The 57,671-nt window shown below is 33.0% G+C and carries 54 protein-coding genes (1 of these 54 running past the window's edge); 31 read left to right on the top strand and 23 right to left on the bottom strand.

Annotation, left to right across the window (positions count from 1 at the left end):
• The 4 genes from EC396_RS16355 to rplU form a co-directional block, all read right to left on the bottom strand.
• Window positions 1-226: the beginning of a Crp/Fnr family transcriptional regulator gene (locus tag EC396_RS16355; protein WP_129367933.1), read on the bottom strand. Its footprint begins 407 nt before the window's first position; the window shows 226 of its 633 coding nt (coding positions 1-226); the start codon lies at window positions 224-226; its stop codon lies beyond the left edge, outside the window.
• Window positions 207-1,457, bottom strand: a complete 1,251-nt coding sequence (locus EC396_RS16350) for a 3-deoxy-D-manno-octulosonic acid transferase (protein ID WP_129367932.1) — start codon at window positions 1,455-1,457, stop codon at window positions 207-209. The genes EC396_RS16355 and EC396_RS16350 overlap by 20 nt, the downstream gene beginning before the upstream one ends.
• An 81-nt stretch (window positions 1,458-1,538) precedes the next feature.
• A complete protein-coding gene (rpmA, locus tag EC396_RS16345; RefSeq protein ID WP_129367931.1) occupies window positions 1,539-1,799 on the bottom strand; it encodes a 50S ribosomal protein L27 in 261 nt (86 codons plus the stop codon).
• Window positions 1,800-1,826: 27 nt separating this feature from the next.
• Window positions 1,827-2,318, bottom strand: a complete 492-nt coding sequence (gene rplU, locus EC396_RS16340; RefSeq protein ID WP_129367930.1) for a 50S ribosomal protein L21 — start codon at window positions 2,316-2,318, stop codon at window positions 1,827-1,829.
• A 298-nt stretch (window positions 2,319-2,616) separates the two neighbouring features.
• On the opposite strand from rplU, the gene EC396_RS16335 reads away from it, so the two are divergent.
• Both EC396_RS16335 and EC396_RS16330 read left to right on the top strand, forming a co-directional pair.
• Window positions 2,617-3,936, top strand: a complete 1,320-nt coding sequence (locus tag EC396_RS16335) for a pitrilysin family protein (protein ID WP_129367929.1) — start codon at window positions 2,617-2,619, stop codon at window positions 3,934-3,936.
• 12 nt (window positions 3,937-3,948) lie between these two features.
• Window positions 3,949-6,003 carry a pitrilysin family protein gene (locus EC396_RS16330; RefSeq protein ID WP_129367928.1) on the top strand — a complete coding sequence of 685 codons (2,055 nt, stop codon included), beginning with the start codon at window positions 3,949-3,951 and terminating at the stop codon, window positions 6,001-6,003.
• Between the two features lie 281 nt (window positions 6,004-6,284).
• Here EC396_RS16330 and EC396_RS16325 read toward each other — a convergent pair whose 3' ends face one another.
• Window positions 6,285-6,797: a gamma carbonic anhydrase family protein gene (locus EC396_RS16325; protein WP_129367927.1), complete on the bottom strand. Its 513-nt coding sequence runs from the start codon at window positions 6,795-6,797 to the stop codon at window positions 6,285-6,287.
• 47 nt (window positions 6,798-6,844) lie between these two features.
• Window positions 6,845-7,813: a type IX secretion system membrane protein PorP/SprF gene (locus EC396_RS16320; protein ID WP_240665753.1), complete on the bottom strand. Its 969-nt coding sequence runs from the start codon at window positions 7,811-7,813 to the stop codon at window positions 6,845-6,847.
• A 232-nt stretch (window positions 7,814-8,045) separates the two neighbouring features.
• Here EC396_RS16320 and EC396_RS16315 point away from each other — a divergent pair, with 232 nt between their 5' ends.
• From EC396_RS16315 to EC396_RS16300, 4 genes are all read left to right on the top strand, one after another.
• Window positions 8,046-8,462: a hypothetical protein gene (locus EC396_RS16315; RefSeq protein WP_240665751.1), complete on the top strand. Its 417-nt coding sequence runs from the start codon at window positions 8,046-8,048 to the stop codon at window positions 8,460-8,462.
• Between the two features lie 119 nt (window positions 8,463-8,581).
• Window positions 8,582-12,436: an efflux RND transporter permease subunit gene (locus tag EC396_RS16310; protein ID WP_129367925.1), complete on the top strand. Its 3,855-nt coding sequence runs from the start codon at window positions 8,582-8,584 to the stop codon at window positions 12,434-12,436.
• A 3-nt stretch (window positions 12,437-12,439) separates the two neighbouring features.
• Entirely contained in the window at window positions 12,440-13,681 is a 1,242-nt protein-coding gene (locus EC396_RS16305; protein WP_129367924.1) for a TolC family protein, read from the top strand.
• Window positions 13,682-13,692: 11 nt separating this feature from the next.
• Window positions 13,693-15,252, top strand: a complete 1,560-nt coding sequence (locus EC396_RS16300) for an efflux RND transporter periplasmic adaptor subunit (RefSeq protein WP_129367923.1) — start codon at window positions 13,693-13,695, stop codon at window positions 15,250-15,252.
• Window positions 15,253-15,312: 60 nt separating this feature from the next.
• On the opposite strand, the gene leuB is transcribed toward EC396_RS16300, so the two are convergent.
• From leuB to leuC, 4 genes are all read right to left on the bottom strand, one after another.
• Complete coding sequence (leuB, locus tag EC396_RS16295) at window positions 15,313-16,368, bottom strand: 3-isopropylmalate dehydrogenase (RefSeq protein ID WP_129367922.1); 1,056 nt, start codon at window positions 16,366-16,368, stop codon at window positions 15,313-15,315.
• Window positions 16,369-16,540: 172 nt separating this feature from the next.
• Complete coding sequence (locus EC396_RS16290) at window positions 16,541-18,058, bottom strand: alpha-isopropylmalate synthase regulatory domain-containing protein (RefSeq protein WP_129367921.1); 1,518 nt, start codon at window positions 18,056-18,058, stop codon at window positions 16,541-16,543.
• Window positions 18,059-18,198: 140 nt separating this feature from the next.
• Entirely contained in the window at window positions 18,199-18,795 is a 597-nt protein-coding gene (leuD, locus tag EC396_RS16285) for a 3-isopropylmalate dehydratase small subunit (protein ID WP_129367920.1), read from the bottom strand.
• Between the two features lie 110 nt (window positions 18,796-18,905).
• Window positions 18,906-20,300, bottom strand: a complete 1,395-nt coding sequence (leuC, locus tag EC396_RS16280; RefSeq protein ID WP_129367919.1) for a 3-isopropylmalate dehydratase large subunit — start codon at window positions 20,298-20,300, stop codon at window positions 18,906-18,908.
• A gap of 691 nt (window positions 20,301-20,991) precedes the next feature.
• On the opposite strand from leuC, the gene EC396_RS16275 reads away from it, so the two are divergent.
• The 4 genes from EC396_RS16275 to EC396_RS16260 are packed head-to-tail and all read left to right on the top strand — an operon-like array spanning window position 20,992 to window position 22,325.
• A complete protein-coding gene (locus EC396_RS16275; RefSeq protein WP_129367918.1) occupies window positions 20,992-21,384 on the top strand; it encodes a NifB/NifX family molybdenum-iron cluster-binding protein in 393 nt (130 codons plus the stop codon).
• A gap of 10 nt (window positions 21,385-21,394) precedes the next feature.
• Entirely contained in the window at window positions 21,395-21,613 is a 219-nt protein-coding gene (locus EC396_RS16270) for a hypothetical protein (RefSeq protein WP_129367917.1), read from the top strand.
• A 4-nt stretch (window positions 21,614-21,617) separates the two neighbouring features.
• Window positions 21,618-21,911, top strand: a complete 294-nt coding sequence (locus EC396_RS16265; protein ID WP_129367916.1) for a hypothetical protein — start codon at window positions 21,618-21,620, stop codon at window positions 21,909-21,911.
• A gap of 12 nt (window positions 21,912-21,923) precedes the next feature.
• Entirely contained in the window at window positions 21,924-22,325 is a 402-nt protein-coding gene (locus EC396_RS16260) for a hypothetical protein (protein WP_129367915.1), read from the top strand.
• 35 nt (window positions 22,326-22,360) lie between these two features.
• On the opposite strand, the gene EC396_RS16255 is transcribed toward EC396_RS16260, so the two are convergent.
• The gene (locus EC396_RS16255) at window positions 22,361-23,968 is read right to left on the bottom strand and encodes a sigma-54-dependent Fis family transcriptional regulator (protein WP_129367914.1); all 1,608 of its coding nucleotides are present in this window, start codon (window positions 23,966-23,968) and stop codon (window positions 22,361-22,363) included.
• A 377-nt stretch (window positions 23,969-24,345) separates the two neighbouring features.
• On the opposite strand from EC396_RS16255, the gene nifH reads away from it, so the two are divergent.
• The 10 genes from nifH to EC396_RS16205 are packed head-to-tail and all read left to right on the top strand — an operon-like array spanning window position 24,346 to window position 34,585.
• A complete protein-coding gene (nifH, locus tag EC396_RS16250; protein WP_129367913.1) occupies window positions 24,346-25,170 on the top strand; it encodes a nitrogenase iron protein in 825 nt (274 codons plus the stop codon).
• Window positions 25,171-25,197: 27 nt separating this feature from the next.
• On the top strand, window positions 25,198-25,524 hold the full coding sequence (locus EC396_RS16245; RefSeq protein ID WP_129367912.1) for a P-II family nitrogen regulator: 327 nt from the start codon (window positions 25,198-25,200) through the stop codon (window positions 25,522-25,524).
• Between the two features lie 10 nt (window positions 25,525-25,534).
• Window positions 25,535-25,912: a P-II family nitrogen regulator gene (locus EC396_RS16240; protein WP_129367911.1), complete on the top strand. Its 378-nt coding sequence runs from the start codon at window positions 25,535-25,537 to the stop codon at window positions 25,910-25,912.
• A gap of 18 nt (window positions 25,913-25,930) precedes the next feature.
• The gene (nifD, locus tag EC396_RS16235; RefSeq protein ID WP_129367910.1) at window positions 25,931-27,562 is read left to right on the top strand and encodes a nitrogenase molybdenum-iron protein alpha chain; all 1,632 of its coding nucleotides are present in this window, start codon (window positions 25,931-25,933) and stop codon (window positions 27,560-27,562) included.
• Between the two features lie 53 nt (window positions 27,563-27,615).
• Window positions 27,616-28,998, top strand: coding sequence for a nitrogenase molybdenum-iron protein subunit beta (nifK, locus tag EC396_RS16230; RefSeq protein WP_129367909.1), 1,383 nt, complete (start codon window positions 27,616-27,618; stop codon window positions 28,996-28,998).
• Window positions 28,999-29,054: 56 nt separating this feature from the next.
• Entirely contained in the window at window positions 29,055-30,389 is a 1,335-nt protein-coding gene (gene nifE / locus EC396_RS16225; RefSeq protein WP_129367908.1) for a nitrogenase iron-molybdenum cofactor biosynthesis protein NifE, read from the top strand.
• A gap of 3 nt (window positions 30,390-30,392) precedes the next feature.
• Window positions 30,393-31,772 carry a nitrogenase component 1 gene (locus tag EC396_RS16220; RefSeq protein ID WP_129367907.1) on the top strand — a complete coding sequence of 460 codons (1,380 nt, stop codon included), beginning with the start codon at window positions 30,393-30,395 and terminating at the stop codon, window positions 31,770-31,772.
• 53 nt (window positions 31,773-31,825) lie between these two features.
• The gene (locus EC396_RS16215) at window positions 31,826-33,097 is read left to right on the top strand and encodes a radical SAM protein (RefSeq protein WP_129367906.1); all 1,272 of its coding nucleotides are present in this window, start codon (window positions 31,826-31,828) and stop codon (window positions 33,095-33,097) included.
• A gap of 58 nt (window positions 33,098-33,155) precedes the next feature.
• Window positions 33,156-33,464, top strand: coding sequence for a ferredoxin (locus EC396_RS16210; protein WP_129367905.1), 309 nt, complete (start codon window positions 33,156-33,158; stop codon window positions 33,462-33,464).
• A gap of 11 nt (window positions 33,465-33,475) precedes the next feature.
• Complete coding sequence (locus EC396_RS16205; protein ID WP_129367904.1) at window positions 33,476-34,585, top strand: pyruvate carboxyltransferase; 1,110 nt, start codon at window positions 33,476-33,478, stop codon at window positions 34,583-34,585.
• A 1-nt stretch (window position 34,586) separates the two neighbouring features.
• Here EC396_RS16205 and EC396_RS16200 read toward each other — a convergent pair whose 3' ends face one another.
• The 5 genes from EC396_RS16200 to EC396_RS16180 form a co-directional block, all read right to left on the bottom strand.
• A complete protein-coding gene (locus tag EC396_RS16200; RefSeq protein ID WP_129367903.1) occupies window positions 34,587-35,228 on the bottom strand; it encodes a DUF6134 family protein in 642 nt (213 codons plus the stop codon).
• A gap of 136 nt (window positions 35,229-35,364) precedes the next feature.
• Entirely contained in the window at window positions 35,365-36,441 is a 1,077-nt protein-coding gene (locus tag EC396_RS16195) for a bifunctional 3-deoxy-7-phosphoheptulonate synthase/chorismate mutase type II (protein ID WP_129367902.1), read from the bottom strand.
• Window positions 36,442-36,656: 215 nt separating this feature from the next.
• Window positions 36,657-37,505 carry a prephenate dehydrogenase gene (locus EC396_RS16190; RefSeq protein ID WP_129367901.1) on the bottom strand — a complete coding sequence of 283 codons (849 nt, stop codon included), beginning with the start codon at window positions 37,503-37,505 and terminating at the stop codon, window positions 36,657-36,659.
• Between the two features lie 4 nt (window positions 37,506-37,509).
• The gene (locus tag EC396_RS16185; protein WP_129367900.1) at window positions 37,510-38,667 is read right to left on the bottom strand and encodes a pyridoxal phosphate-dependent aminotransferase; all 1,158 of its coding nucleotides are present in this window, start codon (window positions 38,665-38,667) and stop codon (window positions 37,510-37,512) included.
• Window positions 38,667-39,485, bottom strand: a complete 819-nt coding sequence (locus EC396_RS16180; protein WP_129367899.1) for a prephenate dehydratase — start codon at window positions 39,483-39,485, stop codon at window positions 38,667-38,669. Before EC396_RS16180 ends, EC396_RS16185 begins: the two co-directional genes overlap by 1 nt.
• Before the next feature lie 478 nt (window positions 39,486-39,963).
• Here EC396_RS16180 and gpmI point away from each other — a divergent pair, with 478 nt between their 5' ends.
• Together gpmI and EC396_RS16170 are read left to right on the top strand one after the other, a co-directional pair.
• Window positions 39,964-41,481, top strand: coding sequence for a 2,3-bisphosphoglycerate-independent phosphoglycerate mutase (gpmI, locus tag EC396_RS16175; protein WP_129367898.1), 1,518 nt, complete (start codon window positions 39,964-39,966; stop codon window positions 41,479-41,481).
• A gap of 129 nt (window positions 41,482-41,610) precedes the next feature.
• The gene (locus tag EC396_RS16170) at window positions 41,611-42,141 is read left to right on the top strand and encodes a thioredoxin family protein (RefSeq protein ID WP_129367897.1); all 531 of its coding nucleotides are present in this window, start codon (window positions 41,611-41,613) and stop codon (window positions 42,139-42,141) included.
• A gap of 77 nt (window positions 42,142-42,218) precedes the next feature.
• Here EC396_RS16170 and EC396_RS16165 read toward each other — a convergent pair whose 3' ends face one another.
• The 4 genes from EC396_RS16165 to EC396_RS16150 form a co-directional block, all read right to left on the bottom strand.
• Entirely contained in the window at window positions 42,219-42,929 is a 711-nt protein-coding gene (locus EC396_RS16165) for an SIMPL domain-containing protein (RefSeq protein ID WP_129367896.1), read from the bottom strand.
• Window positions 42,930-42,954: 25 nt separating this feature from the next.
• Window positions 42,955-43,215, bottom strand: a complete 261-nt coding sequence (locus EC396_RS16160) for a HypC/HybG/HupF family hydrogenase formation chaperone (protein WP_129367895.1) — start codon at window positions 43,213-43,215, stop codon at window positions 42,955-42,957.
• A 113-nt stretch (window positions 43,216-43,328) separates the two neighbouring features.
• Entirely contained in the window at window positions 43,329-44,153 is an 825-nt protein-coding gene (hypB, locus tag EC396_RS16155) for a hydrogenase nickel incorporation protein HypB (RefSeq protein WP_129367894.1), read from the bottom strand.
• Between the two features lie 10 nt (window positions 44,154-44,163).
• Window positions 44,164-44,505, bottom strand: a complete 342-nt coding sequence (locus tag EC396_RS16150; protein WP_129367893.1) for a hydrogenase maturation nickel metallochaperone HypA — start codon at window positions 44,503-44,505, stop codon at window positions 44,164-44,166.
• A 241-nt stretch (window positions 44,506-44,746) separates the two neighbouring features.
• Here EC396_RS16150 and EC396_RS16145 point away from each other — a divergent pair, with 241 nt between their 5' ends.
• From EC396_RS16145 to hypE, 7 genes are all read left to right on the top strand, one after another.
• On the top strand, window positions 44,747-45,871 hold the full coding sequence (locus EC396_RS16145) for a hydrogenase small subunit (RefSeq protein ID WP_129367892.1): 1,125 nt from the start codon (window positions 44,747-44,749) through the stop codon (window positions 45,869-45,871).
• 11 nt (window positions 45,872-45,882) lie between these two features.
• Window positions 45,883-47,613 carry a nickel-dependent hydrogenase large subunit gene (locus EC396_RS16140; RefSeq protein WP_129367891.1) on the top strand — a complete coding sequence of 577 codons (1,731 nt, stop codon included), beginning with the start codon at window positions 45,883-45,885 and terminating at the stop codon, window positions 47,611-47,613.
• 10 nt (window positions 47,614-47,623) lie between these two features.
• A complete protein-coding gene (gene cybH, locus EC396_RS16135; protein ID WP_205757980.1) occupies window positions 47,624-48,346 on the top strand; it encodes a Ni/Fe-hydrogenase, b-type cytochrome subunit in 723 nt (240 codons plus the stop codon).
• 81 nt (window positions 48,347-48,427) lie between these two features.
• A complete protein-coding gene (locus tag EC396_RS16130) occupies window positions 48,428-48,955 on the top strand; it encodes a hydrogenase maturation protease (protein WP_129367889.1) in 528 nt (175 codons plus the stop codon).
• Window positions 48,956-48,986: 31 nt separating this feature from the next.
• A complete protein-coding gene (gene hypF / locus EC396_RS16125) occupies window positions 48,987-51,236 on the top strand; it encodes a carbamoyltransferase HypF (RefSeq protein ID WP_129367888.1) in 2,250 nt (749 codons plus the stop codon).
• 29 nt (window positions 51,237-51,265) lie between these two features.
• Window positions 51,266-52,357: a hydrogenase formation protein HypD gene (gene hypD / locus EC396_RS16120; RefSeq protein ID WP_129367887.1), complete on the top strand. Its 1,092-nt coding sequence runs from the start codon at window positions 51,266-51,268 to the stop codon at window positions 52,355-52,357.
• Window position 52,358: 1 nt separating this feature from the next.
• Complete coding sequence (gene hypE, locus EC396_RS16115) at window positions 52,359-53,384, top strand: hydrogenase expression/formation protein HypE (RefSeq protein ID WP_129367886.1); 1,026 nt, start codon at window positions 52,359-52,361, stop codon at window positions 53,382-53,384.
• Between the two features lie 14 nt (window positions 53,385-53,398).
• Here hypE and EC396_RS16110 read toward each other — a convergent pair whose 3' ends face one another.
• Window positions 53,399-54,100: a sulfite exporter TauE/SafE family protein gene (locus tag EC396_RS16110; RefSeq protein ID WP_129367885.1), complete on the bottom strand. Its 702-nt coding sequence runs from the start codon at window positions 54,098-54,100 to the stop codon at window positions 53,399-53,401.
• A 126-nt stretch (window positions 54,101-54,226) separates the two neighbouring features.
• On the bottom strand, window positions 54,227-55,498 hold the full coding sequence (locus EC396_RS16105) for an acetyl-CoA hydrolase/transferase family protein (RefSeq protein ID WP_129367884.1): 1,272 nt from the start codon (window positions 55,496-55,498) through the stop codon (window positions 54,227-54,229).
• A 313-nt stretch (window positions 55,499-55,811) separates the two neighbouring features.
• Between EC396_RS16105 and map the strand changes: the two genes are divergently transcribed.
• Complete coding sequence (map, locus tag EC396_RS16100) at window positions 55,812-56,615, top strand: type I methionyl aminopeptidase (RefSeq protein ID WP_129367883.1); 804 nt, start codon at window positions 55,812-55,814, stop codon at window positions 56,613-56,615.
• A gap of 6 nt (window positions 56,616-56,621) precedes the next feature.
• Complete coding sequence (locus tag EC396_RS16095) at window positions 56,622-57,383, top strand: class I SAM-dependent methyltransferase (RefSeq protein ID WP_129364908.1); 762 nt, start codon at window positions 56,622-56,624, stop codon at window positions 57,381-57,383.
• Here the strand turns inward: EC396_RS16095 and EC396_RS16090 are convergent.
• Window positions 57,376-57,671: FAD:protein FMN transferase (locus EC396_RS16090; protein ID WP_164975334.1), on the bottom strand; the 296-nt coding region annotated here is incomplete at its 5' end. The genes EC396_RS16095 and EC396_RS16090 overlap by 8 nt on opposite strands.

The raw sequence follows: 57,671 nt of genomic DNA, 5'->3' as shown, positions 1-57,671 counted from the left end.
TATCTCCCTTTTCTAAAAAGTACAACAAAATTTCGTCTCCTTTTTTATCTTCTCTAACAATTTTTATAGCGCCATCTAATAACAAAGGCACACCTTTCATTTTATCGCCAAGATCTACCAACAATTCACCTTCTCGTAATTTTTTATAAATTCCAATCTTCTCAATTTCATCGAGTAATTCCTTTTCAAATACAAACGAAAAATAGTTATCTAATTTCTCTCTCATTTTTTATATAATTTAAAATTTTTGAGGTGGCTCCTTTATTGGTAACCACGTAGTTTAGCGCATTGGCACCGGCAATATCTCTTTTCTGATTATCAGTATAAAAATCGGTTAAAAGTACGGATAATTTTTGAGAACTATCTGTAACAAAACAGGCCGCATTTTGAACCAACTCAATGGCTTCGTTAAATTTAGCATAGTTAGGTCCAATTACAATAGGAACTCCAAAAGTTGCTGGTTCTAACACATTATGAATACCCGATTTTGTATAACCTCCACCAACATAAGCAACATTAGCATAGCTGTAAATTTTGGTTAAAATCCCGATAGTATCAACAATAAAAACCTGATAATCTTGTAATTTTTTTCCTTCTTTTTCTGAAAACAAAACCGTTTTTTTTGAAATTGAGTTTTTCAATTCTTCAATAGCTTTGGTGTTGATATTGTGTGGGGCAATGATAAATTTTTCATTTTCAGAAGCCTGGTTATTGATATAATTTACCAATAAATCCTCATCTTCTTTCCAAGTGCTTCCAGCAACAAGCGTATAAGTATTGTTTTTAAATTGGGTTATAAAATCGAGTTTGTTATTTTGTTGTGTAATTTCAAAAACACGGTCAAAACGAGTATCACCACTTAAAGTTACATTTTGAAATGAAACACTTTCCAATAAATTTTTAGATTCTTGATTCTGCACAAAAAAATGAGAAAAAGCAGCCAATGATTTTCGCATCCAACCGCCATACCACTTAAAAAACGACTGATCTTTTCTAAAAATTCCCGATACTAAAATAGTTGCTGTTTTTCTTTTCTGAAGTTCATTTAACAGATTTGGCCAAAATTCATATTTCACAAAAATAGCCAACTGAGGATGCACAACATTTAAAAATTGCTTGACATTTTTTTTAGAATCCAACGGTAAATAGCAAACAACATTTGCCAAATCATAATTTTTTCGAACTTCATAACCAGATGGTGAAAAAAAAGTGACCACTATTTTATGAGTTGGATATTGTAACTTTAATTTTTCAATAATAGGTCTTCCTTGCTCAAATTCACCCAAAGAAGCACAATGCACCCAAAAAACTTGATCTTTGTTTGAAATTGCTGTATTTAATTTTGAGAATGTTTCATTTCTACCTTCAACAAAAAGCCGAATTTTATTGTTAAAAAGCGCCACTATTTTTAAACAATTAGCAGCTATTAAAATAAGTATGTTATATAAAAAGTACATAGTTTGCAAAGGTACAAAATATGGGCATAAAAAAACTCCCAAACTAGTAAGTTTGGGAGTTTTAATGTATTACTTTATTTCTTAAACCTCAAAAGGCTCAATAGAAACATAAGATCTGTTGTCTTTTTTCTTTTGGAATTTTACCAAACCATCCACTTTTGCGTGTAAAGTATGATCTTTTCCCATATATACATTTTCACCTGGGTGGTGAGCAGTACCTCTTTGACGGATAATAATGTTACCTGCAATTGCAGCTTGTCCACCAAATATTTTTACTCCTAAACGTTTCGATTCCGATTCTCTACCGTTCTTCGAACTACCTACTCCTTTTTTATGTGCCATGATGTTATGGTTTTAAAATTGTGATTCTTATTTAGTTAATGCCTCAATTAATTCAGCTTTCTTTAAAGAAGTGTATCCTTCAATACCTTTTTCTTTAGCTAAAGCTTTTAAATCTGCAACTGTCATTGAACCTAAATCATCAGAAGCTGCTTCAACAGTTTCAGCTTTTGGAGCTGCTGTTTTAGCTGCTGCTTTTTTAGTAGCACCACTTGCTGCAATAGCTTCAATTTGTATTTCAGTTAAAGCTTGGCGATGACCATTCTTTTTACTGTATCCTTTTCTACGTTTCTTTTTGAAAACGATTACTTTATCACCTTGTAAGTGACCTAAAATTTTTGCCGTTACTTCGGCTCCTTGGATAGCTGGGGCGCCAACAGTTACAGTACCATCACTCTCTAAAAGAAGAACTTTATCAAAAGAAACTTGCGTTCCTTCCTCTCCTTGTAAGCGGTGTACATAAACCTTTTGGTCTTTTGCTACTTTAAATTGCTGCCCTGCTATTTCTACAATTGCATACATAAGTATAATTTTTAATTCGCTTTATTAATTAATTCACCTTTTCAATTAAGGCGGGTGCAAATATAAAGTTTTTTTCCAATTCCACAAAACAATTTTAAAATAAAGAATCAACTCATTTTAAGCAACTTAAATCAATATTGTTAATTATTTAATTATTGTGTTTACCATATAAAGTGCTATATAGATAATTACAAAAAAAATTATTCCATTTTTTTTAAATGATTAACTTTATAAATTGTAACAAACAATTAAAAAAGCGTCATATACACGTTTATTAAATTAAAAATATTTTATGAAGATGAAAAAATTATGTTATTTAAGCTTTTTAAGTTTACTTTTTTGCACCAACATTTTTGCACAAAAAGTTCAATTTGAAGAGTACGATCTAAGCAACGGAATGCATGTTATTTTACACAAAGACAATACTGCTCCTGTTATTATTACTTCAGTTATGTACCATGTAGGCGCTAAAGATGAAAACCCTGAACGTACTGGTTTTGCTCACTTTTTTGAACATTTATTGTTTGAAGGTACTAAAAATATTGAACGAGGCGAATGGTTTAAAATAGTATCTGCAAACGGTGGTACTAACAATGCTAATACCACACAAGATCGCACATATTATTATGAAGTTTTTCCATCAAACAATTTAGAATTGGGTTTATGGATGGAATCTGAAAGATTATTACATCCAGTAATCAATCAAATTGGTGTGGATACGCAAAACGAAGTAGTTAAAGAAGAAAAACGTTTAAGAGTTGATAACTCGCCTTACGGACAATGGATTCCTACAGTTTTTGCAAATCTTTTTGTTGAACACCCATACCGATGGACAACCATTGGCTCTTTAGAACATTTAGATGCTGCATCATTAGAAGAATTTCAAGCATTTAATAAAAAATTCTATGTCCCAAACAATGCCGTACTGGTAGTTGCAGGCGATTTTGAAACTGAAAAAACAAAAAAATTAATCGAAGATTATTTTGGAAGTATTCCAAAAGGCGAAGCTGTTGTTCGTGAAACAATTACAGAAAAACCAATTACCTCTAAAATTGAAGCTACATTTGAAGATCCAAACATTCAAATTCCAGCTGTTTTTACCGTATATAGAACTCCAGCTATGACAACCCGAGATGCAAGAGTTTTAGATATGATTTCAACAATTTTAAGCGACGGAAAAAGCTCTAGATTGTATAAAAAATTAGTTGATGACAAGAAAAAAGCATTGCAAGTTGCTGCATTCAACTATTCATTAGAAGATTATGGGGCATATATTATTTTTGCATTGCCATTAGGCGAAAACACATTGGATGATTTGGTTGTTGAAATGGATGAAGAAATTACAAAACTTCAAACCGAATTAATTTCTGAAAAAGAACTTCAAAAACTACGAAACAAATTTGAAAATCAATTTGTAAATGCCAATTCAAGTGTTGAAGGAATTGCAGGTTCATTAGCAACTTATTACATGCTTTATAATGATGTTAATTTAATCAATACTGAAATTGACATCTACAATTCAATTACAAGAGAAGAAATTAGAGAAATTGCTAAAAAATATCTAAACCCAAATCAACAATTGGTTTTAGATTATTTACCTAAAAAAGAAATAGAATAAAACTTACAACACATGAAAACAAAATTTATATACTTTATAACATTATTTTTTCTGACTGTTTCTGTGTCAGCTCAAATAGACAGATCAGTTCAACCAAAACCCGGACCTGCACCAAAAATTAATTTAGGAAAACCACAAACCTTTGAATTAAAAAACGGTTTAAAAGTGTTGGTTGTTGAAAATCACAAACTACCACGTGTTTCAGCAACATTAACTATTGACAATACACCAATTTTTGAAGGCGAAAAAGCAGGTGTTTCAAATTTAACAGGGAGTCTTTTAGGATCTGGAACAAAAAAAATTGGAAAAGATGCTTTTAATGAAGAAGTTGATTATTTAGGTGCGGGCATTTACTTTGGAAGTCAAAGCGCAAGAATGAATTCTTTGTCAAAATACTTTCCTCGAGTTTTAGAACTAATGGCTGATGCTGTTCAAAATCCGATATTTACGCAAGAAGAGTTTGACAAACAAGCAAACTTATTGAAAGACGGAATTAAATCGGATGAAAACAACGTACAAAGCATTGCTTACAGAGTTCAAAATTTACTGGCATATGGAAAAAATCATCCGTACGGAGAATACGCAAGTATCAAAACAGTTGAAAATGTAACATTGGCTGATGTGCAAACATTTTACAATACTTATTTTAAACCAAACAACGCCTATCTAATTGTTGTTGGTGATGTTAAATTTGAAGAAGTTAAAAACTTAATAACTAAAAATTTTAGCAACTGGAAAAGTGGTGTTACACAAAATTATACATTGCCAGCCGTTACCAATGTTGCAAAAACAGAAATCGACTTTATAAATATGCCAAATGCTGTACAATCTGACGTTACTGTTTTAAGCACTGTTGATTTTAAAATGTCTGATAGCGATTTTTTTGCAGTTTTATTAGCCAACCAAATTTTTGGTGGCGACTTTAACAGTTACTTAAACATGAATTTAAGAGAAGCTCATGGTTATACTTATGGCGCTCAATCGGGTATTAGCCCAAATAAATATACTGCCGCACTATTTTCTGCTGGGGCTCAAGTTAGAAATGCAGTAACAGATAGTACTGTAATACAAACTATGAGTGAGTTAACTAAAATTCGCACAACAAAAGTAACCCCTGAAGAATTGGCAATTGTAAAAGCTACCTACGTTGGAAGTTTTGTTAGAAATATTGAAAAACCCGAAACAGTTGCTCGCTATGCTTTAAATATTAAAACAAATAACTTACCTGAAGATTTTTACGAAAACTATTTAGACAAATTAAATGCCGTAACTATTGACGATATTGAGCGTGTTTCTCAAAAATATTTTAGTTTAGACAATGCCCGAATTGTAGTTACAGGAAAAGCTATAGATGTATTACCTAATTTAGAAAAGCTTCCTTACACCATCAATTATTTTGATAAAGAAGGAAACGCAACTTCAAAACCAGCATTAACAAAACCAATTTCTGAGGGTATTACAAAAGAAACTGTTATTAACAACTATTTTAAAGCCATTGGTGTTTTAGACAAATTAAACAGCATAAAAAGTACTTTAACTACCTATGAAGCTGCTGCTTTAGGAAGTTCTGTATTGTCAACTGAAAAAAGAACAACTACCAAATACGCCAATGAAATGAGTATGGCTGGTAATGTTTTAGCTAAAATTGTAATGACCAAAGATGCCGTTACTATGAACAAACAACCTTTACCACCTGCAATGGCAAACGAAATGAGTTACACTTTAGGTACATTTTCTGAAATAGGCTTATTGTCTAATGAAAATAGCAAATTAACAGGTATTGAAAATATTGATGGCAAAGACATGTATGTGATTTCTACCAAAGGTGAAATTGTTTCTTTAAATGTTTACTTTGATGTTGAAACAGGTTTAAAAATGAAAGAAACTTCAGTTATAACAATGCAAGGACAAACTCAAAACCAAGAAGCAATTTATAAAGATTATAAAGATTTTAATGGTATTAAATTTCCAACATCAAAAACAGCAAATTTAGGACCTCAACTGGCTGTTTTTAAATTGATTGATGCTAAAATAAATGAAGGTGTTACTGAAAGTGATTTTGAATAACATTTTATTTTAAATTTTTACAAAAACGACTCAAGAAATTGGGTCGTTTTTTTTTATTAAGAATTGATAAAAACTAATATTATTTTGGTTAAAACTGGATAAAAAAAGAAGGTTCTTAAAATAAAATACTGAAATTCAGTTTTTAATTTAAGAACCTACATTAAGTTGTTTTGTTGCAACTTGCGTTAAGGATTGCAGCGGCATCCTTTTTTGTAAAGTAGCGCAGCGAATTTACAAAAAAGATATAGCGAAAAGCCTGACCCCTTGCGGGTAACGCCCAACTACTCTTTATACCAGCTTGAATATTTTACGTAATTGTTTGCAATGCGGTCAATTTCGCCTGAAATTAATTCTTGACTAATATCTTTTACTTTTTTAGCAGGGATACCTCCGTAAATTGTTCCTGAAGGCACATGTGTACCTTTAGTAACTACAGCTCCTGCGGCAATAATAGAGTTGCTTTCAATAACACAATCGTCCATTACAATTGCACCCATACCTATTAAAACATTGTCGTGAATTGTGCAGCCGTGTACCATTGCGTTGTGACCAATAGACACATTGTTACCAATATTTGTAGGGTGTTTTTGATACGTTGCATGTATTACCGCCCCGTCTTGAATATTTACTTTGTTACCAATTTTAATATAGTGTACATCGCCTCTAATTACGGCATTGTACCAAATACTACATTGATCTCCCATAGTTACTTCACCAATAATTACAGCATTTTCAGCAATAAAACAATCTGTTCCAAAGGCAGGTTTGTGCCCGTTTAATTCTTTAATAATCATGATTTAATAAAATTTTGTATGTACTTTAATTGGTTCTAAAATAAATTTTAGAACGCATAATTTATATTAGGACAACCACTTCTTCGGGGAGTTCTACACCCAAAGTTATAGCCCAAAGATATTTGATTGTATCCGGCATCATCAAACAAAATATCACCCATTTGTTTGGTGTAAGTGTATGCAAACATAAAACTTTTGTAATTAATGCCTATAATTGGCGTAAAGTATTGTAGTTCTTGTCCGTCTACAACACCATCAAAACCTTGACGGTAAGATAAGGCTGCCCAAATTTGCCCATTTTGAATAGATTTATAAGCTTTGATATTTAAATCTACAAATTTTTCGCCAGTAAATTCAATTGCTTGCGCCATTATTAAAGGCTCAAACTGAAAGTCATTTCCTTCGCCAAAATAATAACCAACACTTAGCAAATAGCGTCTTAAATTCAAATTTTCTTCATCGCCATAAATATTGGTATATTTTCCGTTTGCTATCAAATTTTTAACGGTTAGGTACGAAAACAAACCTTCGTAATGATACCCAATACTTACATCTGAATTAAAATAATTACCACTTTGAACAATTCCAGAAATAATTGGATCGGTTGGATCAAAAGCGCTCTCGTCTAATTTATTGAAAATTCCAGAAAACCCAATTGCAAAAGACAATTGATTTGGTATTTCGGGATCTATTAAATCTATATGATATGCAAAAACACCTTCTATACCTTGTTGAGAATTATACCCATTTTTATCGTTAAAAAGAACAAGTCCAAGCCCAACATTTCTTCCAAAACGTTGATGAGCTGTTAATGTTTGCATACTTGGAGCATCTTCAATTCCACTCCACTGATTGCGTGCAGTAAATCTAATTTTTCCGCAATTACCAATTCCTGCGGCAGCAGGATGTACCAAAAACACATTGTCTGACAAATAATCGGAATACACAGGTAAAGTGGCTTGTGCATTTATTAAAAACGGGATTGATAAAAATAAAAAAACGACAAATGATTTCAAAAAATGCTCTTTTAAAGTAAAATCCAAATATAGCATTTTTTGAGTATGAATTGATTGAAATTTATAAAATTAAACCGTTCATTTTAAATTAGAAAAACAATTGAAAAATCTCAACAACAATCGCTTCATTTTAACATTTGAATAAAAAAAACTTCACAAACTAACTGATTTGAAGCGATATAACATTTTTTTAACTTAACTTTATTTATAATTGTTAACTTTGTAATACTTTATGAAAGCAATTTTAAAGAAAATAAGCGCAGTTTTAATGGCTTTTGTAGTACTTTTTACTACACTGTCGTTTTCATTTAGTGAACACTATTGCGGTGATCACTTGGTAGATTTTGCCTTATTCTCAAAAGCTGAATCGTGTGGAATGGCCATGGAAAAAGCCAGTCCAAACAGCGATTGCAATGCTATAAAAAAAGATTGCTGTTCTGATATTATAAAACAAGTAAAAGGGCAAGATGAACTAAATGTTGTTTATACCAATTTAGACTTAGAGCAACAGGTTTTTTTAACCAGTTTTACTTACGCTTACCTAAATTTATTTGAAGGAATTGATACCAAAATCAACGCTTTTGAAGATTATTCACCTCCGCTGGTCCAAAAGGACTTCAATGTATTTTACGGTGTTTTTAGAATTTGATTTATTTTTTAATAAGTAATTAGCAACTGAGCAATCAGCTAGCTATTTGCGTATTTTTTGGCTTGTGCTGTTTTTAAAATAGCAACAACTTAAATTAATTATTAAAAAATCAATGCTTTATGCTACCTAAAATTATACGTTATTTTCTCGAAAATAAGTTAATTACTTTTATACTGTTCTTTTCATTCATTATTGGTGGTTTTGTAACTGCTCCTTTTGACTGGAAAACATCCTTATTTGAAAGAAATCCAGTGCCTGTTGATGCCATTCCTGATATTGGTGAAAATCAACAAATTGTTTTTACAGAATGGGCTGGTCAATCGCCTCAAGATATTGAAGACCAAATAACCTACCCTTTAACAACTGCGTTATTGGGCATTCCTGAAGTAAAAACCATTAGAAGTAATTCTATGTTTGGACTCTCTAGTATTTACATTATTTTTAATGATGATGTTGATTTTTACTGGAGCAGAACACGTATCCTCGAAAAATTAAACTCGCTACCTCCCGGAACTGTTCCAGAAGTTGTAAAACCAGCTTTAGGGCCAGATGCCACAGCACTTGGACAAGTGTATTGGTATACTTTGGAAGGAAGAGATACCAAAACAGGAAAACCAACGGGCGGATGGGATCCTCAGGAATTAAGAACCATTCACGATTTTTACATAAAATACTATTTAACAGCGGCCAATGGCGTTTCTGAAGTTGCTTCTGTTGGTGGATTTTTAAAAGAATATCAAATTGAAATTGACCCAAACGCTATGAAAGCCAACAATGTTGATGTTGGTATGATTATGAATGCGGTTAAAAATAGCAACCTGGATATTGGCGCTCGAACTTTAGAATACAACAAAGTAGAGTATTTGGTAAGAGGTTTGGGCTATATTAAAAATCTGGCAGATTTAGAAGAAAGCGTGGTCGTTTCCAGAAACAATGTTCCGGTTCGGTTAAAGGATGTTGCTAAAATTCAGTTTGGTCCGGCAGAGCGCAGAGGCGGTTTGGATAAAAGTGGTGTCGAAGCGGTTGGTGGTGTTGTAGTTGCTCGTTATGGTGCAAATCCTTTGGAAGTGATTCAGAATTTAAAAAATAAAATTGATGAAGTTACACCCGGATTACCTTCTAAAACATTGGCAGATGGCTCTGTTTCAAAAATAACAATTGTTCCTTTTTACGACAGGTCTGGCTTGATTCACGAAACATTAGGAACTTTAGAATCCGCTCTTTCACACGAAATTTTGATCAGTATTTTGGTGGTTATTATTTTGGTATTGAATTTAAGGGCTTCAATTTTAATATCCATGCTGCTTCCTGTTGGTGTACTTATGACCTTTATTTTTATGAAATATTTTCAGGTAGATGCCAATATTGTAGCACTTTCTGGAATTGCCATTGCCATTGGCGTTATGGTAGATGTTGGCATTGTTTTTACCGAAAACATCATACGACATTTGGAAATGCCTGAAAATAAAAATGTAAAAGGCAAACATTTAATGCAATTAATTTACTTAGCAACTGTTGAAGTTGCAGGTGCTATTATAACAGCTTTGGCCACAACAGTAGTGAGTTTTTTACCTGTTTTTGCAATGCAAGCTTCCGAAGGAAAACTATTTAAACCTTTGGCTTTTACAAAAACCTTCGCCTTAATTTCTTCGTTAATTATTGGGATTTTATTCATTCCAGCATTGGCGCAACTCCTGTTTTCAATAAAAATAGATAAAAAGAAAACCTTCAGAATTTTTAATTCGGTTTTAATTGGTTTCGGCATTGTTTTCTTAATTACTTACGGAAGCATTATTGCCATTGCCTTAATTTTAGTCGGCATCAATAATTTACTAAGCATTGTTAAACCAAGAAGTTTATTTAAAAATCGCTTTCAATTACCTTATTCAGAAAAAGTAGCAAATGTTATCAATATTGTAATTGCTGCTTTGGTTGTTATTTATTTTTTAACCATTGAATGGTTGCCATTGGGTGCTTCAAATTCGACTTTTACAAATCTGGTTTTTGTATCGCTATTGTTGTGTATTATTCTCGGTTTTTTAATGACCATTGTTCATTTTTACACACCTATTTTAAAATGGTGTTTGGTTAACAAATGGAAGTTTTTAATGCTCCCAATTTTTGTTTTATTGTTTGGTTTGGTCGCTTGGTTAGGTATTGATAAAACAGCTGGATTTTTACCTCAACCTATAAAAAATACTTCGGTTTGGAAAAGTCTGGAAAAAACATTTCCCGGGATTGGCAGCGAATTTATGCCTGCTTTAAACGAAGGTTCTTTTTTATTAATGCCAACTACAATGCCTCACTCTAGCGTTTCAGAAAACGTGGAAACTCAGGCTACTTTAAACAGGTTGATTATGGCAATTCCAGAAATTGATTCTTCAGTAGGTAAATGGGGACGCGCAAATACAGCTTTGGATCCTGCACCAATTTCTATGTTTGAAAACACTATTAATTATCTACCTGAATATATGGTTGATGATGGCGGACATAGATTGCGTTTTAAAGTGAATAAAAAGGAAGCGTTTGTTTTAAAAGATGAAACAACTTACAAATATGGTGAAGATACTTTCAGAAAAATTTCAAAAGAAGAATTGATACCTGATGATAATGGAGAATATTTTAGACAATGGCGAACCAACATTAAAAAACCTGATGATATTTGGAATGAAATTGTTGCCAATTCTAAATTCCCAGGACTCACTTCTGCTCCAAAATTACAACCTATTCAAACAAGACTAATTATGTTGGCAACAGGTATGCGAGCGCCAATGGGTATTAAAGTTTTTGGACCAGATTTAGAAACCATTGAAAAAGCTGGTTATGAATTTGAAAAAATATTGCAGGAAGTACCAAGTATCAATGCGTCTACAGTTTTTGCCGACAGAGTTGTTGGAAAGCCTTATTTAGAAATGAAATTGAAACGGGAGGCGATGGCAAGATACGGTCTAAGTGTAAAAGATATGCAAACAACTTTGGGTGTTGCCATTGGCGGTAAACAACTTACAACAACTGTTGAAGGAAGAGAACGTTTTCCTGTTCGTGTGCGCTATGCTCGTGAGTATAGAGACAATCCTGAAGATATTAAAAAGATTTTGATACCTACGCCATCAGGAACTCAGGTTCAATTGGGTGAAATTGCAGATATTACCTATAGTAGAGGTCCGCAAATGATTAAAAGTGAAGATACTTTTTTAACATCGTATGTGATTTTTGATATGAAGGATGGTTTTGCCGAAACCAATGTAGTTGAAGAAGCACAAGCACGCATCAAACAAAAAATAGATGACGGAGAATTTGTTTTGCCCGCAGGAGTTACTTATCGTTTTACAGGAAATTACGAAAATCAATTAAGAGCAAATAAAAGATTGGCCATAGTAATACCAATTAGTTTATTGATAATTTTCATCATTTTATACCTTCAATTTAAAACGGTTATTGCATCCACCATTCACTTTTCGGGTGTTTTTGTGGCATTTGCAGGCGGATTTATTTTGATATGGCTATACGGTCAGCCCTGGTTTTTAAATTTCAGTTTTGCAGGTGTTAATATGCGCGACTTGTTTCAAATTCATACCATTAATTTAAGTGTCGCGGTTTGGGTAGGTTTTATTGCCTTATTTGGTATTGCGACCGATGATGGTGTAATTATGGGAACTTATATTCATCAAACTTTTGAAGAAAGAAATCCGCAAACAATCGCCGAAGTAAGAGCCGCCGTTATTGAAGCTGGTGCTAAAAGAGTGAGACCAGCAATGATGACCGCTGCAACTGCAATAATTGCTTTGTTACCTGTTTTAACCGCAACTGGTAAAGGAGCAGATATTATGATTCCTATGGCAATTCCAACTTTTGGCGGTATGACCATTCAAATTATGACCATGTTTATTGTGCCTATTTTACAATGTTTTTGGCGCGAAGGAGAAATCATTAAAAGAGATAGAAAACAGTTAAAAGAACTTAAAAACGACTAGAAAATGAAAAATATAAAACCAATATTAAGTCTCTTTTTAATACTGCTGATCCAATTTGCACAAGCTCAAGAAGTATTAAATGACTATTTAAAAATAGCAGCTACCAACAATCCTGAATTAAAAGCAATGTTTAGCGATTATATGGCGGCTATGGAGCGTGTACCACAAGTTGGCACTTTACCCGACCCAAGTTTTGCTTTTGGTTATTTTATTCAACCTGTTGAAACCAGATTGGGACCTCAAAAGGCCACGTTTAATTTAACTCAAAGTTTTCCTTGGTTTGGTTCGCTGGGTGCAAAAAAAGATATGGCTTCAGAAATGGCAAAAGCCAAATATGAAGCTTTTGAAAATTCAAAATCAAATATTTTCTTTGAAATAAAAACAGCGTATTACAATTACTATTTTATTGAAAAAGCTATTGAAATCACCAAAAAAAATATTGAAATTTTAGAAGTTTTTAAACGCCTTTCATTGGTGAAAATTGAAACTGGAAATGCTTCTATTATTGATGAATTGCGTGTTGAAATGGAAATAAACGATTTAGAAAATCAATTGGCTTTGTTTTTAGATTCAAAAGATGTTTTACAGGTTTCATTCAACAATTTGCTAAACAGAGATGAATATGATGAAATAATAGTTCCTGAGGTTTTATGGCAAAATGAAATTCCGCTAAATCAATTGGCTACACTCAATACTATTTACGCATCAAACCATCAATTAAAAAGCATAGACCACAAACTGAACGCTTTTATAAATCAGGAAACTGCCGCTAAAAAAGAAGGGCTTCCAAAATTTAATATTGGTTTAAATTATACAATTGTTGGCGAAAACTCAATGTCAACCGCCTCGGATAATGGAAAAGATGCATTTGTATTTCCTTTTGTGGGTGTTACAATTCCGATTTATCGAAAAAAATACAAAGCGCTCATTGCCGAAGCTCAATATTTACAAGAAGCTGAAACTGCCCGAAAAGAAGACAAAAAAAATACGTTAAGTACCATTTATAAAAGCACTTATAAAGATTTTAATGATGGAAACAGACGCATTATTTTAAACCAAAAACAGGCAGCAATTGCAAAAAAAGTATTGGATATTTTAATCACTTCGTACTCAACAAATTCAACAGATTTTGAAGAAGTATTGCGTATAGAACGCCAATTGTTAAAATACGAATTAGAACATCAAAAAGCAATTATCGATAAAAATGTCGCAGTTGCATTTGTAAATTATCTATTAGGAAACTAAAAAACTCAACAATGAAAAAATATAAAAATTACATTATAGGATTCGTTTTAGTATTGATTGGAATGGTACTTGGAAATTTATTTTCTGGCGGAAATTCAACAATAAAAGAAAACCACGAACACAAATTAACAAAAGATGCTGCAACACAACTCTGGACTTGCTCTATGCACCCTCAAATAAAAATGCAGGAACCTGGAAACTGCCCAATTTGCGGTATGGAATTGATACCTTTAGAAACAAATACAACTTCTGAAAATATAAATGTAGATGAAATTGTTTTGTCTGAATCGGCCTATCAATTAGGAAATATCCAAACCAGTGTTGTGCAAAAATCCCAAGCTGAAAAAGAAATCCGGTTGTTAGGAAAAGTACAAGCCAATGAGCGCAATTTATATTCACAAGTATCACACATTCCGGGTAGAATTGAAAAATTGTACGTTAATTTTACTGGTGAAAATGTCTCTAAAGGTCAGAAAATCGCACGTATTTATTCCCCTGAATTGATTTCAGCACAAAAAGAATTGTTTGAAGCCATCAATTCAAAAAAAGTTTATCCTGCATTGTACACAGCATCTCGCAACAAATTAAAATTATGGAAATTAACTGATTATCAAATCGATGCTATTGAAAAATCTGGAAACTTACAAGAGCAAATCGACATCCTTTCAGACTATTCGGGTTATGTGATAAAGCGCAATGTTGAAGTTGGTGATTACCTACAACAAGGAAGCACTTTATTTGATGTTGCCAACCTCAACACAGTATGGATACTTTTTGATGCTTATGAAGCAGATATTCAGTGGATTAACATTGGAGATATTGTTGAATATACCATTCAAGCTTTACCCGGAGAATCGTTTACAAGCAAAGTGAGTTATATAGACCCTTTTATTTCTTCAGGTTCAAGAGTCGCTAAAGTTCGTGTTGAAATGTCCAATACTTCACATAAATTATTGCCCGAAATGTTTGCAAACGGCATTATTAAGGCTTCATTAAAAAATACAAAAGATGCTTTAATTGTTCCAAAAACAGCTGTATTGTGGACCGGTAAAAAATCTGTAGTTTACGTAAAAGTTCCACATAAAAACACCATTTCATTTGTAAATAGAACCGTTAATTTGGGTGCTGATTTGGGTAATTTTTACATTGTTGAAAATGGTTTAAACGAAGGAGAAATAGTTGCCACAAACGGTGTATTTAAAATTGATGCTTCAGCACAACTTATTGGCAAGCAAAGTATGATGAATCCGAAGAATGAAAAAGGCACCATAAAAAACGAAGCAATAAACAACATACAAATCAGTTTTGGCGTTCGTGGAAATTGTAGTATGTGCAAGGCTACTATTGAAAAAGCTGCTTTAAATGTTGACGGTGTTAAAACTGCAATTTGGGATGTTGACAAAAAGAAAATCACACTTGAATTTGATGATTCAAAAACAAACGAAATAGAAATTCACAAGGCAATTACATTAGTTGGTTACGATACCGATAAAATGAAAGCCAATAATGAAGCTTACAATAATTTACCCAGCTGCTGTTTGTATTCAAAAGAAATGAAAATGAATCAATAAACAAAAAAACGCTGTTTGAAAATTTTCAAACAGCGTTTTTAATAGTATAAAAAAATTGAATTAGATAGCTGCTGCCAACCAATCTCCTACTTCTTTTGTTCCGTAAGCTTTACCTCCATCGGCTAAATCTTCAGTAACAATACCTTCATTTAATGCTTTGTTTACAGCATCTCTAATTACTTGTCCTTCTTCTTGTAAACCAAAGTTTTCAAACATCATAGCAGCAGACAATACAGTTGCCATTGGATTTGCAATATTTAAACCTGTTGCTTGTGGGTATGAACCGTGAATTGGTTCAAATAAACCGATATCAGTACCTAAAGATGCTGATGGCATCAATCCCATAGAACCTGAAATTACAGAAGCTTCATCGGTTAAAATATCTCCAAATAAGTTTTCAGTAATCAATACATCATAACTATTTGGCCATTGAACCAAACGCATTGCAACAGCATCAACAAATTCATAAGAAACAGTTACTTCTGGATAATCTTTTTCCATTGCTTGTACAGTTTCTCTCCATAAACGAGACGTTTCTAATACGTTTGCTTTGTCTACACAACATAATTTTTTAGAACGAGTCATTGCCAATTCAAAACCTTTTTTAGCCAAACGTTGAACTTCAGCTCTTGTGTAAACACAGTTATCAAAAGCAGTTTCTCCACCGTCTCTTCTTCCTTTTTCTCCGAAGTAAATTCCACCTGTTAATTCACGTAAGAAAACTAAATCAGTTCCTTCAATACGCTCTCTTTTTAAAGGAGATTTATCTAATAATGATGGAAAAGTAAAAGTTGGACGTACATTGGCAAATAAGCCTAATTTTTTACGCATTTTTAACAAACCTTGCTCTGGACGAACTTTTGCAGAAGGATCGTTATCAAATCTTGGGTGTCCAATTGCACCAAATAAAACTGCATCTGAATTCACACAAATTTCGTGTGTTTCGTCTGGATAAGGTTCTCCGCAAGCATCAATTGCTGCTGCACCTGTTAATGCAGGTTTCCAATTAATTTCGTGGTTAAATTTTGTTGCAACAGCATCACAAACTTTTACAGCCTGATCAATTACTTCAGGTCCAATTCCGTCTCCAGCTAAAAGTGCAATATTTAATTTCATATTTCTAATATTATTTAATTGTGTAATCGTTAATTTATTTTGTACTTATATTTAAAATTCGAAACGTCATTCTGAACTTGTTTCAGAATCTCATCATAAATTCAATATTAATGTGAACCTGAAACAAGTTCAGGTTGACGAACGTATATTTTAATTTCCTTTATTAATCTATTTAAATATTCAACATTTTTTGAGTTGCTTTAATCGCTGAAACTGTTTGATCAGAATCCAAACCTCTTGTTATAAATCGTTTATGACCGTTATCCCAAGTAATGATAGTTTCGCACAAAGCATCAGAGGCACTTCCAGGCGGAATTCTAACTGCATAATCTACCAATTTAGGCAAATCCATTTTTTTTGCCTTGTAAACCTTTGTCAGTGAATTCATAAATGCATCAAACTGTCCATCACCTTGCGAATGTTCTTCATACAATTCATCATCAATTCTAATAGCAACAGTCGTTGAAGGTTTTAAACCTTTGGCATGTGTTAACACATACGATTCAATCACAACTTTTTCCTGATAAGAGCTACTATCTAAAACATCTGAAATAATATATGGTAAATCTTCCTTAGTAACCAGCTCTTTTTTATCACCCAATTCAATAATACGTTGGGTAACTTTTAATAAATCGTCATTATTTAATGTCAGCCCTAATTCTTGTAAATTTTTTTCGATATTGGCTTTTCCTGAGGTTTTACCTAAAGCATATTTGCGTTTTCGACCAAAACGTTCAGGCATTAAATCGTTAAAATACAAGTTATTTTTATTATCACCATCTGCATGAATACCCGCTGTTTGCGTAAATACATTGTCGCCAACAATTGGTTTGTTTGAAGGAATACGAACACCTGAGAAAGTTTCGATTAATTTACTTACCGAGTACAATGAAGTTTCTTTTACCTGAATTTCAATCTCATTGGTAAAAAAGTCGTTTATAACAGCAATCACACTTGCCAAAGGTGCATTTCCTGCACGTTCACCCATACCATTTACGGTTAAGTGAATTCCTTTTGCACCAGCTTTTATAGATTCCATCACATTTGCAACACTCAAATCGTAGTCGTTATGTGCGTGAAAATCAAAATGAGCATCTGGATATTTTTCAACGATTTTCGAAAAATATTCGAAAGTTTCTGTATGTGTTAAAACGCCTAAAGTATCAGGTAATAAAATTCTGTCAACAGGCTGTGTTGTTAAAAAATCCAGAAATTGAAAAACGTATTCAGGTGAATTACGCATTCCGTTGCTCCAATCTTCTAAATAAACATTGGTAGAAATACCCGATTTTTGAGCCAGTTCTAACACTTCCTTTATCTCAGAAAAATGTTGCTCTGGTGTTTTTTTAAGTTGATGTGTTAGGTGATTTAAAGAACCTTTGGTTAATAAATTTTGAACTTTAGCACCTGCTTTATTCATCCAATCAATAGATCTACCTCCATCAACAAAAGTAAGTATTTCAACACGATTGATATAACCTTTTGAACTTGCCCAATCTGTAATAGCTTTAACCCCTTGAAACTCTCCTTCAGACACACGTGCAGAGGCAACTTCAATTCTATCAACATTCAATTCGTCCAGCAATAATTTTGCGATGGTTAATTTTTCAACTGACGGAAAGGACACTCCTGATGTTTGTTCACCATCACGAAGTGTGGTATCCATTATTTCAATTTTTCTTTTTTGCATATCAAAGAAGTTGTATTTCCTATTAAATAGGAATTTGGTTCGTTATTTTTGGGGCTCTTTTGAAAAGTGTTTTTATCAAATTGAGTCTACCAAAAGGCAGACTCAATTTGTAATTACTTTTCAGGCAATCTTATTTTTTACTAAAATGGTCTTGCTTCAGCAAAAGACTTTATTTCGTCTTTCATTTTAGTTAAATAATCAATATCATCAAAACCATTGATCATATTGTCTTTTTTATAACTATTGATTTCAAATGATTCTTGCTCACCACTTGCTAAAATAGTAATGGTTTGCTTTGGTAAATCAATTTCTAATTCGGTATCAGGATTTGCTTCAATAGCTTTAAAGATTTTATCTAAAAATTCAGCACTTACCTGTACAGGAAGCACACCAATATTTAAACAGTTTCCTCTAAAGATATCAGCAAAAAAACTAGAAACCACACATCTAAATCCGTAGTCATACACTGCCCAAGCAGCGTGTTCTCTAGACGAACCAGAACCGAAGTTTCTTCCACCTACTAATATTTTTCCTTTGTAAATAGGATTGTTAAATACAAATTGTTCTTTTGGAGTATTATCTGAATTGTATCTCCAATCTCTAAATAAATTATCTCCAAATCCTTTACGCTCTGTCGCTTTTAAGAAACGAGCTGGAATAATTTGATCGGTATCCACGTTTTCAATTGGTAATGGTACCGCTGTACTTTTTAATATTTCGAATTTATCGTAAGCCATTTTGATAGTTTTAAGTTTAAAGTTTAAAGTTTAAAGTTTTTGATTGCTTTAAATTTCAACCTTCAATTTTTTAATTTTAAATTACATTCCCCCTTCGGGGGTTAGGGGGATTACAAAAGCGTTCTTGGATCAGTTACAACACCTGTTACGGCTGTTGCTGCTGCTACAAGTGGACTAGCCAACATTGTTTTTGAACCTGGACCTTGACGACCTTCAAAGTTTCTGTTTGATGTACTTACTGCAACTTTACCTGCAGGAACTTTATCATCATTCATTGCTAAACAAGCTGAACATCCTGGCTCACGCAATACAAACCCTGCTTCAGTAAAAATGTCTAACAAACCTTCTTCTTTTATTTTTGCTTCAACAATATGAGAACCTGGTACCAACCAAGCAGTAATATTGTCCGCTTTTTTTCTTCCTTTTACAATAGATGCAAATGCTCTAAAATCTTCAATTCTACCATTTGTACAACTTCCAATAAATACATAATCTACTGGTTTTCCAATTAAAGATTCACCTTCAGCAAAGCCCATATAATCTAATGATTTTTTATAGGTTGCAACACCACCTTCAACTTCTTCAGCTTTTGGAATGTTTTGTGAAATACCTGTTCCCATACCTGGATTTGTACCATAAGTAATCATTGGTTCAATTTCACTAGCACTAAATGTTAACTCTTTATCAAAAGTAGCATCTTGATCCGTAGCTAAGGTTTTCCAATATTCCATTGCAGTATCCCAATCAGCTCCTTTTGGCGCAAATTGTCTTCCTTTTACATATTCAAATGTTTTTTCATCTGGCGCAATTAGTCCACCACGAGCACCCATTTCAATACTTAAATTACAAACAGTCATACGACCTTCCATAGTCATATTTCTAAATACATCACCAGCGTATTCAACAAAATAACCTGTTGCGCCTGAAGTTGTTAATTTTGAAATAATAAATAAAGCCACATCTTTTGGTGTAACTCCAAATCCTAATTCGCCATTTACGTTGATACGCATTTTTTTAGGTTTTGGCTGCATAATACATTGTGATGAAAGCACCATTTCTACTTCAGAAGTACCAATACCAAAAGCAATAGCACCAAATGCACCGTGTGTTGATGTATGTGAATCTCCACAAACAATAGTTGCACCAGGCAATGTAATTCCGTATTCTGGACCTACCACGTGTACAATACCGTTTTGTTGGTGACCTAAGCCCCAGTGAGAAATACCCCACTCAGCAGAATTTTGCTCTAAAGCTTTTAATTGATTTGCTGATAACGGATCTTCAACTGGTAAATGTTGGTTAATGGTTGGTGTGTTATGATCGGCAGTAGCAAATGTTCTATCCGCAAATAAAACTGAATTATTTCTGCTTTTTAAACCTAAAAAAGCTACAGGACTTGTAACTTCATGAATTAAATGTCTGTCAATAAATAACACATCTGGTCCATCTTGAATAGATTTAACCACATGCGAATCCCATACTTTGTCAAATAATGTAGTACTCATTTATATTTTTTTTATTGAATTTTTTACTTTACAACCAATATCTTCATAATTTGGCTGAAACAACGGATGCAAATTTAAAAAAAGAAACTTTGTTAGCAATTTCAATCTAATTTATATACGATACCCAAAAAGCATTTTAAACACATTCTTATTTTACGCACAATTTGATTCATTTTAGAAAAATTAATATTTGGTTTTAAATTTCAATACTTAACTACACATACCTAAAAAATTAATATTTTATTGAAATTGAATAAACCTCATTTTTACACTAAAAACTACCGAATTATTTAAAAATATTCAATAATTAACCAATTTATATACACATATAACAATAATAAATCCATATTTATTTTCTATTTAAAATTACAAACAACTCTTTATCACCTAAAAGAACAAGCAATATTATCATATTTACCGTATTTTTTAAATTGAAATAATACGATATCCAAAAAGATTTGATGCTTTTTAAATGTAAATTTTATAACGTAAAACCACTGCTTTTTTAATATAAAAATTCAAAACTTCAATTTATACATTTTTGTAATTTAAAGTAATTTTATTACATAAATGTAAATTTTAAATCGCCTTAAATTCACACAAACAACTGTATATCAATTTAATACATTTTATGGCATTGGATTTGTTTAACCCATTACAAATTTACTTACAACTATAAAATATATTTACTATGAATGTAATTATCCCTGTAGAAGATTTAGAAAAAGACAAAAGCACGTTGGCAAAAGGGTTTCACAACACCAATTACGCCTGCATTTACAATACACTTAATGGCAACTACGAGTGGCTTAGCACAAGTAAAATAAGTACATCTGAAGACAATTTAAGTTTGGCTTTAAAGCGCAAAGGCATATACACAATTATTACAAGTCACATGCCTTATTTAGCTTTAAGATTATTTAAAGAAAGTGGCCTATCTGTTTATAAATCTAAAGGAAAAAATCTTGAAGAAAACATTGATTTATTTTTAAAAAATGAGCTAGACACATTTTCTCCACAAATACAATTTAAAGCATCAAGTTGCAGCAGCTCATGTAGCTCTTGCGACACATCGTGCAACTAAAAAAATTATTATGGCACTAAGCAAAGCAATCGCATTTATTCAAGCTGCAAGTGATAGTGAAGCATTGAGAAATGCTTGTTCTGGAACTTCAAAAGAAAAATTACTGCAACTTTTAAATTTTAATGAAGTTGAATTTGAAGATGCTATTAATATGCAATTGGTAAAATGTCAAAGCTATGAACAAGCCGAAGTATATCAACAAATTAGAATATGGTTTTTATTAATTTAAACTTATGGAATATAGAGATTTAGAAAAAGTGCGATCAATAATTGATGACGCCACAGGACTGGAAATTGCATATGCATACGATGATTTGGTTTTTCCAGATTACACTGCATTTATTATACAATTTGACGATAAAAAGTCAACTAATTTTTTCATCTATTTTCATGAAGATTGTGATGAAAAAGAAACGCTGTTTGAAAACATTTCAAAAGCATGTGCTGAAAAAAAATGCACATTAACACAAAAAGGCGATTTTAAAATGGAACAAAAAGGTGAAGAAGTAGCATTACAATTTATATAAAAATAAAAAATTATGGCAAACAAAAAACTCAATTGGAAAACTTGGCTACAAGAAGGCGATCAATACTTAAGAGCCTACGGTACAAAAAGCAGATTTGGAACTGAAATTAGATACAACTTAATTTCTATGTCTTTTGAAGCCTATACAATGGCAATTTTAGATTTTCACAACTCGCTGCCTGAAAATCATACATATTCAGATTTAATGTATGCTTTAGAAACTGTAGTACCTATAGATAAAACTCTTAGAGAACGTATTTTAAAATACGAGAATATACAGTCTATTTGTTCTATTGAAAAATACCACACGGTAAAACCAACCGAAGAAGAATTGGCAGATTTAAAAGGAGCTATTTTAGAAATAAGTGCATTGGCTCACAAAACTTGCCCTATAGATACTGCACTGGCATCTTAACTACAATTGCAAAATATAAAGTTAAAAAATAACGGTTATTTTTTAACTTTATATTTTACCACATCAATTTCATATTTTTCAATTCGCAACCCTAATTTCCGATTGGAAACACCCAACTCTTTTGCGGCCTGCATAACATTTCCTTTTGTAGAAGTTAAACAATCAATTATCAACTGCTTTTCAACCTTTTCAACAATAATTTGAAGAGAACCTTTGCTAAAAGTACTAGACGATTGTGCAGTTTGAAGTGTTGGTGGCAAATTTTCTATTCTTATTACCTGATCAACACTAATAATTGCAGCGCGTTCTATACAATTTTCTAATTCCCTGATATTTCCTGGCCAATGATAAATCATTAAAGCATCAATTGCCGAAGAAGAAATACGTAAAATATTGGTGCCGTTTTTTTTGTTTGCTTTTTGAATAAAATGATCTACCAAAAGCGGAATATCATTTAAACGCTCACGCAAAGCAGGCATGTAAATTGGAAACACATTTAAACGATAATACAAATCTTCTCTAAATTTTTGCTCAACAATGGCGTTTTCTAAATTTCTATTGGTAGCTGTAATAATTCGCACATTACAATCAATTGTTTTAGAACCTCCTACCCTTTCAAATTGTTTTTCTTGCAAAAAACGCAACAATTTAACTTGCATTTGAGCAGATAACTCGCCAATTTCATCAATAAAAATAGTACCTCCATCAGCCAATTCAAATCTTCCTTTTTTCATTTCCGAAGCACCTGTAAACGCCCCTTTTTCGTGTCCAAACAACTCGCTTTCAACAAGCGTTTCGGGCAATGCCGCACAATTTACTTTTATAAATGGTTTTGAAGCTCTATCACTTTTATAATGTATAGCATCTGCAATCAATTCTTTCCCAACACCACTTTCACCCCTAATTAATACGGTAGCTTGTGTTTTAGAAACCTGCTCTATTTGCTTAAAAACTTCACGCAGTTTAGAACAGTTTCCAATAATGTTTTCATAAGAAAACCTGTTTTCCAGTTCTAAATGTAATTTTTGATTTTCATTTTTCAGCCTTTCAATTTCCTCAACCCTATCTTGCCTTGCACGAACTGCTTGAGCAATCATAGATCCAATAACCGACAAAATTCTTATCAACTCATTTTTATTTACACGTTCATCATAAACTCTTGAAATACTTAGGGTTCCAACTATTTCAAAATCTACTTTTATAGGAACAATTATAAATGAAATATCTTTTTTGCTTTTTGTTTGAAGTTTCATTTTGGTTTTATTTACAAAACCCTGAGCACCATCTATTTTATCAATAAAAATAGGTTTTCCGCTTTTTACAACATTACCTGTAATGCCTTCACCCACCAAATAACGCCCTTGCATTTTATCATCGTAAGAAATTCCATACGAAGCTTCAATTAAAATCTTAGAAACCTCTCTGTTTAAAATAGACAACATAGAGCGTTCCGCATCTAAGTACCTTGCGACCAGCTCCATAATAGGATCCATAATTTCTTTAATAAACCTACTATTATTAATCATTGTACTAATTTCAAATAATAGTGGCAGCTCGGTATCCCCTTTACAAAACCTACCAGCCTTATGGCAATAGTGGCTTTTAAATCCTTCTTTTATATTATTGTTTAATTCTTCAGACATGGGAACTGTTTTACTTCATTATTTCACAAACAAACCTCTTGAACACAAAAATACGATATTTTTAATAAAAATACGATTTACTCTTATTTTTAACAACGAAAACGTATTAGTTTATTTTTTATTTAACGATTTCTTTATTTTAATGAAAATAATATAATGACATTTTAATTACAATTACGTGAAATCAGCCTAAAAAACTTACATAAATGTAACATTACAACATGCTGCATTTTACCTAAAAATAAATTAATATTTTTTTAAGTTACTGTATATCCGACATTTAAATTGTTATTAAATTCTTTTTTGGCATGCTAAAATTTTAATGGCACAGTAAGTGAAAAACGAAATTCAAATAATATTCATTTAATAATTTTATTATGAGAAAAATAGCAATTTACGGTAAAGGTGGTATTGGAAAATCAACTACTACACAAAACACAGTGGCTGGTTTAGCCGAAATGGGAAAAAAGATAATGGTTGTAGGATGCGATCCTAAAGCAGATTCAACCAGATTACTACTAGGTGGTTTGGCACAAAAAACAGTGCTAGACACACTAAGAGAAGAAGGTGAAGATGTTGTATTTGACGACATTGTAAAACCTGGATACGGAAACACAAGTTGTACAGAATCAGGAGGACCAGAACCAGGTGTTGGTTGTGCAGGTCGTGGAATTATTACTTCTATCAACATGTTAGAACAATTAGGTGCTTATGATGAAGACAAAGCTTTAGATTATGCATTTTATGATGTATTGGGTGACGTTGTTTGTGGTGGATTTGCAATGCCTATTAGAGATGGTAAAGCTGAAGAAATTTACATTGTAGTTTCTGGTGAAATGATGGCAATGTATGCTGCAAACAATATCTGTAAAGGGATTGTAAAATTTGCACAAGCAGGAGCCGTACGTTTAGGTGGTCTTATTTGTAACAGTCGTTTAGTTGACAACGAAAGACAGATGATTGAAGAGTTGGCAAAAAAACTTGGAACTCAAATGATTCACTTTGTACCTCGTGACAACATGGTTCAAAAAGCTGAAATCCACAGAAAAACAGTTATTGAATATGCTCCAGAGCATCCTCAAGCAGATGAGTACAGGACATTAGCTAGAAAGATTCACGAAAATCAATTGTTTGTAGTTCCAACACCTCTTGAAATCGAAGAACTTGAAGGATTACTAATTGAATTCGGAATTTTAAATTAAAAACATTCATTATTAAAAAATATCAATATGCAATTAATTAGAGCAATTATCAGATCCGAAAAGTCTGCAACCGTTATCAAAGCTTTATTTGAAGCTGGTTATGTAGCTGTAACAAAAGTACCAGTTGTAGGACGTGGTAAACAACGAGGAATTAAAATTGGTGATATTACTTACGACGAAATACCGAAAGATTTATTAATGATTGTTGTAAACGACGAAGACAAAGACTTCCCTGTTAAAACAATTATTGAAGCCGCTCGTACAGGAGAAAATGGAGCTTTTGGAGATGGAAAAATCTTTGTAAGTCCAGTTGAAGAAGCCTACACAATAAGTAGAGGCACAAAAGAACTTTAAATTAAAAAAAATGAAGACTATAATAGCCATTTTACGAATTCACACGATGAATAGAACAAAAGAGGCACTCTCTGAAGCAGGGCTACCATCTTTTACCGCTACAGGTCAAGTTTATGGGCGCGGTAAAGGAAAATGGGATGCACAAGTTATGGAAGGTGTTCGAAACAATCAACCAGAAGCAATTGCGCTATTAGGGCCTGAACCAAGACTACGTTTACACAGAATGCTTACACTTACTGTAGCCGATTCAAAAGTGAAAACAGCAGTGCAAGCAATTATGAACGCAAATAGAACAGATGCACCTGGTGATGGAAAAATATTTGTACTCCCTAACACAGAAGCACTAAGTATTCGTACTGGTGTTGCTGGAGATAGTGTATTAGATTAACAGTTAAAACTAAAAAATATGTCTACAGATAATAAAACAAACATATTTCCAGATACATCAGAATTAATTGAGGAAATATTAAATAAATATCCTAGCAAAGTAGCCAAAAAAAGATCCAAATCTTTGGTGTCTAACGATCCCGAAAAAGATCAGGAAATTCAAGCGAATATTAGAACTATTCCTGGAATTATTACACAAAGAGGATGCTGCTACGCAGGTTGTAAAGGTGTAATCTTAGGCCCAACACGCGATATCATAAATATTGTTCACGGCCCAATTGGATGCTCATTTTACGCTTGGCTTACTAGAAGAAATCAAACCGATGCTGGCGTAGATGGTGAAAACTATATGAACTATTGTTTTTCAACCGATATGCAAGATACCAACATTGTTTTTGGAGGTGAAAAAAAATTAGAAACAGCCATTCGCGAAGCTTATGAAATGTTTAAACCACATTCAATTGGTGTATTTTCTACCTGTCCAATTGGTTTAATTGGAGACGACGTTCACGCAGTTTCAAGAAAAATGAAAGAGGAACTTGGAATCAATATTTTTGGTTTTAGTTGCGAGGGTTATAAAGGTGTAAGTCAATCTGCTGGTCACCACATTGCAAACAACGGAATATTTAAACACGTTGTTGGTTTAAATGATACTGACCCAGGAGGAAAATTCAAAATAAACTTACTTGGAGAATACAATATTGGTGGTGATTCATTTGTACTTGAAAAATACTTTGAAGAAATGGGAATCACATTGGTTTCTACCTTTAGTGGTAACTCAACAATGAGCCAGTTTGAAAATGCACATATGGCCGATTTAAACGCAGTAATGTGCCACAGATCTATCAATTACATTGCTGAAATGTTAGAGCAAAAGTATGGTATTCCTTGGATTAAAATAAACTTTATTGGTGCTGATGCTACTGCAAAATCTCTAAGAAGAATTGCTGAATACTTTGAAGATGAAGAGCTTATGGCAAAAGCTGAAGCTATAATCGCTCGCGAAATGCTTGAAGTAAAAGCAACCATTGAAGATGTTAAAACTAGAACCGAAGGCAAACTATGTATGATGTATGTTGGTGGATCTAGAGCACACCACTACCAAGAATTATTTGGTGAAATAGGTATGAGAACAATTTCAGCTGGTTACGAGTTTGGACACCGCGACGATTACGAAGGAAGAAAAGTACTTGACAGTATTAAAATTGATGCTGATAGTAGAAATATTGAAGAACTAGAAATTAGCAAAGAAGAAGCCAATTGGAGAGAAGATTTAGTCGAGAAAAAGACTGCACTTAAAAATAAAGGCTACGCATTTTCTGATTACGATGGAATGATGCCTGATATGGAAAAAAACAGTTTGGTTATTGATGATATTTCACATTGGGAAACTGAAAAACTAATCGAGTACTACAAACCAGATATTATTGGTGCAGGTATCAAAGAAAAATATGTAATCCAAAAATATGGAGTGCCTTTAAAACAACTTCATAGTTACGATTACGGTGGACCATATGCAGGATTTAAAGGAGCCATTAATTTTTACAATGACATTGATAAAATGGTGAACACTAAAATTTGGGGATTAATTCCACCACCTTGGAAAAACGAACCTGAATTAGTAGCAAAAATGGCAGATGCAGCTTATTAGCTGAATTAGAAATCCATTTATAAAACAATTTATAAACTTAAATCAGAGATATTATGTTATTAAGACATACCACAAAAGATATAAAAGAAAGGGAAGCATTGGCTATCAATCCAGCTAAAACCTGTCAACCAGTTGGGGCTATGTATGCCGCACTTGGAATCCACGGATGCCTACCTCATAGCCATGGGTCACAAGGTTGTTGTTCATATCACCGAAGCGCACTAACTCGCCATTATAAAGAGCCTATTATGGCAGCAACAAGTTCATTTACTGAAGGTTCTTCAGTATTTGGAGGACAAGCAAATCTTCTGCAAGCTATAGACAATATTTTCACTATATACGAACCAGATGTAATTGCTGTGCACTCAACTTGTTTGTCTGAAACAATTGGAGATGACCTTACACAAATTGTTGAAAAAGCAAGAGATGGCGGTAAAATTCCAGAAGGAAAACACGTAATATTTTGCAACACACCAAGTTATGTTGGATCTCACGTTACCGGATATTCAAATATGGTAAGCGGAATGGTACAGTTATTATCAGAATCTACCGGTGTTAAAAACGATAAAATAAATTTAATTTCTGGCTGGGTTGAACCTTCAGATATGAGAGAAGTAAAAAGAATCGCAAACCTTATGGATGCTAAATTCACCTTATTTCCTGATACTTCTGATGTAGTAGATGCACCACAAACAGGTAGTTATACAATGTACCCAAAAGGAGGTACTAAAGTGCCAGATTTAATAGCTTCAGGAGACAATAAAGCAACTTTAGCTTTTGGAGAATGGGCTACTAAAGATGCTGCAATTAAATTAGAAAACAAATGTAAAGTTCCGTTTGAAGTTACAGAACTTCCAATTGGGGTGCGAGCTACAGACCGTTTTATTATGAAACTATCTAAACTTGCTGAAGTTGCAATTCCAGATGCAATTACAACTGAAAGAGGAAGATTGGTTGATATGATTACTGATATGCAACAGTATTTACACGGTAAGCGTGTTGCTTTATGGGGTGATCCAGATCAATTAATTCCTATGGTCGAATTTTTATTAGACCTAAATATGAAACCTGTTTACATTGTTTCAGGAACTCCTGGTAAAAAAATGCATCAAAAACTGGAAGAAATGTTATTGCCAGTTGTACCAGAAGCAAAATTCAAAAACGGTATTGGAGCCGACATGTATTTAATGCACCAATGGATTAAAAATGAAGGTGTTGATTTATTAATTGGAAACACCTACGGTAAATACATTTCAAGAGACGAGAATACGCCATTTTTAAGAATGGGATTCCCAATACTTGATAGAGTTGGTCACTCTTATTTTCCAACTGTAGGTTATATGGGAGGTCTTAGAATTTTAGAAAAAATATTAGGACTAATCATGGACAAACAAGATGCAGAATCTACAGAATCTGAATTTGAATTGGTAATGTAATACCAAAATATTTATCAAAATTGAAAAATGAATTTATAATTTAAAAATCAAAGCACATGGAATCTATACTTAAAGACAGACAAAACCAAGTATTGACAAAGGGAATAGATTCTCATGAATTAAGTTGTGACAAATCTAGTCTAGCAGGATCCGTAAGCCAAAGAGCTTGCGTATTTTGCGGATCTAGAGTTGTTTTATACCCTATTGCAGATGCACTTCATTTAGTTCACGGCCCTATTGGCTGTGCAGCTTATACTTGGGACATTAGAGGTGCGCTATCATCTGGACCACAAATTCATAGACTCAGCTTTTCAACTGATATTAAAGAAGAACAAGTTGTTTTTGGGGGCGAAAAAACCTTAAAAAAAGCGCTCATTGAATTAATTGATGCGTATAACCCAAAAGCAGCTTTTGTTTATTCAACCTGTATTGTTGATTTAATTGGTGATGATGTTGAAAGCGTTTGTAAAAGTGTTACAAAAACTACAGGTGTTGAAGTAATAACAGTACAAGCTCCAGGTTTTGCTGGCACAAAAAAAGATGGATATAAGGTTGCCTGTGATGCTCTCATGAAATTGGTTGGATCAAAAGGAACCAATGAAACCATACCAAATAGCATTAATATTATTGGCGATTTTAACCTTGCCGGAGAACTTTATTTATTGCGAGATTATTACGAAAAAATGGGGGTTCATATTGTGGCAACCATTACAGGCGATGGTCGTGTAGATGATATTCGTCAAGCTCACAAAGCTGCATTAAACATTGTTCAATGCTCTGGATCAATGAGCAATCTAGCTGTGCAAATGGAAAAAAAATATCAAATTCCAAATATGAGAGTTTCCTATTTTGGTATTGAAGATATGTCTGATGCACTATACGGTGTGGCTCGTTTTTTTGACAATAAAGACATGATGGACAAAGCCATTGAACTGGTAAAAACAGAAGTAAGTGACTTATTACCCAAACTCGAATTTTACAAAAAAGCATTGAAAGGTAAAAAAGCCGCCATTTATGTTGGTGGTGCATTTAAAGCCATTTCGTTAATAAAAGCTTTACGTATGATTGGTGTAAAAACAGTAGTAGTTGGTTCTCAAACTGGTAATAAAGAAGATTACTTAACTATGAAAAATTTAAGTGATGAAGGTACTATTCTAGTAGATGACACCAACCCTTTAGAGTTAACACAATTGGTTAAAAGAACCAACGCTGATATTTTAATTGGCGGTGTTAAAGAAAGACCTATTGCATACAAATTAGGCTTGGGCTTTTGCGATCATAACCACGAACGCAAACTTGCATTGGCTGGTTATGAAGGCATGTTAAATTTTGCAAAAGAAATTTACGGTACAGCAATGAGTCCAGTTTTTCAATTCACTAAAAACAAATAGCATATGGAGACCCTTAAAGAAATCAAATCGAAAGAATTCACCTCAACTCGCAATGCCTGTAAAGTTTGTACTCCATTAGGCGCTAGCGTTGTTTACAAAGGAATTGAAGGTTGCGTGCCACTTATCCACGGATCTCAAGGTTGCGCAACATATATTAGACGGTATTTGATAAGTCATTATAAAGAACCTGTAGATATTGCTTCTACAAATTTTACTGAAGAAACCGCCATTTTTGGTGGTGAAAAAAACTTGTTTATCGCCATAAAAAATGTAACTAAACAATACAATCCTAAAATAATAGGAATTGCAACAACTTGTCTAAGTGAAGTTATTGGCGATGATATGCGCAAAATAATTCACCGATATAAAACCGAAAACGAAGGTGATACAAATCTTCCAGAATTGGTTTTTGTGAATACGCCAAGTTTTATGGGAACACATATTAACGGGTTTCACGATACTATTTTATCGCTTGTAAAAGCATTTGCAACCCATAAAAAAACAACACAAAGTGTCAATATTTTTCCTGGGTTTCTTTCTCCTGCAGATTTACAACTTTTGAAAGAAATTTTTGCTGATGTAGCTATCAACCCAATTATGGTTCCAGATTACTCAGATATTTTAGACAATGAGTATACTGGAGAGTATGAAAAACTACCAAAAGGCGGTACAACAATTAAAGAATTACAAGAAACTGGCAGCGCAAAAGCATCTATAGAATTTGGATATATTTTAAATAAATCAAATGCAAAATCGCAAACCGCTGCAGAATTTTTGGAAGCTGATTTTGGAGTGCCAAGAATAAATTTCAATATTCCTATTGGCATAAATGCCACTGATGCCTTTTTTAGTGAACTTGAAAAATTAACAAATACCAAAACACCCGAAAAATACACAAAACAACGTGGAAAATTAGTAGACGCTTATGTAGACGGACACAAATATGTTTTTGGGAAAAAAGCAGTTGTTTACGGTGAAGAAGATTTTGTAATTGCTATGATTTCCTTTTTAGAAGAAATAGGAATTGAAACCGTCTTATGTGCATCTGGTGGCGATAGCGGCTTATTAAAAAACGTTATTCAAGAAAAAATCAAACCAAGAAAAACAATTAACATACACGATAATTTTGATTTTGAAGAAATAGCTACTGTTTGTAAAGAACTAAAACCAGATATTTTAATTGGCAATAGCAAAGGCTATTACATTGCTCGAGAACTAGGAATTCCGTTAGCCAGAGTTGGCTTTCCTATTCACGACAGATTGGGCGGATCACGTATCAAACACATTGGTTACGAAGGTACACAGCAATTGTTTGACACCATAGCAAATACGCTAATTCAACAAATGCAAGAAAATTCGCCAGTTGGATACAAATACATGTAATAAACATTCAGAAAAAAATTATTGAATATTAATAACCATTAAAATTTAAGAACATGGAAAATACAACAACTTTAAACAAAGTACACCCTTGTTTTGATAAAGAAGCAAAGTTAAAGTACGCACGAATTCATATACCAGTAGCACCAAAATGCAATGTTCAATGTGGTTATTGTAATAGAAAATACGATTGTGTAAACGAAAGTAGACCAGGTGTAACAAGCTCGGTTTTAAAACCTTTTCAAGCTCTTAATTACATCAGAGCCATTTCACAAAAAATAAAAAACATTTCAACAATAGGAATTGCTGGCCCAGGAGATGCTTTTGCTGAACCTGAAAAAACATTGGAATCTATTAGAATGATTAAAAGTGAGTTTCCTGATAAAATATTTTGTCTTTCTTCAAACGGACTAAATATTTTGCCTTATGTTGATGAAATAGCCGAACTAAATGTTACACACGTAACCTTAACCATCAACAGTTTTAGACTTGAAACTTTAGAAAAAATATACAAATGGGCACGTTACAATAAAAAAATGTATCGCGGAAGAGCTGCTGCTGAATTAATGCTAAGCCAACAAACCGATGCTTTAAAAGCCTTAGTTGCAAAAGATATTGTTGTAAAAATAAACACCGTTATTATCCCAGGAGTAAATGATACAGAAATTGAAGAAGTTGCCAAAATAGTGGGCGAAATGGGCGCTACAACTATGAACTGTATTCCATTAATTCCTACTGAAGGAAGTGACATGGAAAATTTAGAAAAACCAACAGGAGAATCAATTCGCAACATCATACGATCTATTCACAAGTACATAAAACCAATGACACATTGCGCACGTTGTAGAGCCGATGCTGCCGGAATGCTTGGAAAAGACGACACAAGTGCTTATAAATTAATAGACCAATGTGCGGTAATGCCAACCGAAACAGACAAAACAAAACCTCATGTTGCAGTTGCTAGTTATGAAGGCTTAATGATTAACAAACACTTAGGTGAAGCCACAGACTTTTTAATTTATAAACAAACTGAAACGGGTTATGAAATGGTTGAAAGACGATTTGCACCTGCTAAAGGAACGGGGGATTTACGATGGATAAACCTTGCCAAAACCTTAAATGATTGTTCTTATTTGCTGGTTAATGGCGTAGGTGCAAAACCCGTTGATTTGCTTCAAAAAGTTGGAATTGCTGTTATAGAAATGTCGGGATTAATAGATGACGGACTTGATGCTGTTTACAAAGGCAAAAAATTAAAATCTGTTCTTAAAACCACTTTAGGAAAATGCGGTAGCGGATGCGGTGGTAATGCAATGGGTTGTGGATAATTTTCACCATTTCAACCAAAAAAATAATTTATAGTTATTCATACAAAACAATTATACCATGAAAAAACCTGATCATTTAATATTATTATGCAACTCTTACAGAATGGTAGGAGAAGCAAAAGGCACTTGCCTTAAAAGAGGCTCTTCAGATTTGATACAATATATTTCTGAAGAAGCTGCAGACCGCGGATTAGACGTTGCTGTAACCACAACAGCATGTTTAAATATTTGTCCGCAAGGACCCGTAATTGTTATTCAGCCAAATAATTTTTGGTACGGAGGAATTACAGATGAAGATAAAATTGATGAAATTCTTGAAGCTTTAGAAGAAAATAAAGCTGTTGAAGAATATTTAATTTCAGATTAAATTTTAACATTATGAAGCCCTATTTAATAGATACAACACTTAGAGATGGTGAACAAGCGCCTGGAGTTGTTTTTTCGAAAAAAGAAAAAATGAAAATTGCCGTAATGCTTCATGAACTGGGTGTAGATGAAGTTGAAATTGGGACTCCTGCTATTAGCAACGATGAAAAAATAATTATTAAAGAAATTGCAGCTGAAGGATTTTCTTACAAAACTTCTAGTTGGTGTAGAGCTCATTTGGAAGAAATTCAAGAAGCTGCAAAACTAAAAACTACTTCTATCAATATCTCATTACCCGTTTCTGATATTCAAATTGAAACGCTTGGAAAATCTAGAGACTGGGTAATTACAGAAGTAAAAAAAACAACAAAATACGCTAGTAATTATTTTTCTCACGTTACCGTTGGCGCCCAAGACTCAACAAGAGCCAATATTGATTTTTTAAAAGAATTTATTTTTTACGCTCAAGAAAATGGCGCTAGCAGACTAAGAATTTCTGATACAGTGGGCATCTCAAGTCCGCTTGAAATTCAGCAATTATTTTTAAGCTTAAATGGAAGTTTTCCTACTATGGAATTTGAATTTCACGGACACAACGATTTAGGAATGGCAACAGCCAATGCCATAACAGCTTACAAATCTGGTGCAAAATGCATAAGTGCAACTGTAAATGGTTTGGGCGAAAGAGCTGGAAATTCTGTATTAGAAGAACTAATTGCTTATTTTATTTATAAGGAAAACAATACCAGTTACAATTCTCAGGTTATTTCAAAACTATGCAGATATGTAGCCAATAATTCTGGTGTAAGATTGGCAACAAACAAACCGCTAATTGGAAAAAAAGTGCACACGCATGAGTCTGGAATTCACACCTCAGCAATTTTAAAAAACAAGCAATCGTACCAATTTATAAATCCTTCAGATTTTGGTCAAAATAATGCTGGTTTTTGCTTTGGAAAACACTCTGGAAAAGCATCCATAAATCATTTTTTTAGCGAAAAAAACTTGTTTTTAGATGACATCAGAATTCAACAAATTTTAAACTTGGTTAAAGAAAAATCTACTTCGTGGAAAAGACCTTTGACCGAATTAGATTTGATGCAGATTTACCAAGGGAATTAAATTATTTTGACGCAGGTGTTACTTGCGCGGTAATTTCATCATTTAAAGTTAAATAAACATTTGCCATCGTATGTTTTATGATGGCATTTTTTAAAACCCCATTTTTATAAGTGTATTCGTTTTTATTACCGTTGTTTGGGTCGGTAATTAAATATTCATGAGTTTTTACAGTTTCTACTTTTGTTTTTTCACCATTGATTTCAAAATACAAAACTTTTACATTTTTTGGTTCATGAAAATACAGCAAACTGCCACTATATTTTATAATATCGTTGATACGAGTAATCTTTCCATCTTTTTCTAAAGTATAGCCATCTCCTTTTTTAACTAAATGAGTTGTAGAATTAACCTCATCTTTTTTGTAGGTTTTTAGCAGTGATTGTTGTAAAATACCATTTACATAAGTACTAGTTTGAATGTATTTAACTTTAATTTTAAAAATGATTCTAACTTCAACTTCACTAATTGCTTCAACAGTAATTTTGTTTCCTGTTATTTGCTGATTTACTGTAATTGTTCCAACATCCATCCCCATGGCACGAATATTATAAACAGATTTATCTATTTTGCTTTGGGCATCACAAAATAAGCCCACAAAAAAAAGCGCACTAAATAACAACAAAACCTGCTTGTGTGTTTTCATTTTAAATTTCTAAAAAATTAAGTTACAATATCCTAATTTACAACTTTTTAACATAGATACAAGTTGTTATAAATCAAAAATAAAGCCCATCAAAAAAATTGACAGGCTTTGTATATTATAAACTTATTGTTTAAGCTTATTTTGCGTTGTGTTGAATATTGATAGATTCAACGTGAATTGCTTTAAATACTTCTTCAACAAATTCTTTGCTCAATCCTTTGCTAATACCAGATTCAATCATAGAATCTAAAATATCAGACCAACGACCGCTTTGTAAAATAGCAACATTTTCTTGGTGTTTTAATTTTCCAATATTTTCAGCAACAACCATTCTATTACTTAAAATATCAATAATACTGCTATCAATTAAATCCAACTCTTTACGGTATAAATTTAATTTACTTTGGAAGCTTTCTTTTGAACTACTTAATTGACGAATTTTTAATTCTTTTGTAATTTCGTGTAATCTAGCAGGTGTAATTTGTTGTTTAGCATCACTCCAAGCTTTGTCTGGATCAACGTGAGTTTCAATAATAAAACCATCGTAATTTAAATCCAATGCAGTTTGAGAAACATCTAAAATAGTATCTCTACGACCACAAATATGAGAAGGATCTAAGATTAAAGGTAAATCTGGGAATTCTTTTTTCAACTCAATAGCAATGTGCCATTTTGGTAAGTTTCTGTAATGACCAGTATTGTAAGCTGAGAATCCACGGTGAATAACACCTAATTGTGAAATTCCGTTAGCTTGAAAACGCTCTACACCACCTAACCATAAAGCCAAATCTGGATTTACAGGGTTTTTAACCAATACTGGCTTGTCTACACCTTTTAAAGCATCAGCAATTTCTTGAACAGCAAAAGGGTTTACAGTAGTTCTTGCACCAATCCACAAAATATCTACATCAGCTTTTAAAGCCAATTCTGCGTGAGCTGCATTTCCAATTTCAGTTGTAATTTTTAATCCAGTTTCTTCACGAACTCTTTGTAACCAAGGCAATCCTAAAGCACCAACACCTTCAAATCCTCCTGGACGGGTTCTTGGTTTCCAAATACCTGCTCTAAATACCGTTGTATCTGTCTCTTTTAATAAATGAGCAGTTTTTAAAACTTGTTCTTCTGTTTCAGCACTACAAGGTCCTGCAATAACAAGTGGGTGATCTAAGCCCATGTTATCTAACCATTTTCTGTTCTCTTTTGTGATTTCCATCTTAATTTAGTTGTATTTATATTTTTATAATTTGTTTTAAGCTTTAAGTTTTAAGCCTTCAGCTCAACACTTATTTATTTTATTTACGCTATTTTCTATTCTCTTAATATCAGCTTTGACTTAGTTTATCTTGGGCTTTATCGAAAGACTCAGCCAACAGTATCACTGCTCAATTTGACTAAGACTAAGACAAGACTAAGACCTTCACTGCTCACTTACTTAATACCATTTAAAATTGACTTGATATAATTGGCATTATTCATTGCTTCTTTTAATTTTTCTTCATTATTGGTTTCAACAAAACTTTTAAATTCGATTAAATTTTTAATGTACTCATCTAACGATTTAATTAAATTCTCTTTGTTTTCCATAAAAATTGGCGCCCAAGTATTTGCTGAACTTTTTGCCAAACGCACTGTTGAAGCAAAACCTGTACTTGCCATATCAAAAATAGCTTGTTCATTTTTTTCAATCTCCAATACTGTTTTTCCCAACATAAAAGAACTTACATGCGACAGATGTGAAACGTAAGCTATGTGCCTATCATGCGCTACAGGATCCATCATTTTAATACGCATATTTAATTTTTTAAACAAGCTTAAAGCTTTATCTAAAATTCTCCAATCTGTTTTATCTGCTTCACAAACAATATTAACTTTGTTATCAAACAAATCTAAAATAGCCGCCTCAGGACCAGAATATTCGGTTCCAGCTAGCGGGTGCGAAGCTACGAAATTTTTACGATTTTGGTGATTTCTAACAATTTTGCAAATTTCATTCTTTACAGAACCCACATCAAAAACCAATGTATCCTCACCTATTAAATCCAAAACTTGTAAAGTTACCTTTGGAATTATATTTACAGGAACCGCAATAATTACTACTGATGCATCTGCCAATTGATCTAGATCTCCGGCTTCATCAATAATGCCCAATTCTAATGCTTTTTTAATGTGTTCAGGATTTTTATCAATTCCCACCACTTTAAAATTCATTCTCAATTTTAAATCAAGCGCTAAAGAACCACCTATTAAACCCAACCCAAAAACAACTAATTTTTCCATTTTCTTAGTAATTATCATTTGTTAAGCGGCCCAACACTTCATTTAAAACCTCTTCTGTAACACATAACGAAGCTCTAATATATCCTTCGCCATTAGAACCAAAAATAGTTCCTGGTGTAATAAATACATCTTTTTTGTATAGCAAATTATCTGTAATTTCTTCAGAAGAAGTTCCTTTAGGTATTTTAGCCCAAACAAATAAACCGCCAATATTTTTGTCGTATGTACAGTTAAGAGCATCAAAAATTTGCCAAACAACCGCTCTGCGTTTTAGGTAAATTTCATTCAAACTCTCAAACCAATCGTTAGATAGTTTTAAAGCTTCAACAGCCCCTTTTTGAATACCTAAAAACATACCCGAATCCATATTGCTTTTTACCTCTAAAATGGTTTGAATAATTTGAGCATCACCCACAACCATTCCAACACGCCAACCGGCCATATTGTATGTTTTGCTTAATGAATTTAATTCAATAGCAACTTCTTTTGCACCTTCAATAGCCAAAATACTTTGCTGATTTTTATGCAAAATAAAACTGTACGGATTGTCGTTTACAATTAATATGTTGTGTTTTTTTGCAAATGCAATCAATTGTTCAAAATCTGCTTTTGAAGCCTGCGCACCTGTTGGCATATGTGGATAATTGACCCACATTATTTTTACATTTGCTAAATCTTCTTGTTCTAATTCTTCAAAATTTGGCAACCAGTTATTTGCTTCGGTTAAATTGTAAAAAACAGGTACTGCTTCTACTAATTTTGTAACAGATGCATAAGTTGGGTATCCCGGATTTGGAATTAAAACTTTATCTCCTTTATTTAAAAATGCCATTGAAATATGCATAATTCCTTCTTTTGAACCCATTAAAGGCAAAATCTCAGAGGCAGCATTTAATTCAACTTGGTAATTGTTTTTATAAAAATCACGTATCCCCTCTCTAAGCTCTGGAGTACCTTGATAACTTTGATATTGATGTGCATTTGGCAATTCAACCGCACTTTGTATGGCTTTAATAACACTTGCTGAAGGATGCAAATCTGGACTACCAATAGCAATATTAATTACTGGCTTTCCTTCGCTTTTTAAAGCAGCCACTTCTCTTAATTTTTTAGAAAAGTAGTATTCCTGCACATCGCTTAATCTATCTGCTTTTTGTATCATTATCTTTTACTTTTTGTGTATTCTCCCAATACCTTCAACATTTCTACTTTATCTTTAATTTCATTCATCGCATTGAAATAATCGGCATAGCTATCAAAAATAAAATCGGCAAAAAATGCATATTTCCAAGGAGTTTCTATCACAGGCATTGATTGGATTTTTGTTAAACTCATACCGTGTTTAGCCAAAACTGTTAACACTCTAGCCAAACTACCCGTATCATCACTTGTAATAAACTTTATTGATGCTTTATTGGCTGAAACAGAACTTTGCCTTACAGACTTGGTTAAAATAAAAAAACGTGTTGAATTTTGCTTAATGGTTTGAATGTCTGAATTTACAACTTCTAAATCGTAAATTTTAGCAGCCATTGCACTTGCAATTGCACCAACACCTTTTAATTGTTTTTGTTGAATTCTTTGTGCAACCAAAGCGGTATCCGTATCTTCAATTAATTTAATATGCGGATAATCATCAAAAAACTTATGACATTGCAACAATGCCATTGGGTGTGAATAAATTTCTTTAATATCTTCAATTTTTTGACCTTTTAAAGCCATAAAATGATGATGAACTGGCAAATGGTATTCTCCGCAAATAGTTAATTGGTTCGAGTCAATCAATGCATAATTAGGTAAAATTGCACCTGCAATGGTGTTTTCAATAGCCATAATTAACACTTCTGCTTTACCATCAGCCAATAATTTTGGCATTTCAGCAAAAGACAAACACTCAATTAATTCAATGTTTTTTCCAAAATATTGCTCTGCCACAATATGGTGGTACGAACCTTTAATTCCTTGTATTGCTACTTTCATTTTAATTTTTTTCAAAAAAAAAGCCTCGAAATTTTTCGAGACTTTTACATTATATTTTATTTAACTAATACATACAAAGCCTCACCTCTTATTGCTAAAATAAAAGTAAAAATAGAAGCTGTTATAAGTATTTATTGTTTTCATTCTGAAATTTTAAAGCACAAATGTAAATTTTAATTTTAAAAAAACAACATTTTATTTAAAAAATACACAAATTTAACCGATTTGTTAAATTTAAACCATTAACTATGAGCTATTCAAAACTCAACTAAACTGTAAGTTGTAAGTTATAAGCAATAGCCTATAAGCTGAAACTGCGAACTTTGGCAAAAAAACTTTCAAACTTTAGACTTTCAAACTTTAAAACTCAATTACCTCAATCGTTTTAGTAATTTTCACAGGAATTTAATACTTTATTATAAGGCGCTTAACACGAATACTTTGTATATTTGGCAATCAAAAATTAAAACTGATTACAATGAATAAAAAAGTGATTTTAATGATATTAGATGGATGGGGAATTACTCAAGACCCTAAAGTTTCAGCTATTTACAATGCAAAAACTTCATACATCGATAGTTTATATACAAAATACGCCAATGCTAGCTTAAGAACTGACGGTGAACATGTTGGATTACCAGAAGGACAAATGGGAAACAGTGAAGTAGGTCACATGAATTTAGGTGCTGGTAGAATTGTTTACCAAAACTTGGTTCGTATTAACATGGCTGTTAAAAATAAAACTTTAGGTACTGAAAAAGTATTGTTAAACGCACTTTCTTACGCTAAAGACAACAACAAAAATGTACATTTATTAGGTTTGGTTTCTAATGGAGGTATTCACTCTCATATTGATCACTTAAAAGGTTTGTTAGATGTTGCTGCTGAAAACAAAGTAGATAATGTGTTTTTACACGCATTTACAGATGGTAGAGATTGTGACCCAAAATCAGGTGCATATTTTATCAATGATATTCAAGAGCATATGGCAAAAACTACTGGAGAAGTTGCTTCTATTACTGGCCGTTACTTTGCTATGGATCGCGACAAACGTTGGGAACGCGTAAAAATTTCATACGACGCTATGGTAAACGCAGTAGGTGATAAATCTACAAATGCTGTTGAAAGCTTGAAAAATAATTATGACAATGATATTACTGATGAGTTTATCAAGCCTATTATTATGACCAATGCCAATGGCGAACCTAAAGCTACAATAAAAGAAGATGATGTGGTTATTTTCTTTAACTACAGAACAGATAGAGGTCGCGAATTAACAGAGGTTTTAACACAACAAGACTATCCTGAATTTGGAATGAAAACCATTCCGTTACACTATGTAACTATTACAAATTACGACGAAACTTACAAAGGAATCAATGTTATTTACAATACCGACAATTTGGTAGATACTTTGGGTGAAGTTTTAGAAAAAGCTGGTAAAAAACAAATCAGAATTGCTGAAACTGAGAAATATCCTCACGTAACATTTTTCTTTTCAGGAGGAAGAGAGCAAGAATTTGAAGGTGAAAAAAGATTGTTATGTCCGTCTCCAAAAGTGGCAACATACGATTTACAACCAGAAATGAGTGCTTTTGAAATTCGTGATGCAATTATTCCTGAATTACAAAAAGGTGAAGTTGATTTTGTTTGCTTAAACTTTGCAAACGGAGATATGGTTGGACATACAGGTGTTATGGAAGCAGCTATTAAAGCTTGTGAAGCTGTTGACGAATGTGTGAAAGATGTTATAACTACTGCTGTTGAAAATGATTATACAGTATTGGTTATTGCCGATCACGGTAACTGTGAAACAATGATGAATCCTGATGGATCTCCTCACACAGCACACACAACAAACCCAGTTCCTTTTATTTTAGTTGACAAAGATTTAAAAACCATTAAAGATGGTGTTTTAGGTGATATTGCTCCAACTATTTTAAAATTAATGGGTGTTGAGCAACCAGAAGCAATGTCTCGTTTTCCATTGATTTAATTTGTTACGTTCGTAATTCTGAAGTCTTGTAAAGTACATTTCAGAATCACATAAAATTATAAATTAACACAATAAAATGCCACACTAAGCTTGTCTAAGTGTGGCATTTTTAACATTCAGTAAAATATTATGGTAAAAAATACAATTTTAAGCTTACTCATTATTTTAACTATTGGTTGTAAAGCTCAAAAAACAGATTCAAGTGCAATTGTTGACAAAGATGGAAGCTTGGTTGGTATTGCCACTAAAGACGCTTTTCTTACTGAACCTTTTTCAGAATGGTTTGTGTTTAATTACAATGCTTATGAAGTTGACCAAGCAACCATTGACAGCCTAAAACCTTTGCTAAATAACATTACCATCAAAGCTTTTATGGGCACTTGGTGTGGCGACAGTCAATCTCAAACACCTGTTTTTTACAAAGTAATTGAAAGTGCCAATTTTAACATTCAAAATTTAACGTTAGTTGCGGTTGACACAAATAAAAAAACACCAAAAAACCTTCAAAAGGGTTATGACATTAAATACGTTCCTACATTTATTTTTTTCAAAAATGGTGAAGAAATCGGACGAATTGTTGAATACCCAATTACATCTATTGAAGCTGATATTTTAACAATAGTTAGCGGCAAACCATACAAACATGCCTATCAAGATTAATAATATTTTTAAAGCATAAAAAACGGGTGATAAATTATCAAATTTATCACCCGTTACATTTTAAAACATCTTGTTTTCTAGTCTTGCAATTGATATTCTATTGTTGAAACCACCCTAACAATTTTAATATAAGAAGTATTTTGATCTAAATCGTTAATGGTAAACAACCCTTGATTGGCAGATTTAATTTTACTAACTTTTGAGTTTGAATCTAAGGCAAATTTTTCAGCCACTTCTCGAGCGTTTTTTGTCGCTTCTTCAATCATTGCTGGTTTTAGCGCATTTAAACCAGTAAAACTATACTGTATAGGTTGCCAAGAATTTTTTGAACTAATTAAAATTCCTTTTGAAATAAGATTTAATGATTCAGCTAAAGCATTTTGAAGTTTTTCAATAGCTGCTGTTCTAATGGTAAAATCTGCATTTGCAATATACCTAAATTCCCTATTTTCATTTCCAGAACTGTATAATTGCGCGCGCGAGTCGCTTATATTTACAATGCCAATTGTCAATTCTTCTTCAGTAAAACCCTGATTTAAAAAGAAATTTTTAACCTCAAAACTTTGTTTTTCAATTTCATCTTTTAAAACTTTCAAATCATTTCCTGCTAGCGTAATATTAATTGGCCAAACAGCCAGATCTGCCATAACTTGTTTTTCAGACAAACCCTTTACGTTAACCGACCTATCATATTCTTTACCATTTTTTAACAAATTACCTATAAAGTAACCCGCAATTACAATTGATATTGCTAATATGATGGTTTTAAAAAAATCAATATTTTTCATATTTTAATAATTTTGATTGATAAATTTACAAATTATTTTCATTGTCTAACTCGTGTAATTCATCCAACTGTTTTAACAAATCAAACGTTTTTTTAGCCTCGTCTTCATCAATGGTTGAAATGGCAGCACCTACATGCACCAACACGTAATCTCCAATATTGGCTTCGGGAACCAAAGTTAAACTCACTTCTTTTACAATACCATCAAACGAAACTTTCCCTACTCTAAAGGTTTCATCTAATTGAGAAGTAATGGCTATTAATTTTCCTGGAATTGATAAACACATAATTTTTGGTTGTTGGTTTGTATTTTGACTAAGGCTTTGGCTTTTGACTTTTAACTTTTAACTTTTAACTTTTATATATCATTTATAAATAAGTCCTTCTCTTTGGAAAGGATTTAGGATGGGATTTTCAACCAATCATACCAAGCTTGCATTCCTTCTCCTGTTGTTGCTGAAACTTCAAAAAATTGCAACTTCGGATTTACTTTTAAAGCGTAGTCTTTTAGTTTTTGAACATTGACATTTACATAAGGCAATAAATCTATTTTGTTAATAATACAGATATCAGAAGTATGAAACATATCAGGGTATTTTATAGGCTTATCTTCACCTTCAGTAGTGCTAATTATTACAACTCGCTTACTTTCACCCAAATCAAACATAGACGGACAAACCAAATTACCCACATTTTCAATCATTAAAATAGCATTGTTTTGCATTTCCAGTTTCTTAACAGCTTCAAACACCATATCGCTTTCTAAATGACAACCTTTACCTGTATTAATCTGAATTACAGGCACATTTAAAGCATCAATTTTATTCGCATCATTCATAGTTTGCTGATCACCTTCAATCACATAAAAAGGTATTTGATCTTTTAAATCTGTCAATGTTCGCTCTAAAACAGTTGTTTTTCCTGAACCAGGAGAACTCACTAAATTCAATGCAAAAATATTTTTAGCTTCAAAATAACCACGATTTCTTGCTGCCAAAACCTGATTGTTTTGCAAAATATCTTGTTCAATAATTAAAACCTTAGATTTATGATCGTGTGAATGATCGTGAGTATGTACATGGCCATCGTGATGATGATGGGTCGCATGTGAATGAGCATGCCCCTCTTGATGGTGATGATGATCGCCGTGAACATGTTTATGTTCACCTGGTTTTAAAATTTTGGGACCGTTATTTTCAGATCCACAGCCGCAAGTACCACACATAATATTTATTTTAAATAACTTCTAATGCTTTTACACTCAATTCTTTTCCTTTTAAAATACCTTTAAAATTACTTCCACAGTTAGGACAGCAATCATATATATTTTCCATCTCAAATTCAGTATCACAATCTACACATTTACCCTTTCCTTCAATTATATCAATCACTTTTTCAGCATTTTCAAGTACCGTACTTTTTACTGCAGATTCCCATACAAAATTCAAAGAATCTATTTCAATGCCAGATAAAACCCCAACTTGCAATTCAATTTTTGTAACCTTTTTGGCTTTTGCTTTTGCGGTTTCATCTTCAGCAATTTTAACAATTCCCAATGCAATTGAAAGTTCGTGCATGTGTTCAATTAATAGTTTCCTATAAAAATACAAAAATTAAAAGGCAAATCCATTTTTTAACATAGAAAAGAAAAGACGACTACAATAACACGTTAAAGATTATTAAGTCTTATTTTAAAACATTCTAAATTAGACCATTAACGTTATTCGAATCAAATTTTGTTGTAAATTAGATAGGTGCTTTTTTAACCTAAAAGCATTTCCAATTAACAAGTATTTTTTATTACTAAAAACTTTACTTATGTCTACCAATAATGAAAAACGCAAAACCTATTATGAAAGCATCATAAAACATGGTTATAGCCGAAGAGATTTTATGAAATTCTCAACGTATATGGCCGCTTTTATGGGACTTGAAAACTCTATGGTTGGACAAATAGCACAATCATTGGAAAATACACCAAGATTGCCTGTTATTTGGGAACATTACCAAGAATGTACTTGTTGCAGCGAATCTTTTATCAGATCTAACCACCCTATTGTGGCCGATATTATTTTAGATAGAATTTCATTAGACTATACTTTAACATTAATGGCCGCCTCTGGACATCAGGCTGAAGCAGCTAAACAAGAAACCATGAAAAAATATCATGGAGAATACATTTTATGTGTTGAAGGTTCAATACCTTTAGGTGATGATGGAAATTACTGCTGCATTGCTGGCAAATCTGCCAAAGAATCGTTTTTAGAAGCTGCTGAAGGCGCTAAAGTTATTATTGCTTGGGGCAGTTGCGCCTCAAATGGTTGCGTGCAAGCTGCAAAACCAAATCCAACCGAAGCAACTCCTATTCATAAAATAGTAAAAAACAAACCTATTATTAGAGTCCCTGGCTGTCCGCCAATTGGGGAAGTTATGGCTGGCATTATTATGCACGTTGTTGCCTTTGGTCGTTTGCCAAAATTAGATCGTTTGGGCAGACCAAAAGCTTTTTATGGTAAACGAGTGCATGACAGCTGCTACAGAAGACCTTATTATGATGCTGGTTTATTTGCCGAAACTTTTGACGACCAAAATGCTAAAAATGGTTACTGCTTATACAAAGTTGGTTGTAAAGGACCTATGACTTACAATTCATGCGGAACAATTAAATGGAACAATGGTGTTAGTTACCCTATCCAATCTGGTCACGGATGTATTGGTTGTAGCGAAGAAAATTTCTGGGATAACGGACCTTTTTACGAAAGAACTACCCGAATGCCAGGTTTTGCAGTTGAATCTAATGCTGATACTATTGGAAAAGTAGCTGCAGGTGTTTTAGCCGGCGGAATTGCAGTACACGCTGTTGCTGCCAACATCTCTAAACGAAAAGAGTTAATGGACAGAATTAACCGAGGTAAGGATAACGAAAAAAATATTGAGTCTTAAAACATATAACAATGGCAAATAGAATAGTAGTTGACCCAATTACAAGAATTGAAGGTCATTTAAGAATCGAAGCCGAAATAAAAGATGGATTTATAGTTGATGCTTATAGCTCTAGCACCATGGTTAGAGGTATTGAACAAATTGTAAAAGGTCGCGATCCAAGAGATGTTTGGGCATTTGTTCAAAGAACTTGTGGTGTTTGCACAACTGTTCACGCACTTGCATCAGTACGTTCTGTTGAAGATGCCTTAGGAATTGCAGTACCTCCTAATGCCGAAATGGTGCGAAATATTATGGAAGGCGCCTTGTATATGCACGATCACGCCGTACATTTTTATCATTTACACGCATTAGATTGGGTTGATATTGTAAACTGTTTAAAAGCTGACCCAAAACAAACTTCAGCCTTGGCACAAAGTATTTCAAAATGGCCAAAAAGTTCTCCAGGCTATTTTTCTGACATTCAAAAAAGAATTCAAAAATTTGTTGAAAGCGGACAGTTAGGCATTTTTGCCAATGGCTATTGGGGGCATCCTCAAATGAAATTGCCTGCAGAAGTAAATTTATTGGCAGTTGCCCATTATTTAGAAGCTTTAGACTGGCAAAAAGAAATTGTAAAAGTTCACACCATTTTTGGTGGTAAAAATCCACATCCAAATTATTTGGTTGGCGGTATGGCTTGTGCTATCAATTCTGATGGTGCAGGTGGTTTAAATGCCGAAAGATTGGCATATGTAGGGAAATTGTTGCAAGAAGGAAAAGAATTTATTGAACAAGTGTATATTCCAGATCTATTAGCCATTGCATCTTTTTATAAAGATTGGGGTGCAATTGGTAAAGGATTTGGAAACTACATGAGTTATGGTGATTTTCCAACCAATGGTTATGCCGATTTATCTAGTTTTAAATTCCCTTCAGGAGTAATTTTAAATGGCGATTTATCAAAAATACACGAAGTAGACCATAGAAATGGTGATATTGAAGAATTTGTAAACAACTCTTGGTACAATTATTCTGATGGTGATGACAAAGGAAAACATCCTTGGGAAGGTGAAACAAATATCAAATATGTTGGCCCAAAACCACCATATGATTATTTAAATATTGAAGAAAAATACAGTTTTATAAAAACACCTCGCTGGAAAGGTTTACCTATGGAAGTTGGACCATTAGCGCGTTTATTGGTTGGTTATGGCCGTGGAAACAAAGAAATTCAGGATGCGGTTAACGGAGCTTTAACTCATTTAGACGTTCCTGTTGATGCTTTATTTTCTACTTTAGGAAGAACAGCCGCCAGAGGAATTGAAACACAATTAGTTGCTAATTGGACCATAGAATTCTACAATACTTTAATGAATAACATTAAAAATGGCGACGAACGTATGGCGAATATGGACAGCTGGGAACCGTCAACTTGGCCATCTGAAGCTAAAGGAGTTGGATTTATGGAAGCACCACGTGGTGCATTGGCACATTGGATTAAAATAAAAGATGGTAAAACAGAAAATTACCAACAAGTGGTACCAAGCACTTGGAATGCTTCGCCTCGTGATCCAAAAGGACAACGTTCAGCCTATGAATCTTGCCTAATAGGAACGCCAGTTGCCGATCCTGAACTGCCTTTGGAAATTATTAGAACCATCCATTCTTTTGACCCTTGCATTGCTTGTGCCGTGCATTTATATGATGAACATGGAAATCATATTTCACAAGTTCAAAATATTGCCAGTTGTGAAAGTTAAATCATAAATTATGGAAGCTAAAAAATTTATAAGGGTGATGGTTTGGGAATTGCCAGTGCGGATTTTTCACTGGATAAATGTATTATGCATTATTGTACTTTCGATCACAGGATTCTTAATTGCCAACCCTCCAGCTTTGTTATCAAATGCCGAAGCAACCAATTTACATTCGTTTGGAATTGTACGTTTTATTCATTTTGCAACAGCTTATCTATTTTTATTCAACATGATTTTAAGAATATATTGGTCGTTTGTTGGGAATCAATTTGCCAGTTGGCGTGCATTTTGGCCTTTCAGCAAAAAAAATTGGAACAACTTTTGGCACGTTGTAAAAATAGATTTAATGTTATTTAATGAAGACCATCCAAATGTAAAAGACATTAGTATTGGACACAATAGTGTTGCTACTTTATCATATATAATTATGTTTTTTCTTGCCTTTGTACAAATAGCTACTGGCTTTGCACTTTATGCCGACACTTCTAGTTGGTGGTTACCTAAATTATTTTCGTGGGTAATACCATTGTTTGGAGGTGATTTTATAGTTAGAACCATTCATCATATTACCATGTGGACCTTTATTTTTTTCAGTTTAGTCCATATTTATTTGGTATTTTATCACGATTGGCTAGATGGCCGAGGAGAAGTTTCATCTATGATTGGAGGCTTTAAATTTGTACGAGAAGACAGAATAAAACACCACGAAGAAATTCCATCAGAAAGTAAAAAATAACAATTTGCCCAATGATAAAAGTAAATTCATTTTTCCCCACCTTCGTATAAAATGAATTTACTTTTTAAAAATTAAAAACCTATGAACGAAAGAACTCCGGTAGCCATTAGCAGCGATTCTTATTTTTTTGAAAAAGACAAATCCAACAGTATTTTGGTAATGGGTGTTGGAAATTATTTAATGGGAGACGAAGGTATTGGCGTGCACATTATTCAGGAAATGAGTAAAATTGAATTGCCAAATTACCTTGACATTTTAGATGGTGGCACTGGCGGATTTTTATTATTAAACTGCTTTGAAGCCTATAAAACCATTATTTTTATTGATGCTACTATGGACGGAAAACCTGAAGGTACTATTTCATTAATTAGACCAAAATTTGCTTCCGATTTTCCTTCAGCATTAAGTGTTCATGATGTGGGTTTAAAAGATATGATTGAAGCGGTTTATTTAATGGATCATATTCCAGACATTCACTTATTTACGATTTCAATAAAAGAAATAAATCCAATGACCATAGCATTAAACCAAAATGTACAAGCTGCTATTCCTAAAGTTATTGATCAGATTTTAAAACATTCAGAAGCGCTTCAACTAAAAAAAGTGTAAATTTATAGAGCTTTGCAAAACTATAAATTGAATGTTAAAAACCTATAAAATTACAGTTTCCGGACAAGTACAAGGTGTTGGTTTTCGCCCTTACGTTTATGGTTTAGCCACAGCTTTTAAATTAAACGGAACGGTTTCAAACAATGAAAAAGGGGTACTTATTTTTGCGCAAGGTGATACTGAAAATATTAAATCTTTTTATCGCAAATTAATTCATTTTCCACCGCCAGTTTCAATAATTCAAAACAGTTCAATTACTGAAATTGATTCCTTATTTTTTGAAGATTTTCAAATTGTTTCTTCAAATAAAAACGGACAATTAAATTTACCTTTAACGCCAGATTTTGCGCTTTGTGAAGATTGTAAAAAAGAGTTGGAAAATTCCAAAAACAGACGATTCAATTACCCATTCACAACTTGCGTAAATTGCGGGCCACGTTGGGCTATTACAAAAACATTTTCTTTTGAAAGAAACCACACAAGTTTGGATAAATTTGAAATGTGCGAAACTTGCAATAAAGAATATACAAATCCTAAAAACAGAAGATTTCATTCACAAACAAATACTTGTTCAAGCTGTGGAATCGATCTATTTTTAATCAATTCTGATGGAAAAACTATTGAAACTACAGGCAAAAATTTATTTAAAAAAATTGCTGAATTACTTTCAAAAGGAAACATTATAGCCATTAAAAACACCAGTGGCTATTTACTTTGTTGCAATGCCGAAAATGAAACGGTGGTACAAAAATTAAGAGTTCAAAAAAATAGACCCAACAAACCTTTTGCGGTATTATTTCCGTCGTTAAAAAAACTTCAAAAAGAAGTTGAAATTAGCGAAAAAGAAATTGAATTGCTTACTTCAACCGAAAGTCCAATTACTATAATTTCATCAAAAAACTACAATGGAAATTTAGCTTTAAATACAATTGCTCCAAACTTAAATCAACTTGGGGCAATGTTACCTTACACTGGTATTTTACAATTGTTGGCAAATGAATTAAGTTTTCCCATTGTTGCAACCAGCGGAAATATTCACGGTTCACCAATTATTAGTGAAAATGATGAAGCATTTGAAAAATTGGGAAATGTAGCCGATTATCTTTTACAACACAATTTAAAAATTGAACATCCACAAGATGATTCGGTTGTAAAATTCAGTAAAAAGTTTCAGCAAAAAATATTGTTTAGAAGATCCAGAGGTTTTGCGCCAAATTATCTAAACATTTCTATGCAATCAGATAAAAAAATAATGGCGATGGGAGCCGATTTAAAAAGTAGCATTGCCTTTTATCCAAACAACCATTTGTACGTAAGTCAGTATTTAGGAAATTTAGAAAATTTTGATGTTTACAATCGATTTACTGCGGAAATAAATTCGTTTATCAACCTTTTTGAACAAGAGCCAGAAATTGTTTTAACAGACAAACACCCACTGTATCACAGTTCAAAATTTGGAAAAGAATTGGCAAAAAAAACAAATTCAAAAACTGTAGAAATTCAACATCATAAAGCACATTTTACTGCAATTTTAGGCGAACACAATTTGTTTAAAGAAAAAGTTTTAGGCGTTATTTTTGATGGTACAGGTTATGGCGATGATGCGCAAATTTGGGGAGGAGAATTTTTTAATTATGAAGCTAATACTATTGAAAGAATCAATCATTTAGCATATTTTGACTGGCTTTTGGGCGATAAAATGGCAAAAGAACCACGCTTGTCATTGTTGTCTTTGGCTTCAGCAGAAATGACTGAAATTTTAGCCGAAAAATTTACTTCAAACGAATTAAAAACTTACCAGTCTTTAAAGAAAATTAACCAGTTAAAAACTTCATCGGTTGGCAGATTGTTTGATACGGTGGCTTCCTTATTAAATATTTCAGATTTTAATTCATACGAAGGCGAAGCTGCTATTTTATTAGAAAATTGGATTGAAAATTACGACTTATCTGTCTGTAAAAATTATGTAACTTTTGAAAATTTTTCGGCACACGATATTATTCAAAATATTTATAAAGACCTTCAAAAAGGAATTTCAACCAAAAATATTATTGCAAATTTCTTATTCACTTTGGCAAATTATATATTAAAATATGCTAAAAACAAACAATACAAATACATTGCATTTAGTGGCGGTGTTTTTCAAAATACAACTTTGGTTGATATGTTGATTGAATTAGCACCTAAAGAAATAAAATTGTATTTTCATAAAGATTTATCGCCCAACGATGAAAATATTTCGTTCGGACAAATGATGTATTACTTAAAAATTACGAATTGAAAATTACGAATTACCAACAGCCTTAAAAAATGAAATACTTAAGTGAATATAGAAATTTGGAAGCCACCAAAAAAATATTGGATGAAATTCACAAAATAACAACACGTGAATGGAACATTATGGAAATTTGTGGCGGACAAACACATAGCTTGGTTAAAAATGGTATTTTAGAATTGTTGCCCGAAAAGATTCGTATGATTCACGGTCCTGGTTGTCCCGTTTGCGTAACACCTTTAAACTTGATAGACAAAGCCATTGAACTGTTAGAACAAGGTGTAATTGTATGTTCATTTGGCGATATGATTCGTGTGCCAGGCAGTAAAAAAAGTTTGCTCGAAGCCAAAGCTTTGGGTGGCGATTTACGTATTTTATATTCGCCCACTGAAGCCGTTTCCATAGCAAAAGAAAATCCAGATAAGGAAGTTGTTTTTTTTGCAGTTGGTTTTGAAACTACTGCTCCTGCCAATGCTTTATCTGTTTTACATGCCGAAAAAGAAGGAATTTTGAATTATACAATTTTAGCATCACACGTTTTGGTACCGCCTGCAATGGAAGCTATTTTAGATGATGAATTTTGCACTATTGATGGTTTTTTAGCCGCTGGTCATGTGTGTGCCATTATGGGAATTCAGGAATATTATCCGCTTGTTGAGAAGTTTAAAATTCCGATTGTGGTTACAGGTTTTGAACCTTTAGATTTGGTGCAAGGTATTTACATGGCTGTAAAACAATTGGAAGACGGACAATACAAATTAGAAAATCAATACTCGCGAATTGTAAAGAATGAAGGCAATAAAGCAGCCATTGACGTTATTAACAAAGTGTTTGAAATTGGCAACAGAGAATGGCGTGGCATTGGTGAAATTCCAAATAGTGGTTACGTAATTAAAGAAGCTTATAAAAAATACGATGCCGAAACTAAATTCAACATCTGCAATATAAAAGTCCCTGAAAATGCCAGTTGCATTGCTGGAGAAATTTTAAGAGGTATTAAAAAACCCCACGATTGTAGCGAATTTGGAAAAACATGTAAACCCGCCAATCCGTTGGGCGCTCCAATGGTTTCTTCGGAAGGAGCTTGTGCTGCGTATTATCATTTTTCAACAAACACCATAAATTGACATGAATATAGAAAATTTAGGATTTGAAACCATTAATTTAGGACACGGAAGTGGCGGAGAATTGACACGGAATTTATTGGATAAAATAATTTTCAAAACATTTAGCAATCCGTTTTTAGATCAAAAACATGATGGAGCAATTGTAAAAATTGATGGTAAAATGGCTATTTCAACCGATAGTTTTGTGATTACACCCATTTTTTTTAAAGGTGGAAATATTGGAGAATTGGCAATTCACGGAACTGTAAACGACGTTGCAATGTGCGGTGCCATTCCAAAATATATATCATTGGCATTTATTATTGAAGAAGGTTTACAAGTTTCAGAATTTCTAAAAATTGTAGCATCTATAAAAAAAGCTGCAGATGAAAGTGGCGTACTTATAATAACTGGTGACACCAAAGTGGTTGAAAGAGGAAAAGGAGATAAAATTTTTATCAATACTACAGGTTTTGGCGAAGTGCATCCAAAAGCGAATATTTCGGTTCAAAATATAAAATCAGGAGATAAAATATTGGTAAACGGTTTTATTGCACAACACGGACTGGCCATTATGAGCGAGCGTGAAGGTTTGGAATTTGAATCGACTATAGAAAGTGATTCGACCAATTTAAACTTTTTAGTTCAAGATTTATTGGATGCCTTTGGCGATAAAATAAAGTTATTTAGAGATCCTACACGAGGTGGATTAGGAACTGTTTTACATGAAATTGCCAACGACATTTCAAAAGGGGTATTTTTAAAAGAAATTGATATTCCGTTAGAAAAACAAGTAGCTGCTGCCTGTGAAATGTTAGGATTAGACCCTATGTATGTTGCCAATGAAGGCGTGTTTTTAGCAATTGTAGATCCTAGTATTGAAAATGAAGTTTTGGCATTGATGAGAAATCATAAAAAAGGAAAAAATGCTGCTATTGTTGGAGAAATAACAAACGAACATCCCAATAAAGTGGTCATGCAAAGTTTGATTGGCGGGAAACGAATTGTGAGTCCGTTGGTTGGAGAACAATTACCTCGAATTTGCTAAAATAAAAAATTCAACTAATTAGCAACCACCCAATAAACTCCAATCACAAAAGCAAATAAACCACTTGCCATACGAATGCCTTTAAAAAAATTTTTATGGTGATCTTGCTTTGAATAGGACGCAACTTCACCAACAACCACGGCAAATGAAATCATTGCAATTAAAGTACCAATAGCAAAACCAATAATATATTGTACAGACGCTAAATTTGAAGTAAATCCAATAACGGGTAAAAACAACAAGAAATGTGCAATACCAGCCAATCCGTGAACAAATCCAAACGACAAAGAGGCTATGTTACCTTGTTTTAAGTTTGGATGACTGTGATTGTGTAATTTTTCAGTGGTATGAACGTGGGTATGTTTGTGAATTATTGGGTTATTTTGACTGTGCACGTGAATGTGTTTGTGCTTTTTTTCTTCTTTAAAAATTTTGAAGAAAATCCATATGGCTAAAACAATTAAAATTACGCCAACAAATTTTTCGCTATGTGAAGAAATTTCTTCAATGGGAATCAATTCTTTAAAAAGTAAAAATAAAACACCAATAGACAACATTCCTAATAAATGTCCGACACCCCAAAACAAGCCAACTTTCCAGGCTTTCCTTTTACTTTCAATGGCAAATGGAGTAACAGCTGCTAAATGATCTGGGCCAGATATTACATGAAGTATTGCTGCAATAACACCAGCAAACAAAGGAAAAGTTAACTCCATGATTTTTTAAAATTTAACATATAAATTTACAATTTATTCTGTTATGCTATACTAAATATGTTAAAAATATAAAGCCAGTATTTTCAAACTTGAAATACTGGCTTTGTTATGTATCTTGAATTTTATTTATTTCATGGTTTCTTCAAAATAAGCTTTGTCAATGGCTTCTCTGTGATCTGGATGCGCAATATTAACCAATGCTTTTACACGTTGGTTGATTGTTTTTCCGTACAAATCTGCTACGCCATATTCCGTAACCACATATTGCACATGAGCTCTTGTTGTTACAACACCCGCACCTTTATTTAAAAATGGTACAATGCGGCTAATACCCTTATTTGTTTGTGAAGGCAATGCAATAATTGCTTTTCCGCCTTCACTTAAACTGGCACCTCTTATAAAATCCATTTGACCACCAACGCCCGAAAACATATTTGCACCAATAGAATCGGCACAAACCTGCCCAGTTAAATCAACTTGAATGGCAGAATTTATAGCCACCATTTTAGGATTTTGTCTAATATTTGCAACATTGTTGGTATAATCGCAAGAACGCATTTCGATAAACGGATTGTCGTCTACATAATCGTATAAACGTTTTGAACCACCCAAAAAGGTAGTTAAAGCCCTACCTGCGTTAATACCTTTGTGGTTGCCATTAATTACGTCTTTTAAAATTAAATCAATCACACCATCAGAAAACATTTCGGTATGCAAACCTAAATCTTTGTGATTTCCCAAGCGAGACAAAACTGCATTTGGTATAGAACCAATACCCATTTGCAAAGTACTTCTATCGTCAATTAATTGTGCAACATTATCGCCAATTTTACTTTCAATTTCGGTAGGTTTAGCTATTGCAAATTCGTGAATTGGTTCACTGCATTCTACAAAAGTATTGAGTTCAGAGAGATGAATTAATCCTTCGCCATGAACTCTTGGCATTTGATCATTTATTTGCGCAATTACATGTTTTGCATTTTCAATAACCGATAAAATGGCTTCAACAGAAACCCCTAAAGAACAATACCCATGTTTATCGGGTGTAGAAACCTGAATCAAAGCAACATCTACAGGCAATACATTGCGTTTAAATAAATTTGGGACTTCACTTAAAAAAACGGGTGTATAAGATCCGTTACCTGCTTTTAAGGTATGACGCACATTTTTACCAAGAAACAGCGAATTTACGTGAAAACTGTCTTTGTATTTTGGATCGGCATATTTTACAACACCTTCAACATGCAAGTGACAAACCTCAACACCTCTTAATTCTTCATGTCTATCAGACATGGCGTTCATCAATGCTTGTGGAGCTGCAGCAGCTGCCTGAATATAAACTCTATCGTTAGATTTTATTATTTTTACAGCCTCTTGGGCGGTTATTGCTTTGTACATAATATTCGTATTTTTTAAAGTAAAAATATTTATATAGTAAATTTAATAATTATTTGATAATTTACGATATATTTAAAAGCTATTTTTTACATTATATTCATTTTTTATTACTTATTAAAAATGCGTTAGTGATTGCAGCGGCATCCTTTTTTACAATGCAACGCAGTGGAATTGTAAAAAAGATATAGCGGAAAGCACGACCGTTAGGGAACGCCCAAAAAATTAGTAAAATTGTAATTGTTAATTCGTAATTGAGAATTGGCATTTATTTCTATTTTTTAAAGTAACTTTGCAAAACAAATTTTTAGAAGGAATGATTAAGATTAAAACCAACGAAGAAATTGAATTGATGCGCGAAAGTGCTTTAATTGTATCAAAAACATTGGGAATGTTGGCTAAAGAAGTAAAACCAGGTGTTTCTACTTTGTATTTAGACAAATTAGCTGAAGATTTTATTAGAGAACAAGGTGCTATTCCTGGGTTTTTAGGATTGTACGACTTTCCAAATACTTTGTGTATGAGTCCGAATGCGCAAGTTGTTCATGGAATACCAAACAAAGAACCATTGGTTGAAGGTGACATTATTTCTATTGATTGTGGTGCTTTAAAAAATGGTTTTTACGGTGACCACGCTTATACTTTTGAAGTTGGTGAAGTTGACCCTGAAACAAAAAAATTACTGCAAATTACCAAAGAAAGTTTGTACGAAGGCATTCGTGAATTTAAAGCTGGAAACCGCGTTGGAGATGTAGGATATGCCATACAAAATTACTGTGAAAAACACGGTTACGGAATTGTACGCGAATTGGTTGGACACGGATTGGGAAAAACAATGCACGAAGATCCTGAAATGCCAAACTACGGCCAAAGAGGAAGAGGGAAAAAATTTGTTGAAGGAATGGTTGTTGCAATTGAACCTATGGTAAATTTAGGAACTCACCAGATAAATCAACTAAAAGATGGCTGGACCATTTTAACAAAAGATGGAAAACCAAGTGCTCATTTTGAACACGATGTTGCCATTGTTAACGGAAAACCTGAATTGCTGTCTACTTTTAAATATATTTATGAAGCTTTAGGAATTGAAAGTACTGAAGAAGACGAATTTAGACAATAGATTTTAATGCCAATTTTTAAAACTGTTTTAAACACCATACCAAGACCTTTACTTATTAAAATGAGTTATTGGGTGCGTCCTGTAATTTCATTTTATTTAAAAGGAAATACCTATACAGATCCTATTGATGGTAAAAGTTTTAAAAAGTTTTTACCTTATGGTTATGGCGAACAACGCCCAAATGTTTTGTCGCCCAGCACACTATCATTAGAACGCCATAGGTTAATTTGGTTGTATTTAAAAAATGAAACCGATTTTTTTACAGCTTCAAAAAAAGTGCTGCATATGGCACCAGAACAATGCTTTTTAAAATTGTTTAAGCAGCAACAAAACTTAGATTATATTACAGCCGATTTGTATTCTCCAATTGCAGATGTAAAAGCTGACATTTGCGATTTGCCTTTTGAAGAAAATACTTTTGACATTGTTTTTTGCAACCATGTTTTAGAACATATTGAAGATGATAAAAAAGCGATGAGCGAATTGTATCGTGTTTTAAAACCTGGCGGAATGGGCATATTTCAAATTCCGCAGGATTTGAGTTTAGACAAAACTTACGAAGATTTTACAATTACATCTAAAGAAGAGCGCAAAAAACATTTTGGGCAATACGATCACGTTCGCGTATACGGAAAAGATTATTTTGACCGTTTACGCGCTGTTGGATTTAATGTAAATGAAGTTGATTACTCTAAAACACTTTCAACAGATTTGGTTGAAAAATACTGTTTGGTTAAAGGTGAAATTTTACCTGTTTGCACTAAATAGCCTGCATTTTTAAATGAGGCGAAGTATAGGTTTTCATTTCATCATTTTCATCAACATAAATTAAAAATACTTTTAATTCTGGGTGATTTTTTAAAAACTGCAATGTTTTTTCTAAGCCCATAGCCATACAAGCTGTTGCATAACCGTCAACATCGGCACAATCAGATTTTGCAATTACCGAAGCACTTAACAAATTACTTTCAGAGGCATAACCTGTTTTGGTATTGATGGTATGTACATATTTTTTACCATCGGCTGTGGTTCTGTATTTTCTATAATTGCCTGAAG

It is taken from the genome of Lutibacter sp. HS1-25, from assembly GCF_004121075.1.
GTDB lineage: Bacteria > Bacteroidota > Bacteroidia > Flavobacteriales > Flavobacteriaceae > Lutibacter.
Note: the sequence above shows the minus strand (reverse complement) of the source record. Positions and strands in the feature narration are given on the sequence as shown.

What these genes read in the sequence shown, in the direction of transcription:
- EC396_RS16350 (WP_129367932.1), bottom strand. Translation starts at nt 1,457, where the DNA reads ATGTACTTTTTATATAACATACTTATTTTAATAGCTGCTAATTGTTTA.
- rpmA (WP_129367931.1), bottom strand. Translation starts at nt 1,799, where the DNA reads ATGGCACATAAAAAAGGAGTAGGTAGTTCGAAGAACGGTAGAGAATCG.
- rplU (WP_129367930.1), bottom strand. Translation starts at nt 2,318, where the DNA reads ATGTATGCAATTGTAGAAATAGCAGGGCAGCAATTTAAAGTAGCAAAA.
- EC396_RS16335 (WP_129367929.1), top strand. Translation starts at nt 2,617, where the DNA reads ATGAAAAAATTATGTTATTTAAGCTTTTTAAGTTTACTTTTTTGCACC.
- EC396_RS16330 (WP_129367928.1), top strand. Translation starts at nt 3,949, where the DNA reads ATGAAAACAAAATTTATATACTTTATAACATTATTTTTTCTGACTGTT.
- EC396_RS16325 (WP_129367927.1), bottom strand. Translation starts at nt 6,797, where the DNA reads ATGATTATTAAAGAATTAAACGGGCACAAACCTGCCTTTGGAACAGAT.
- EC396_RS16315 (WP_240665751.1), top strand. Translation starts at nt 8,046, where the DNA reads ATGAAAGCAATTTTAAAGAAAATAAGCGCAGTTTTAATGGCTTTTGTA.
- EC396_RS16310 (WP_129367925.1), top strand. Translation starts at nt 8,582, where the DNA reads ATGCTACCTAAAATTATACGTTATTTTCTCGAAAATAAGTTAATTACT.
- EC396_RS16305 (WP_129367924.1), top strand. Translation starts at nt 12,440, where the DNA reads ATGAAAAATATAAAACCAATATTAAGTCTCTTTTTAATACTGCTGATC.
- EC396_RS16300 (WP_129367923.1), top strand. Translation starts at nt 13,693, where the DNA reads ATGAAAAAATATAAAAATTACATTATAGGATTCGTTTTAGTATTGATT.
- leuB (WP_129367922.1), bottom strand. Translation starts at nt 16,368, where the DNA reads ATGAAATTAAATATTGCACTTTTAGCTGGAGACGGAATTGGACCTGAA.
- EC396_RS16290 (WP_129367921.1), bottom strand. Translation starts at nt 18,058, where the DNA reads ATGCAAAAAAGAAAAATTGAAATAATGGATACCACACTTCGTGATGGT.
- leuD (WP_129367920.1), bottom strand. Translation starts at nt 18,795, where the DNA reads ATGGCTTACGATAAATTCGAAATATTAAAAAGTACAGCGGTACCATTA.
- leuC (WP_129367919.1), bottom strand. Translation starts at nt 20,300, where the DNA reads ATGAGTACTACATTATTTGACAAAGTATGGGATTCGCATGTGGTTAAA.
- EC396_RS16275 (WP_129367918.1), top strand. Translation starts at nt 20,992, where the DNA reads ATGAATGTAATTATCCCTGTAGAAGATTTAGAAAAAGACAAAAGCACG.
- EC396_RS16270 (WP_129367917.1), top strand. Translation starts at nt 21,395, where the DNA reads ATGGCACTAAGCAAAGCAATCGCATTTATTCAAGCTGCAAGTGATAGT.
- EC396_RS16265 (WP_129367916.1), top strand. Translation starts at nt 21,618, where the DNA reads ATGGAATATAGAGATTTAGAAAAAGTGCGATCAATAATTGATGACGCC.
- EC396_RS16260 (WP_129367915.1), top strand. Translation starts at nt 21,924, where the DNA reads ATGGCAAACAAAAAACTCAATTGGAAAACTTGGCTACAAGAAGGCGAT.
- EC396_RS16255 (WP_129367914.1), bottom strand. Translation starts at nt 23,968, where the DNA reads ATGTCTGAAGAATTAAACAATAATATAAAAGAAGGATTTAAAAGCCAC.
- nifH (WP_129367913.1), top strand. Translation starts at nt 24,346, where the DNA reads ATGAGAAAAATAGCAATTTACGGTAAAGGTGGTATTGGAAAATCAACT.
- EC396_RS16245 (WP_129367912.1), top strand. Translation starts at nt 25,198, where the DNA reads ATGCAATTAATTAGAGCAATTATCAGATCCGAAAAGTCTGCAACCGTT.
- EC396_RS16240 (WP_129367911.1), top strand. Translation starts at nt 25,535, where the DNA reads ATGAAGACTATAATAGCCATTTTACGAATTCACACGATGAATAGAACA.
- nifD (WP_129367910.1), top strand. Translation starts at nt 25,931, where the DNA reads ATGTCTACAGATAATAAAACAAACATATTTCCAGATACATCAGAATTA.
- nifK (WP_129367909.1), top strand. Translation starts at nt 27,616, where the DNA reads ATGTTATTAAGACATACCACAAAAGATATAAAAGAAAGGGAAGCATTG.
- nifE (WP_129367908.1), top strand. Translation starts at nt 29,055, where the DNA reads ATGGAATCTATACTTAAAGACAGACAAAACCAAGTATTGACAAAGGGA.
- EC396_RS16220 (WP_129367907.1), top strand. Translation starts at nt 30,393, where the DNA reads ATGGAGACCCTTAAAGAAATCAAATCGAAAGAATTCACCTCAACTCGC.
- EC396_RS16215 (WP_129367906.1), top strand. Translation starts at nt 31,826, where the DNA reads ATGGAAAATACAACAACTTTAAACAAAGTACACCCTTGTTTTGATAAA.
- EC396_RS16210 (WP_129367905.1), top strand. Translation starts at nt 33,156, where the DNA reads ATGAAAAAACCTGATCATTTAATATTATTATGCAACTCTTACAGAATG.
- EC396_RS16205 (WP_129367904.1), top strand. Translation starts at nt 33,476, where the DNA reads ATGAAGCCCTATTTAATAGATACAACACTTAGAGATGGTGAACAAGCG.
- EC396_RS16200 (WP_129367903.1), bottom strand. Translation starts at nt 35,228, where the DNA reads ATGAAAACACACAAGCAGGTTTTGTTGTTATTTAGTGCGCTTTTTTTT.
- EC396_RS16195 (WP_129367902.1), bottom strand. Translation starts at nt 36,441, where the DNA reads ATGGAAATCACAAAAGAGAACAGAAAATGGTTAGATAACATGGGCTTA.
- EC396_RS16190 (WP_129367901.1), bottom strand. Translation starts at nt 37,505, where the DNA reads ATGGAAAAATTAGTTGTTTTTGGGTTGGGTTTAATAGGTGGTTCTTTA.
- EC396_RS16185 (WP_129367900.1), bottom strand. Translation starts at nt 38,667, where the DNA reads ATGATACAAAAAGCAGATAGATTAAGCGATGTGCAGGAATACTACTTT.
- EC396_RS16180 (WP_129367899.1), bottom strand. Translation starts at nt 39,485, where the DNA reads ATGAAAGTAGCAATACAAGGAATTAAAGGTTCGTACCACCATATTGTG.
- gpmI (WP_129367898.1), top strand. Translation starts at nt 39,964, where the DNA reads ATGAATAAAAAAGTGATTTTAATGATATTAGATGGATGGGGAATTACT.
- EC396_RS16170 (WP_129367897.1), top strand. Translation starts at nt 41,611, where the DNA reads ATGGTAAAAAATACAATTTTAAGCTTACTCATTATTTTAACTATTGGT.
- EC396_RS16165 (WP_129367896.1), bottom strand. Translation starts at nt 42,929, where the DNA reads ATGAAAAATATTGATTTTTTTAAAACCATCATATTAGCAATATCAATT.
- EC396_RS16160 (WP_129367895.1), bottom strand. Translation starts at nt 43,215, where the DNA reads ATGTGTTTATCAATTCCAGGAAAATTAATAGCCATTACTTCTCAATTA.
- hypB (WP_129367894.1), bottom strand. Translation starts at nt 44,153, where the DNA reads ATGTGTGGTACTTGCGGCTGTGGATCTGAAAATAACGGTCCCAAAATT.
- EC396_RS16150 (WP_129367893.1), bottom strand. Translation starts at nt 44,505, where the DNA reads ATGCACGAACTTTCAATTGCATTGGGAATTGTTAAAATTGCTGAAGAT.
- EC396_RS16145 (WP_129367892.1), top strand. Translation starts at nt 44,747, where the DNA reads ATGTCTACCAATAATGAAAAACGCAAAACCTATTATGAAAGCATCATA.
- EC396_RS16140 (WP_129367891.1), top strand. Translation starts at nt 45,883, where the DNA reads ATGGCAAATAGAATAGTAGTTGACCCAATTACAAGAATTGAAGGTCAT.
- cybH (WP_205757980.1), top strand. Translation starts at nt 47,624, where the DNA reads ATGGAAGCTAAAAAATTTATAAGGGTGATGGTTTGGGAATTGCCAGTG.
- EC396_RS16130 (WP_129367889.1), top strand. Translation starts at nt 48,428, where the DNA reads ATGAACGAAAGAACTCCGGTAGCCATTAGCAGCGATTCTTATTTTTTT.
- hypF (WP_129367888.1), top strand. Translation starts at nt 48,987, where the DNA reads ATGTTAAAAACCTATAAAATTACAGTTTCCGGACAAGTACAAGGTGTT.
- hypD (WP_129367887.1), top strand. Translation starts at nt 51,266, where the DNA reads ATGAAATACTTAAGTGAATATAGAAATTTGGAAGCCACCAAAAAAATA.
- hypE (WP_129367886.1), top strand. Translation starts at nt 52,359, where the DNA reads ATGAATATAGAAAATTTAGGATTTGAAACCATTAATTTAGGACACGGA.
- EC396_RS16110 (WP_129367885.1), bottom strand. Translation starts at nt 54,100, where the DNA reads ATGGAGTTAACTTTTCCTTTGTTTGCTGGTGTTATTGCAGCAATACTT.
- EC396_RS16105 (WP_129367884.1), bottom strand. Translation starts at nt 55,498, where the DNA reads ATGTACAAAGCAATAACCGCCCAAGAGGCTGTAAAAATAATAAAATCT.
- map (WP_129367883.1), top strand. Translation starts at nt 55,812, where the DNA reads ATGATTAAGATTAAAACCAACGAAGAAATTGAATTGATGCGCGAAAGT.
- EC396_RS16095 (WP_129364908.1), top strand. Translation starts at nt 56,622, where the DNA reads ATGCCAATTTTTAAAACTGTTTTAAACACCATACCAAGACCTTTACTT.